This is a genomic window from Paenibacillus polymyxa (assembly GCF_001719045.1).
Taxonomy (GTDB): domain Bacteria; phylum Bacillota; class Bacilli; order Paenibacillales; family Paenibacillaceae; genus Paenibacillus; species Paenibacillus polymyxa_B.
In genome coordinates, this window is sequence record NZ_CP015423.1 from 2,915,759 (window position 1) to 2,967,500 (window position 51,742).

Below are 51,742 nucleotides of genomic sequence, written 5' to 3' on the forward strand. Positions count from 1 at the left end.
CAAGCCTGCACGCCGGACAGTTAATCTTGAAGCAGATTATACTGGATTTACGCTTCCAGATGCGTTTGTTGTCGGCTATGGTCTGGACTATGCCGAGCACTACCGGAACCTCCCATACATAGGGATTTTAAAGCCGGAAATCTACACCAGCTAATCTCAGCCTCCAGTCCTAGGACTAAATAAGGCCCTTTGTTGAGAAGGACTTACAGGCTATGGTAAAATAACTTAAGTGTCTCGAGAGGAGGTAGGGGATGAATCGGTTCATCCGGAATTCTGGTTTTTATTTGATTCTTTTTTTAGTTGTGGTGGGTATCGTTCAGTTTGTTAGCAACAGTAACGAAGCCTCCGATCTCCCTAGATATGACCAATTACGGCAAGAGGTTAAAGCTAATAACATCTCTAAAGTAACGGTCCAATTTGACGGTTACGCCTATCTTGTAACCGGTGCATATAAGAAGCAGCCGGCTAATGCTAAATCGACCAATTTTTCCGTATATGTTCCACCAACGGATCAAGCACTAAGTGAACTGGTGAATGCCAGCGAAACGAACGGGTTTGAATACGTGCAGAAGAAAATGGAAGGCGAAAGCATTTGGCTGACGTTTTTGACTTCTATCATTCCTTTGGTGATCATGTTCCTGTTGTTCTTCTTCCTGTTTAATCAGGCACAGGGCGGTGGCGGCAAAGTTATGAACTTCGGCAAGAGCAAAGCCCGTCTGTATAACGAAGAGAAGAAGAAGGTTACGTTCGAGGACGTGGCAGGGGCTGACGAAGAGAAGCAAGAGCTTGTCGAAGTCGTAGAATTCTTGAAGGACCCACGCAAGTTTGCAGCTGTGGGCGCTCGTATTCCAAAAGGTGTTCTGTTAGTGGGCCCTCCAGGTACGGGTAAAACACTCTTGGCGAGAGCTGTTGCAGGCGAGGCCGGAGTACCGTTTTTCAGCATCTCGGGTTCTGATTTTGTAGAAATGTTCGTCGGGGTCGGTGCTTCCCGTGTTCGTGATTTGTTCGAGAACGCGAAGAAGAACGCACCTTGTATCATTTTCATTGATGAGATTGATGCCGTTGGACGTCAACGTGGCGCCGGATTGGGTGGCGGACATGATGAACGTGAGCAGACGCTCAACCAATTGCTCGTAGAGATGGATGGATTCGGCGCAAACGAAGGTATCATCATCGTAGCGGCTACAAACCGTCCGGATATCTTAGACCCGGCGTTGCTTCGTCCAGGACGTTTTGACCGTCAAATTACGGTTGATCGTCCAGATGTTAAAGGCCGTGAAGCAGTATTGTATGTACATGCTCGCAACAAGCCATTAACGAAGGATGTTAAATTGGACGTAATTGCGAAACGTACAACAGGCTTTACAGGCGCTGATTTGGAAAATCTGTTGAACGAAGCTGCCTTGTTGGCGGCTCGTCGTAACCGCAGAGATATTTCGATGCGAGAAGTAGATGAAGCTATCGACCGTGTTATCGTAGGTACCGAAAAACGCAGCCGCGTAATCAGTGACCGCGAGAAACGAATTGTTGCTTATCATGAAGCAGGCCATACGATTATCGGCTTCTTCTTGGAAAATGCGGATATGGTTCATAAGGTAACGATTATTCCACGTGGACGTGCAGGCGGATATGTCATCATGCTTCCGAAGGAAGACCGCATGTTGACAACTAAGCAGGAATTGCTGGACAAAATCACTGGATTGTTGGGTGGACGCGTATCCGAGGAACTGTTCATTGGTGAGATCGGAACGGGAGCCTATAGCGACTTCCAGCAAGCGACAAGCATTGCACGCAGCATGATCGTAGAATATGGTATGAGTGAGAAGCTTGGTCCGATGCAGTTCGGTACTTCACAAGGCCAAGTATTCCTTGGACGCGATATCGGTCATGAGCAGAACTACAGTGATCAGATCGCTTATCAGATTGACCAGGAGATGAATCGCTTCATCACTGAGTCTTATGAGCGTGCTAGAGAACTCCTGACCAAGTATTCCAAAGAGGTTCATTTGATTGCTCAAACCTTGCTGGTAGAAGAAACTCTGGAACTTGAACAAATCAAACGTTTGATCGAGACAGGTTCTTTGGATGGTGGCACAACGGAGGGAGAAGGAACACCGGAAAATGGTGAGCCTGTGATCGACAACATTGGAGACGTCCGTGTACGTATTCAAGGTAAGGATGACGAGCCTAAGAATACAACGGATCAACCGAATGATATCCCTAATCTGAAAAAGCCAGAGGATGATAACAATTCGGGCAACTCCGGTGGTACTCCACCGACAACAACCTAATCATCCGATAGATAGTTGAATAAGCGTATTAGGTAAGCTCCGGGGAACCAGGTATTATTGGTTTTCCGGAGTTTTTTAAATGGAAGATTATTGATAACGTGATTTGACAGACATCGGAACGTTGTGTACATTTATTGTTAAATAAACGGCTGTCGTCTTCTTAGCGTATAAAAGCCAACAGTCGCTGCAATCGACTCTCTATCATTTTGAACATATACGTGAGCGCATACTGTAGAACCTATGGTGTGCGCTATTCTTCTGTGAAATCAGGTGAAGGCATGATTCCAAGATATCTAGTTGATTTTGATGTAGCGGACTTGGCCCGATTGGAGGCCGACGTGTTAATTATCGGCTCGGGCATTGCGGGCTTATATACGGCGATTAAGGCTGCGGAGAATCGGAAAGTGTTGCTGATTACCAAGAAGACTTTGATGGAAAGCAACACGCGTTATGCTCAAGGCGGCATTGCTGCTGTCACATCGGACGAGGATACACCAGCCTATCATATGGAAGATACTCTGATTGCTGGAGCAGGTCTGTGTGAACCTGAGGCGGTCAGTACGCTTGTCCATGAAGGTCCAGTTGGTATTCAAGAGTTAATACGTATGGGAACGGTTTTTGATCGTGTGGATGGTGAACTAGCGTTGACACGGGAAGGAGCGCATAGCCACCGGCGTATTTTGCATGCGAATGGAGATGCTACCGGTTATGAAATTGTGCGTGCCTTATCAGACCAGGTTGCTGCCCATCCCGGTATCGAAGTGTGGGAAGAATGCATGGTAATTGATCTGCTGACGGAGCATGGTGAGTGTATTGGAGCCCTCGTCCAAAAGCCAGGTGGGGAAAGGTCGTATATCACTGCTAATGCAACGATTTTGTGCTCAGGAGGTAGCGGGCAATTATACCGTTATACGACCAACCCGGATATTGCAACCGGGGATGGTATCGCTATGGCATATCGTGCTGGGGCGATTGTACGGGATATGGAATTCATACAGTTTCATCCTACGGCGTTGTGCCATCCGGACGCTCCAAGGTTTCTAATTTCCGAAGCTGTACGGGGAGAAGGAGCCGTGTTACGCAATATTCACGGAGAACGCTTCATGGACAAGTATGATTCCCGGCAGGAGCTTGCACCCAGAGATATCGTAGCTCGTGCTATCATTCATGAGATGGAACGCACCCAAGCTGCGTTTGTATACCTGGATATTACGCATGAGCCACCTGAGCGGGTGAAGCAACGTTTTCCAACCATTTATCGGACATGTTTGTCATTTGGTTTGGATATGACGACAGACTGGATCCCCATTGCGCCTGCTGCCCATTATATGATGGGTGGTGTTCAGACTAATTTACACGGGGAAAGCTCCATTGCGCGTTTGTTCGCCTGCGGGGAAACCTCTTCTACAGGTGTTCACGGAGCTAATCGTCTGGCGAGCAATTCGTTATCTGAAGCTATTGTATTCGCCAGCAGGATTATTGAGCGACTGCATTCATTGCCACCGCTAGTCGGCCATACGTTGATATCTTATAGCGATAACCGTACAGAGTTCCCGGCTTCATCCGTCGCGGAGCAGCGGCATAGGCTGCAAGAAGCCATGGTTCGTTATGCTGGAGTTCGTCGGCACGGCGAAGGGCTACAAGCAGCATTAGATGAGTTGCAAGGGCTAATGCCTATTTTTGAGGCTGTGATCGCTAGCCGTGAAGAGATCGAATTTGCCAATTTGCTCACCTGTGCTTTATTAGTAACAGATGGTGCGCTACTACGTGAGGAGAGCCGGGGAGCGCATTATCGCGAGGATTTTCCTGAGACAGATGATAGCGTCTGGCGAAAGCATGTTCAGCAGCGACGTGAGCAAGGGATAACGGAGGAGTACGTTCATGACATCTAACAGCGAGCTTTATGGAGAGTTTAGTGGATATCAGGAAGAACTGACGGCACAAATTCGCAGCTGGCTGCGAGAAGATACGGGCTCTGGCGATGTGACCACGCGCTGGACAATTGAGCAGGGCCACCAATCCAAGGCTGTCATTCATGCCAAGGAGAGCGGCGTGGTTGCGGGGTTACCCGTGGCTGCCCTTGTATTTCAGGTAGTGGACCCTTCCTTGTCGTTCACTCCGCTGGTAGTCGATGGACAGTGGATTGAAAAGGGGAGCGTTTTGGCAGAAGTAACGGGGAGTACCCATGCAATCCTGACCGGGGAGCGATTGGCGTTAAATCTGCTCCAACGGATGTCTGGTATTGCCACGCGGACTCGGGCTTTTATAGATCAATTGCATGGTCTGTCCACTCGCTTGGTGGATACACGTAAAACAACACCGGGACATCGACTGCTGGAGAAGTATGCTGTTCGTGTAGGCGGTGGCTCGAATCATCGTTTTGGCCTGTACGATGCTGTTATGATTAAGGATAATCATATTAAGGGCGCAGGTGGGATTGAACAAGCTGTGAGTCGAGCGCGCGCTAATATACCGCATACGATGACGATTGAAGTAGAGACGGAAAACATGAAACAAGTTCAGGAAGCCCTGGAAGCTGGGGCGGATATCATTATGCTGGATAACATGTCTGCCCCAGATATGAAGGAAGCCGTTCGGTTCATTCGGGAACGGGCACCACATGTCAAAACAGAAGCCTCGGGCAATGTATCGCTGGATACAGTGCGTGAGATGGCTGAGAGTGGCGTAGATGTGATTTCTGTAGGCAGGCTGACATACTCTTTTCATAACCTGGATATCAGCCTTGACCTTAACGCAAAGAAAGATAGGTGACACCCATTGATTCTTGTAGTGGATGTAGGCAATACCAATATTGTTCTGGGGATATACGAAGGGCGGGAGCTGTTGCACCATTACCGGATCAGTACCTCCAGACAGGCAACCGCAGATGAATACGGCGTACTCATACATAATCTTTTTAGTATGGGTGGCGTATTAAAGGATGACATCCAGGGAGTGATTATTTCCTCTGTCGTTCCGCCATTGGTCCGTGTATTAGAAGAAATGTGCGATAAATACATAGGCAAAACGCCGTTAATCGTCGGGCCGGGAATCAAGACTGGTCTTAACCTGCGTTATGAGAATCCTCGTGAAGTAGGTGCGGATCGGATCGTGAACGCTGTTGCGGCTGTCGAACGGTTCGGCGGGCCGCTGGTTGTGGTGGACTTTGGAACAGCGACGACGTTTGATTGTATTGACGATAAGGGAAACTACTTGGGCGGTGTCATTGTGCCGGGGATCGGGATTTCGACGGAGGCACTGTATCAACGGGCTTCCAAGCTGCCCCGCATTGAGTTGGAGAAACCCAAAAAGGTTATTGGTCGTAATACGGTTCATGCCATGCAAGCTGGGATTATCTTCGGTTATGCTGGGCAAGTGGATGGCATTGTGAGGCGCATTAAGGAAGAAATGCAGGTGGAACCTACGGTTATTGCTACCGGAGGTCTTGCAGAGCTAATCGCATCAGAGACAGAGAGCATTCAGAAAGTGTTGCCGATGTTGACGCTCGAAGGATTACGCATCATTTACCAACGTAACGCTGAATAAAAAAAGTGGATATAAGCTGCCGCTGAGTCCAACCGATGATCTTATCGGTTTGGATTAGCGGCGTTTTTCGTCTATACTGAAATATGTTACGTTTTTGAACAATTCGCGTGATCTGTCGATGCAGGTTGTTTATATAATAGGAAATTATGCTTCAATGATGAGCCATACTAACGAAAATAAGCAGCATAGCTGTCCTGGAGAATAGGGGAGGATATCAATATGGAAAATAAGCAGGATCGACTTATTCGTGGCACAGCCATGGATGGAAGGGTTAGAGCTTTTGCTGTTCGGACAACTCAATTGGTAGAGGAATTGCGGAGAAGGCATGATACTCATCCTACGGCAACCGCTGCTTTGGGGCGAACCCTCACAGCAGGTGCTATTATGGGCTCTATGCTAAAAGGCAAAGAGCGATTGACCATTCAAGTTAAAGGTGATGGACCGATTGGGCAAATCGTCGTTGATGCCAATGCTGTAGGGGAAGTGCGAGGTTATGTTACTAAACCGCATGTGCATTTGCCGAGCAATAGTATGGGCAAACTGGATGTAGCGGGTGCCGTAGGTACAGAGGGGTTCATTCATATCATCAAGGATTTGGGGTTAAAAGAACCGTATCGCGGCAGTACTCCGATTATTTCCGGTGAACTGGGTGAGGACTTTACCTATTATTTTGCCAAATCGGAACAGACCCCGTCAGCAGTGGGCTTGGGTGTGCTGGTAGATACGGATAACTCGGTTATTGTGGCCGGTGGATTTATTATTCAGTTGCTTCCAGGCTTAAATGATGATGAGATTACTGCGATCGAAAATGCAGTCAGCTCCATTCCACCCGTTACTGCTTTGCTGGATCAAGGGTTGGAACTTGATGAAATGCTGCGCTGGATGCTGCCGGACGTTCGGATTCTCGATGAATTGGATATTCATTTTCAATGTGAGTGTTCACGTGAGCGCGTGGAAAAAACATTGATCAGTTTGGGAGAAAGCGAATTAGAGCAGTTAATTGAGGAAGAAGGACAGGCTGAGGTCGTATGCCACTTTTGTAATGAGGCTTATCAGTTTAATAAAGATGAATTGCAAAATCTGTTAGATCAAGCCAAAGCCTAACCGGATGGGCGGTGCAAGCGATGACTACACGGGAAAAAGGATTATGGACAGCTGTCATTATTCTGACCGTTAGCGTCGCCGCCTTGGGTGGTCTTATCATGCTTCGGGGGCTGTCAAAGCCGGGTGATGTAAGCAAGGATGACGGCGATCATACTGTGGCGGAGATGGGTCGGGAAGGCATATCGGAGGAACAGTGGGTAGCGGAACTGAAAAAGCGATATGGAACCAATACGCTGTTGCAAATGTTGAATCGTAAAGCCGTGCAGGCTGAAACCAAGCGTCTCGGTATCAAGATCACCCAAGAGGATCTACAGCAGGTGCTGGAGCAGGATAGTAAAGGGTATGACTCAGATCATGCCTATTTTGATGAAATGCAGCGACAGTTTGGCTTAGGTCCGGTTGATTTGCGGAATGAAGCGGAATACCGGATTGGTTTGGAGAAAATAGCCACGCAGGGTATTCAGGTTCAGGAAGCTGAGATTGACGAGTATTGGGAGCAGCATCCTGAGGAATTTGCCGTCGGTAAGCAGATCCAATTGGCAGCTCTTTATGTAGATAATGCGGAGGAAGCAGAAGCGTTGCTAGATCGGGTTAAGCAGGGGGAGAGCTTCGATGTGCTGATTCAAGAGCATGCAGGTAAGCCTTTCGACAAAGATAGCAGTGGACAGCTGGGATGGGTGGATGAATATGATCCATTGCAACCGGAGGCGATCATGAAGGCGGCGAGAGAGCTAAGCTCTGGGGATGTTGCAGGTCCGATCTCTGTTAACGATGGCTATGCTGTCATTTATGTACAGGATGTCCGGTTGAAGAATTCTCCGGATAAGCAGCAGATCCGACAGCAAATTCGCCGATCTCTTGCGCTTGCACAAGCCGCTCCTTTGGAAGAGGTCGAGAAGGGTCTGCGTGATAAATATGGAGCGCGTATTTTATCTGGAAAGAATGCATCCTAAGCTTCTCTGTAACGTAGTGAAAGAATATTGGTTTGAAGGAAGCCCGATGCTGATAACGCGGGTTGACAGCATCGCGGCTTATTCACTCGTATTGACATTGGAATTGAAGATTGTTATGATTAGCGTATAAAACCAACTATTTTTATCGGAAATTAATGAACGGCACTAAATTAAAGTAATTGACTAAGAATCATCTACAATATGATTTCGCAATTTTTAATATATCATCTACAGTCAGGGAGGAATTATCATGGCTAAAGTTGTTAATAACATTACCGAACTTATCGGAGAAACACCCCTCGTTCGCCTCAACCGGATCGTACCGGAAGATAGCGCCGAAATCTATTTGAAACTGGAATATCAGAACCCAGGCTCCAGTGTAAAAGATCGTATTGCGATTAGCATGGTAGAAGAAGCTGAACGTGAAGGTCTGCTTAAGCCAGGCGGTACCATTATTGAAGCAACAAGCGGTAATACAGGAATCGGCTTGGCTATGGTAGCTGCTGCGAAGGGCTATAAGGCAGTCATCGTTATGCCAGAAACGATGAGCATAGAGCGTCGTAATTTGTTGCGTGCTTATGGAGCCGAGCTTGTGTTAACACCAGGATCAGAAGGCATGAATGGGTCCGTTAAGAAAATGGAAGAATTGCTGAGTGAAAATCCGGATTATTTTGCTGCTGAGCAGTTCAAGAACAAAGCTAATATCAAAATTCACCGTGAAACGACCGGTCCTGAGATTGTGGAAGCCATTCGTTCCATTGGCGGAACTCTGGATGCTTTTATAGCGGGAATAGGCACTGGCGGAACCATTTCTGGTGCCGGAGAAGTGCTTAAGAAAGAATTCCCTGATATTAAAGTTGTGGCTGTAGAGCCTGCCTCTTCCCCGCTGTTAGCAGGCGGTAAGCCAGGACCCCACAAGATCCAAGGGCTGGGTGCCAACTTTATTCCTGAAATTTTAAACCGTGATATCTATGATGAAATTATTCATGTAGAAAACGATGAAGCTTTCGAGGTAGCACGTAGAGTGGCCAAGGAAGAGGGCATTTTGTCCGGTATTTCATCTGGCGCGGCTGTTCATGCGGCTTTGAAGCTTGCTAAGCAATTGGGCAAGGGTAAACGGATCGTTGTCATTGTTCCAAGTAATGGAGAACGTTACCTGAGTACGCCACTATACAATTTCGAGCTGTAATTATGTCGTAATTGTGTATACTATACGTAAGGATTCCCTCATTTCCCTGTTGCAGGGGGGTGGGGGTTTCTTTTTAAGGAGAGAATGTAGACTTATTGAAAAGTAGGGAAGGGGAAGCACACACGGATGAAATCGACAGCTAGAGTGACGGAGGCGCAGTGGCAGGTTTGGCAGGAGGAAGGCTGGAGTATACTTCCCTATATCGCTGAGTACCCATTACCTGTGGGAGGGCTACCGTCATCGTGGCGGAAGGCTTGGGAGGATTCGTCGCCATATGCTTTTTTGCTGGAGAGCGCTAAAGGTGGGAGGTACACCTATCTGGCCTTAAATCCGGTTGCTATATTGGAAGGCAAGGGAGAACATGCCGTTTGGACTGATTTGCAAAGTGGGAAACATGGAGATATACATGGTCAACCTTTGAAAGTCATGAACAACTGGATCGCTCCTTACCGTGCACCGCGTGTACCTGGCATGCCTTTTTTCTCTGGGGGATTTGCGGGTTACCTTGGCTACGATGTAGCTCGCTCGTTGGAGCGTTTGCCATCTCAAGCTGCAGACGATACGGGCATACCTGATTATGTATGGATGAGGGTGAATGAGCTATGGATTTATGATCACGAAAAATCCTGCATATATTGTGCTGTTCATATGCCTGCTCCTGCGCATTCCGATAAAGTCAGCCGTGATACCGATTTGACCAATCCCGTTATACGGGATGGGCCAAATCCCATACTTTGCGAGCATTATGCGGAAGCTGCCCAACGTGCAGAACGTATGCTGATTCAGTGGAATAACATCATAAATGCAGGAGAGATTGATCCTGCGTACCCTCGTCGTTGTGCTAGGCTTGCCGAAGAGGGGTTAGAGGCTGCTCATCAAGAATCTGATGGTTGGACAGCGGCATTCAACCAACAAGATTTTGAACATGCCGTAAGACGTGTGCAGGAATACATTGCCCAAGGGGATGTATTCCAGGTTAACTTGTCGATTCGTCAGCAACGTGCGCTTACAGCCCTCCCTGAAAATATATATGAATGGCTTCGTCTGCTGAATCCTTCCCCTTATATGGGTATGCTGCGTATGCCAGATTTACGGATCGTCAGTGGCTCGCCAGAATTGTTGGTGAAGCTGGAGGATGGACGTGTGAGCGCCCGACCTATTGCAGGTACGAGAAGAAGGGGGCTAACACCGGATGAAGATGCCGCTATGGCAGCAGAGCTTCTATCAAGCGAAAAAGAACGCGCCGAGCATATTATGCTCGTCGATCTGGAGCGTAACGATATCGGACGGATTGCTGAATACGGATCGGTGCATGTGCCTGAACTGCTGACTGTCGAATACTATTCGCACGTTATGCATCTGGTATCTCAGGTTGAGGGGAAATTAGCCCAGGGTCGTACAGCTATAGATGTAATTGCTGCTACCTTTCCAGGCGGAACCATTACCGGGGCACCCAAGGTGCGCACCATGGAAATCATTGAAGAATTAGAGCCCGTTCGTCGGGGTCCTTATACAGGGTCTCTTGGATGGATTGACTATAACGGCAATATGGAATTAAATATTATAATAAGAACACTAGCTGTTAAAGGCAGCACTGCCTATTTACAGACAGGTGCGGGGATCGTCATTGATTCAGACCCGTACAGGGAATATCGGGAATGTCGGAACAAGGCCAGAGCGGTCATGAAGGCGGTACAATGTGGTGAAGAAGAAGCTGCTTTGAGCAGAAGCGGTATCACAGGAGGGTGAGTCGTATGATTTTGGTGATTGATAATTATGATTCGTTTACGTACAATCTTGTTCAATATTTGGGTGAACTTGGCGAAGAAGTAACCGTAAAACGGAACGATGAGATTGATGTGAAAGGCATAGAAGAGCTGGCACCAGAGCATATTTTGATCTCGCCGGGTCCATGCACTCCGAATGAGGCGGGGATATCACTGGATGTGATCAGCCATTTTAAAGGTCGCATTCCGATTTTTGGCGTTTGCCTCGGCCACCAGGCCATCGGACAGGCTTTTGGCGGTAAGGTTATCCGGGCTGAACGACTCATGCACGGTAAAACATCACCGATTCTTCATCACAATACATCGGTATTTGAAGGCTTGCCTTCTCCGTTCACAGCAACCCGGTATCACTCATTGCTGGTGGAGCGCGAGAGTCTGCCTGAGTGTCTAGAGATTACCGCAGAAACCGCAGAAGGTGAAATTATGGGTTTGCGGCATAAAGAATTTGCCGTAGAAGGAGTTCAGTTCCATCCAGAATCCATTATTACGGATTACGGGCATCAACTATTACGTAATTTCCTAAAACGCAAGGTAGGCGTCTGATTTATGAAATATATCGGAGTCAACGGCGTCCTCACGGAAGCCGCAAAAGCCGTGATTCACGTAAGTGATCACGGCTTTTTATACGGAATGGGCTTGTTTGAAACATTCCGCACCTACAAGGGTGTCCCATTCTTGCTGGATCGGCATCTGCATCGACTACAGAAAGGTTGCCGAATGCTCGGCATTCCTTTTCAACCGGATGAGGAGCAGCTTACGAGACACATCCAACATCTGATGGTGGCGAATGGACTGGATGAAGCCTATATCCGCTACACCGTATCAGCAGGCGAAGAGGTGCTAGGATTGCCGACGGGGGACTATACGCGCCCCAACCATATTTTGTTTGCGAAACCGTTGCCCTCTACCAATACACAAACCGGGCAATCCATTTCCCCATCGACGCTTCAGTTGTTGCGAACCCCCAGAAACACTCCAGAGGGTGAGGTTCGTTTAAAGTCGCTCCATTATATGAATAATATTCTTGCGAAGCGGGAACTTCAGCAGTATGCCGAGGCTGTCCGTTATAAGGCTGAAGGAATGATGCTTACGGCGGATGGTTTTCTGGCGGAGGGAATGGTCAGCAATCTGTTTTTTGTGCGGAATAATACGCTGTATACCCCTGACTTGTCTACAGGAATTCTGCCAGGCATTACGCGTGAATTCATTTTGGAGCTGGCGCATCTGCGAGACATTCCTTGTGAGCAAGGTTTGTACCGCTGGGACGAGCTGAAACAGGCTGATGAAATTTTTATGACCAACTCTATACAAGAAATACGGCCCGTGGATTTATTGTTGGAGCCGGGAGGAGCAACGAACCATGTATCGGTTCCCTTGACGCAGCCCAGGTCCATAACAGCTTTGCTGTTGCACGATTATAGACAGAAAGCAGGGATCAAGTGAACATACCGACCCTTTATCAACGTAGTTACCGAATGGGGGATGCCGAGCTTACGCTCGGACACTCCACACAGATCATGGGTATACTGAATGTGACCCCAGATTCATTTTCCGATGGAGGATTACATTATAGTCCCGAGATTGCTGTTTTACATGCATTGAAGCTGGTGGAAGATGGAGCCGATATCATTGACATTGGTGGGGAGTCTACCCGCCCGGGTCATGACCCAGTAGGTGTGGAAGAGGAGCTGGCTCGGGTCATTCCGGTCATCCAGGCCATTCATCGTATCGCACCGCACATTCCGTTATCCGTAGATACTTACAAAGCCGAAGTAGCCAGGCAGGCGCTTGAAGCTGGTGCACATATCATTAATGATGTGTGGGGGTTTAAGGCAGACCCTGATATGGCCCGTGTAGCTGCGGAATTCGATTGTCCGGTCATTTTGATGCATAATCGTCATGATCGTAATTATAGTGATTTGGTTTCTGATATGCTGTCTGATTTGAAAGAGAGTATCCGATTAGCGCTGGATGCGGGGGTACGTGAGGAACAGATCATTTTAGACCCAGGCATCGGTTTTGCGAAGGATTATGATGAAAATATCCATGCTATGACTTCTCTCGATACATTGAGTCAGCTAGGCTTCCCACTGTTATTGGCTACGTCACGCAAAAGATTTATTCGTACAGCACTCGATTTGCCTGTGAATGATGTAGTGGAGGGCACGGCGGCTACTGTTGCTTTTGGCATTGCTCAAGGGTGCCAGATTGTGCGTGTACATGATGTGGCACAAATTAAGCGCACCGTACGTATGTGTGATGCGATGGTGTACGGGTCTAAAAATGCACTGAGTTATGACGGGTAAAGCCCGCTCCACGAATGATTTGATCCTACGATCGCTGTTGCAACGGGATTCTTTGAATTGGTAAAACATGTAACTGTAAGAATCCCGTTGCAAAGGCGAGCGCTTCACTACCACCAGTAAAGTCACTTGATTAGAAAAATCTAATAAAAAACAGGGGGTCTATCACGATGGATAAAATGGTTTTGCATCGTATGGAGTATTACGGATATCATGGCGTTTTTCCAGAGGAGCGCAAGCTGGGGCAGCGTTTCTATATTGATTTGGAACTGGAGCTTGATCTGCGTGAAGCGGGTGAGCAGGATGCTTTGGACAAAACGGTTAATTACGCTGAGGTACATTACACCGTTAAAGATATTGTAGAAAAGGAATCTTACCAATTGATTGAAGCTTTGGGCGAACGTATTGCATCTTCCCTACTGGACACTTATACTAGTGTCAATGCACTGACTGTCAAAGTCACGAAGCCGCATCCGCCGTTTGATATTCATTTTCAAGGCGTGACGGTTGAGCTTTATCGCGCAAGAAAGTAGGAACGATACATGAATGCACATTCGACCTCTGAGGGATCAGAGGCTTATATTGCTTTAGGGGCTAATTTGGGGGAGCGCGAGCATACCCTGTATGAAGCCATTACGGCGCTGGACGAACATCCGGGTATACGGGTGCTGCGGTGCTCCAGCCTGTACGAAACAGAGCCTGTTGGGTATCTGGATCAACCTTCTTTTTTGAACATGACGGTAGCCGTATCTACAACACTTGCTCCAGAGGAGCTTCTGGTATATATGCTGGAGGTGGAGAGTCGTCTGGGGAGAGTAAGACATATTCCTAATGGTCCACGAACCATTGATCTGGACTTGTTATGGATGGGAGCGGCGCAACTGGCTACACCGGATTTGGAGCTTCCTCACCCTCGTATGTTGGAGCGTGCTTTTGTGCTGGTTCCTTTGGCTGACATCGTTCCGAACCAAGATCCATCCGGTCTGTACAGTATCGTGCATACTGCATTGAATTCTGTGGATGGAAAGGACGGCATACAGCTTTGGAAAACATGCAGCTGGCGCAACGACTCCGCGCCTTTCGGAAGCTAAAAGGGTTCACCCAGCAGGAGTTGGCAAACCGAACCGGCATATCTTTGACTGTATTAGGTGCTGTGGAGCGAGGTAATCGTGCAGTAGACCCAGACATGCTGAACATCATCGCCCAAACGCTAGAGATTGAAGTCCGGGAATTGACGGATTGACGATAAGTATACGATATAAAAGAAGGAATAAAGGGGTGAACAGATATGTTGAAAATCGGCGATATTGAAATGAAAAACCAAGTCGTCTTGGCACCCATGGCAGGCGTGTGCAATCCTGCTTTTCGCTTGATCGCCAAGGAATTCGGTACAGGCTTGGTATGTGCAGAGATGGTTAGTGATAAGGCCATCATTCACGGCAACAAGCGTACACGTGAGATGCTGTTTGTAGATGAGCGCGAGAAGCCGCTTAGCTTGCAAATTTTTGGAGGCGACCGCAAATCTTTGGTGGAAGCGGCGAAAGTCGTAGACCAGGAGACGAATGCAGATATTATTGACATCAATATGGGCTGCCCGGTTCCCAAAGTGACCAAATGTGATGCAGGCGCTCGTTGGCTGCTTGATCCAAACAAGATTTATGAGATGGTATCGGCGGTAGTGGAATCGGTAAGCAAGCCGGTTACCGTGAAAATGCGTATTGGTTGGGATAGCGAGCATATTTATGCCGTAGAGAACGCTCGCGCTGTTGAACGTGCCGGAGGTCAGGCCGTTAGCGTACATGGCCGTACACGGGAGCAACTGTATACGGGACATGCGAATTGGGATATTATAAAAGAAGTTAAAGAAGCAGTTTCCATTCCTGTAATTGGAAACGGTGATGTGGCATCACCGGAAGATGCCCGCCGTATGCTGGATTTGACCAATTGTGATGGCGTTATGATCGGACGTGGTGCTCTGGGGAATCCGTGGATGCTCTACCGTACGATTGAGTACCTGCAAACGGGCGAGCTGTTGCCCGATCCTTCACCGGAAGAAAAAATTCGTATTGCCATTCTGCATATGGATCGTCTGGTTGCATTGAAGGGTGAAGCAGTAGCTGTCCGTGAAATGCGTAAGCATCTGGCTTGGTACCTCAAAGGGTTTAAAGGTTCGGCACGTATTAAGGATGTCATTATGGAAGAAACAAAGCGCGACGATATGGTACGCATTTTGGATCAATTTGTATCTCAATTGCACATGGTAGATACCGATGAGCCTTCTACAAGCGCTACTTCTCCTGCTGCTGTTGCGCAATAAGGAAGCTGTTCTGGCCTGTGCACGCGATTGACTTTTCCAATTGCTTGCCCTATAATCGTTCAGTATAAAATCTTGATGTATGCTACAAATTGTGTGCAGCTCTCAAGACAACAGCAGGAAATGTTCTCATTCCCTCAGAGTGGCATATTATGTTTTGAAAGCGTGCATTCCGATGCACTTTTAAACTTTTCCCATGACAGGAGAATCGGTTAAGATGAGCGATAAAGAAGTCATTCTGACACAGGAAGGTCTTAGAAAGCTCGAAGATGAGCTTGAGAACTTGAAGTCTGTCAAACGCCGCGAAGTGGCTGAACGGATTAAGGTAGCCATCGGATACGGAGATATTAGTGAAAACTCCGAATATGAGGATGCGAAGAATGAGCAGGCCTTTATTGAAGGCCGTGTAATTACGTTGGAAAAGATGCTACGCAATGCCCGCATTATCAATAGTGATGAAATTGACACCGATGTTGTGGGAGTAGGCGCAACTGTGACCGTTGAAGATTTGGAATTCGGAGATATTACAGAGTATGCTATCGTAGGTTCCGCCGAATCCGATCCGCTACAGAATAAGATTTCGAATGAAAGTCCGGTTGGCAAGGCAATTCTCGGTAAGAAAAAGGGAACTGTTGTGGATGTCACCGTTCCAGCAGGCGTTATTCAATATAAAATCGTGGATATCAAGAAATAAGACACGGACTTTGGAATTTAATGTAAAAGCTTCCTTGTGGAAGCTTTTTTTCTCTACACCCGGACGGACCCCGGCCCGTCTATTCATATTGAAGGAGCTGATTTAGCACCATGTCGGATGAAACTACTAACCAGGAATCACAAGAAAATCGCGAGGAATTAAGTGAACTATTGCAAATTCGGCGTGCCAAATTGGACGAGCTTCGCTCATTGGGCATTGATCCTTTTGGACGCAAATACATACGCACGGCTGAAGCGGGCGTACTACTGAGCAAGTATGACAGTTTGACTAAGGAAGAACTGGAAGAAAAGAATATTGAAGTTAGCATAGCAGGCCGTATTATGGCTAAACGTGTGATGGGGAAAGCCAGCTTTGCTCATATACAGGATCTTAGCGGACGTATTCAAATTTATGTTCGTCAAGACACGGTACCTGAATCCAAATATAAAGCATTTGGTATTTTGGATCTGGGCGATATTGTTGGTGTTAAGGGTGTGCTCTTTAAAACCAAAACAGGCGAAACGACAATCAAAGTGCTGGATATTGAGGTCTTGTCCAAATCCTTGTATCCATTACCAGAGAAATATCATGGGCTGAAGGATGTTGAATTGCGTTACCGTCAGCGGTATGTCGATTTGGTTATGAACCCTGAAGTACAAAAAACGTTCATTACACGGTCCCGTATTATTCAATCCATGCGTCGTTATCTCGATTCGCTCGGCTATTTGGAAGTTGAAACTCCAACATTACATTCTATTGCTGGCGGGGCGGCAGCGAAGCCATTTGTTACGCACCATAATGCATTGGACATGCAGCTTTATATGCGTATTGCTATTGAACTCCATTTGAAACGACTAATTGTCGGCGGAATGGAGAAAGTATATGAGATCGGTCGTGTTTACCGTAATGAAGGTATTTCGACCCGCCATAACCCTGAGTTTACGATGATTGAGCTGTATGAAGCGTATGCTGATTATAAAGATATCATGCAATTGACGGAAAACATGGTTGCACATATTGCGCAGGAAGTACTGGGCACACAGCACATTCAATATCAAGGCCAGGAAGTGGATCTGACGCCGCAATGGCGCAGAGTTTCCATGGTTGATGCTGTAAAAGAAGTAACAGGCGTAGACTTTAGCGTGCAGATGAGTAATGAAGAAGCTCATCGCCTTGCGAAAGAGCATAAAGTTTCGGTTGAACCGCATATGACATTTGGCCATATCCTGAATGCATTCTTTGAGCAGTTCGTAGAGGAAACGCTTATTCAACCGACCTTTATTACTGGACATCCGGTTGAAATTTCGCCGTTGGCCAAGAAAAACGAACAAGATCCGCGGTTTACGGATCGCTTCGAGCTGTTCGTGGTTGCTCGTGAGCATGCGAATGCGTTCACTGAGCTGAATGATCCAATTGACCAGCGCCAACGTTTTGAAGCACAATTGCTGGAACGTGAGCATGGTAACGACGAGGCGCATGAAATGGATGATGACTTTATCCGCGCCTTGGAATACGGGATGCCACCAACAGGTGGACTGGGCATCGGCATCGATCGTTTGGTTATGTTGCTGACAGATGCGCCTTCCATTCGCGATGTGCTGCTTTTCCCGCATATGCGTAACCAACAGTAGAATAACATAACATTATGAATATAGAGGATCAGCCGGGCTTCCCGTGTCTTGTTCCTCTTTTTCATAAGAACGGATGGAGAGAATACTCTAATGAAACGCAGCGTCAAGCTTAGTCGGTTCGCATCGCCTCCTTTTATATTGGTCATCGGATATTTATTGATTATTGCATTGGGTACTTTGCTACTGATGCTTCCTGTTGCCAATCATAGTGGTCATGCTCCGCATTGGATTGATTCGCTTTTTACGTCCGTCTCAGCCGCTTGTGTCACAGGACTGGTCGTTGTTGACGTCGATTCAACGTATACGATGTTTGGCGAAACCGTCATTTTGGTGCTGATGCAGCTAGGCGGTCTGGGGTTTATGACCTTAGCGACCTTGTTTGCGCTGTTGTTGGGGCGGCGATTATCGTTAAAGGATCGGTTGCTGCTTAAGGAGGCTATTAATGCCGATAGCATGGAAGGGATCGTGCGTATTATTCGCAAGGTGCTGATCTTTTCTTTTACCATTGAGGCGATAGCTGCCGTCGTCTTGGCTTTGCGGTGGATGCGAGAGATGCCTGTCGGACAAGCGATCTATTATGGAATATTCCATTCCGTATCCCTCTTTAATAACGGGGGATTCGATCTGTTTGGGACTAGCTTCCAACAGTACGCTGGAGATTTTGTTTTCAATATGATTGCATCTGTGCTTGTTATATCTGGAGGCTTGGGTTTCCTTGTACTTAGCGATTTGTTCGATTTTCGCCGTACCCGAAGACTGTCTCTACACTCCAAAATGGTGCTTAGCGTGTCGGGAGTGCTCATTGTGATTGGTGCGCTGGTTATATTTATTTTTGAGTTTACCAATGCACGAACCTTGGGAGCGTTGAACTGGGAAGGCAAAGTATATGGAGCGGTCTTTCAATCGGTCTCCACGAGGTCATCAGGTACGAGCACAGTCGATATCAGCGGGTTAAGACAGGCAAGTCAGTTTTTTATTATGTTGCTGATGATTATCGGTGCTTCTCCGGGCTCCACGGGAGGAGGAATTAAAACGACTACGTTCCTGCTTATGGTAGGTGCGCTAATCGCCGTCATGCGAGGACAGAAGGAAATTGTGTTTTTCCGCCACCGGGTCCCCAAAGATATCATGATGCGGGCGCTGACCATTATTGTACTGGCTCTATTTATATTCTCGATTGTGGTTATACTGCTCTTAATGACAGAGGAAGCCCCATTTCTCTCTCTTGCATTTGAGGCTGCTTCCGCAATCGGAACGGTAGGCTTGTCCGTAGGAGTAACGCCAGGATTATCTGATGCAGGCAAGCTGATTATTTGTGTGACCATGTTTATTGGTCGGATTGGTCCTCTTACGATTGCCTATGCCATTCGTCCACGCTCGACCAAGACATTGTACCGTCGTCCCGAAGGGCATATTGTAATTGGATAGTGTATCTGTAAAAAAGATGTACCCGTGCTGATTAGCATAGGTACATCTTTTTTCATTTCAGATCATCATAATTCTTTATGGGTAGCATATCATGTAAAATGCCCATTTTGAGAACAAAACGAAATGTTCTGAACAGATACTGTTTTTCGCAGAAAAAAACGGCTATTTGTTTCCTTTTATGTAATTATAGACAAAATACTAGGAATATTATGTATAATATTGTATGATAGTGGGCATGAAAGGGGGATAGTTTTGGTAAATACCAATTTCTAATTTGAAAGGAATCATCTATTATGTATTTATTTATTATTAGTGCTGAAGTTTTATTTTGGGTTTTTGTTGTTGCAGGCTTGATCGCAAGGTATATGTTTGGCTTGAAGAAGTTAGGCGGTCTTCTTTTACTATTTACCCCCATTATTGATATCCTGTTACTGATTGCGGTGTTCATCACGGTGAAAAGTGGCATGGAGATTACGACTGCTACTGGCTTGGCGGCCTGTTATTTTGGTATTACAGTAGCATTTGGTCATAGGTTAATTAAGTGGGCGGATGTACGGTTCTCCCATTGGTTTGGTAAGGGACCCAAGCCTGAACGCAAGTATGGTGCTGCTCATGCAAAAGAGGAACGGATAGGTTGGTTGCTTCACCTTTTGGGTTGGGCTATAGGTAATGCTTTGTTGCTCGCCATCATTGTGTATGTTAATGATCCTCAGCGTACGATGTCTTTGGAGGGCATTATGCAAACATGGGCAATCGTTCTGGCAATCGACTTTGTTGTCTCCTTTAGCTATACTGTAGCTCCCAAAAAACAAAAGCGTAGTCTATAAAGGTTAAGGCTTACACTTAGATGATATCTGGCTGGTCACTCAGGATGTTCAAATCGGAAGAGTCATTGTTGGTGAAAATGAAGTGGTTACTTCCGGTAGGTGGGTGATTCTGTCATCGGAATGTAAATATTTACAAAAATATGCGGATTTTATGTTCAACTCGCTTTGACAGTCACCTTGTTTTTGCCTCGCTACCTTTTTTCACACACATGTATTCCTTTCGATTTGAACACAGACCAACAGAAGCAACACAACTATTTCTTGTGAGATGACAGACAGCATACATGATGTGTTTTCCAGACCTTAGTAAGAAGGATCGTTGTAAGACGAATTTATGGGTCTAGTATGGAAGCGATTGGAATTTAAAAAAATTGGGCTCGAGATTACAGCTGAACTCAACTGCGGAGTAGTGTTCACTCATTCACACAAATTTTAAAATAAATGTGATTTGCCTAAAACGTCGCCTATCCAAGTTTGGCAATTAACGCGATAATATTCCAGGAAAGATTACATATGTCTATAAATGTAGACATACGCAATTAAGTTGTTATTTTGTTTAAAAATGTAAAAAAGAAAGGTGGTTTCTGTGGCAGTACTACTGAGCGGTAAGAACATTTTGATTATGGGCGTGGCTAATAACAGGAGTATTGCCTGGGGGACAGCTCAATCTTTAGCTGCTGAAGGAGCACAGCTCATTTTTACTTACGAAAATGAGAGGGTTGCAGAGCGGGTACTAAAGCTCGTTGAAACCATTCCGGGAGCACTGGTCTGTCCTTGTAATGTACAAAGCAATGAAGAGCTTGATGCATTAGCGGATTTTCTAAAAGAAAAAGTAGGCGTATTGCATGGTTATTTTCACAGTGTCGCCTATGCTAAGGCTGAGGATTTGGATGGCTTGTTCGTTGACACTTCTCGCGAGGGATTCGCTGTTGCCCAAGAAATCAGTGCCTATTCTCTGGCTGCTGTATCCCGTCGAGTATACCCGCTGATGACAGAGGGTGGAAGTATCGTCACCATGACGTATATTGGCGCAGAACGAGCGATCAAAAATTACAACGTTATGGGTGTGGCGAAGGCTTCACTGGAAGCCAGCATGCGCTATCTGTCGAATGATCTGGGCACATATGGCATTCGTGTAAATGCGATTTCCGCTGGTCCGATACGGACCTTGGCTGCCTATGGCATTAAAGATTTTAACACAATGCTCAAACATATTGAAGAAACTACGCCCCTACGCAAGACGGTTGATACGTCGGAAGTCGGAGATACGGCGTTATTCCTATTTTCCCATTTATCGAGAGGCATTACGGGTGAAGTTATCCATGTAGATGCTGGATACCATATTACGGGGATGTAAGGAGGGAACGTTGTGCTTATTACGCATACGGATTGCCGTATTATCTCACCTGAAGGAGTTATGACTAGGGAGCGTCTGGAGCGAGACGTTACGATCTTCTCCCGGATGTTGACGCTCAGAGGAATTCCCGAAGACGGTAGAGTGATTCTGAAAGCGGCCAATTCCTATTGGTTTGTTGTGTCTCTGTTCTCCCTGTGCAATATTGCTGTTTCGGTGACTGTAGTGGACGAGCAGACTGTGCTCGATGAGGTGGCCCAAATCTATGATGAAGCGGATGCCTGTTGCATCCTTACGGATTCCGATTTAGAACTTCCTCATGCTCTCGTTATTCTGATTCAAGATCTGATTCAAGAAGAAGCAGTACACCCGGATTGGGTGGGAGAGCCAAAGCTTGAAGCCCTCGACTTTAGCAAGTGGTGCGAGAGGTCAGATGCGCTCATTCTGTATTCTTCAGGTACGACAGGCAAACCCAAGGGAATCGTGAAAGCTGGTTCAGCTTTTATGGAGAATATCAGGCATTCCATACACGCCATGAACTACCTACCGTCTGACCATATGCTCCCCGTTGTGCCTTTTTCTCATTTTTATGGAATCTCACTTATCTTCTCCTGGTGGTTAACTTCATGTTCTCTCATCATCTGCAATCCAAAAAACCTCTGGAGCGTCATTGCAAGTATTACGAAAGACCGGGCGACGGTCGTAGACGCTAACCCCTCTGCTTTTTACACCTTGTTGCGTATGCTAAACCGAAAACCCGAACAACTGGAAATGGTAAAGGAAGCTCCGGTGCGCATGTGGTGCGTAGGCGGTTCCCCACTTACCCAGGACCTTGAAGAGAAATTTAACAACATATTTGGACAGCCCCTGCTGAATGGTTACGGCCTTTCTGAACTGGGCAACGTTACGCTGGGGACGCTAGAGTGTCCGAAGGGTTGTGGCCTACCATTACCTGGTGTGGATCTGAAAATACTAGATTCTACAGGCAACCAGCAGGCGGACGGTATCGTAGGCGAAGTGTGGATACGCAGTGCTGGATGCATGGAAGGTTATCTAAATCGTCCAGACCTGACGCAATCCGTTCTACAGGACGGCTGGTTCAAGACGGGGGACCTGGGCTATCTGGATGACGGAATGCTGTATGTCATTGGTCGCAGCGGTAAGACGGTCAACCGGATGGGCTACATGGTATCTCCGGTCTATATTGAGGACCGAATTGGTTCGCTAGGCTACCGATCCTGCGTGATTACCTTGGAGGATGAGGCTAAAGGGACATTGCTTGTCGCATTCATCGAAAGTGATTCCTCACAGGTCGTGCCTGTGCTCCGCAAAGAGATGAGTCAGGTACTCCCTTCATACATGTTTCCCGATCTTTTGCTTCCGCTCGATCATTTTCCTTTAAATCGCAATGGAAAAGTAGATCGTCTGGAGATGGAGCGTGTTGCTCTAGAGAAAGCTGCTTCTCGCAAAGCATAACAAGATATATACCAAAACTGCATACAGGAAAGGGAGAATGTGCCATGAGTATAAATCCAGAACTGGCAGAAAACACACTGTTTCTGAAAAGGCATGAATCTATTCTGAAATGCCTCAATTATTTGATTGAAAATCGGCAGGAAGTGATGGATATTCTCACACAATTTTCATCCTATCGGGCTGCCAATGCAGAAATTGACTCCACGATCCTCACACTTCAAGGTGCTCTGCAAGAAGTTCAGACCTATCAGCCAAGCTGGCAACAATCTATGGCTGTATTTATGCCTTCCAACGTCATTTTGTACTCCTATGCATTATACCTCTTGATTCCGTCCCTGTACGTTGAAAATATAGACTTTCGTCCTTCTTCTCACGTAAACGAGTACGTTAACATGCTGCATGAAAAGCTTCAGGCTGTACATGGATTACCCATCTATATTCGTAAAGTTAGCCAGAAGGTGTTCATGGAGAATTCCGTGATGCCAGCTGATATTGTGGTGTTCACCGGAAGCTATACCAATGCAGAGAAGATCAAAAAACAGATTCGAAAAGATCAGCTCTACATTTTTTACGGACAAGGACTAAATCCTTTCATCATCGGACCTGATGCAGATCTGGAGCTGGCGGTTACCGATGTGATCCGAATGAGATTGTTCAACTCTGGACAAGACTGCCTAGGCCCCGACATCATTCTGGTACATCAAGATGTGAGTGAGCATTTCAAAGATCTGCTGATTCAACAGCTTGACCAACTCGTATTTGGTGCCAACGATGATCCGAACGCAAACTATACCCCTATATTCTATAAAGACACGCTATATTCGGTTTCCGAATATTTCAACACGAACGATAAGTTTATTATTTACGGCGGCGGCATTGATTTCCGTACAAAAAAGATGGAGCCAACGGTTGTATATAGTGAATTGGAGCAGAATCTGGAGATTATTGAGTATTTTTCGCCAGTCTTCAATGTAGTTAGCTACCAAGACGACGAGCAATTGATCAAGCGTATTTCCTCCAGTTATTTCAGTGAACGTGCAATGGGTTGCAGCTTATACGGATCGGAGCACCTGACTGACGTTCTGCGAAAGAAGCACACGCTGACCATTAATCAGACGCTTGAGGATGTGGATCAAGGTAATAAGCCTTTTGGTGGCTACGGCACGATGTCGAACTATATTTTTTACGATTTCAAGCTCATTTCGAAGCCGATCTTGATTTCAGAAATTGTCGCAGAATATTTGTCGGAAAAGAGGAGTTTGGTATGACTGCGAGCTTCTTTCCCTGGGATGCCATCATTGGCTACTTAAAATCGGCTGGGGTTCAGCATCTCTTTGGATTACCAAGTGATGATCTCAAAATCGTATCGTCACTCCCCTCATCCGGTATGGATTTTATCCTGTGCAAAGATCAACGTAATGCTGTGTTCATGGCAGCAGGTTATGCGCTCACCACCAACCAGATGTCCGTGTGTGTTGTGGGGAAAGGCCCTGCGCTCAGTAATACACTCACAGGGCTGCTGGAAGCCAAAAACCTGGGCGCTCCGCTCCTGCTTCTGGCGCTTGGCACTGGCGGAGACAAGCTGGGTACCCGATCCTTTCAGGAAGCGGATCAAATCTCACTCGTGAAGCCGCTCGTAAAGTGGGCTTATCGTGTCGAGCATGCGGATCGGCTTGTATGGGCGATGGAGCGGGCTGCCTTTTTGGCTATCAATGGAGCACCAGGTCCTGTCTATATCGAACTCCCTGAAAACCTGATGGACCAGCCTGTGCCAACAGGGTTTCAGTTTACCCCACCAGAAAAGCTGTCGTGCTCTCCGTCTCGTCGGGAGTTGGATGCATCGTGGGGAATTATTGAGAACGCCCGCAGGCCACTCATTCTAGTCGGAGGCGGAATGAAGTCAGGTACAGGTGATGTGATTGAACGGTTTGCTAACCAACATGGAGCGGCCTTGTTCGCAACCGCCTCGGGACGGGGTGTAGTTGATGAAGACCACGAACTCTTCTGTGGTGTTGCGGGACTCTATACAGATCTTAGTCTAAGACAAATCTGGAAGGAATCTGATGTGGTAATCACACTGGGCAGTCGATTGGAAGAAACGGCTACTTTTGAGTGGGATATTTTGCTACAGGATACTCCTTTGATTCAAGTCAATGTAAATCTGGAGGATTTTGCACACGAGTACAGGGGTATCAAGGTGCTTGGTGATGGATATGCAGCGGTGGAGCAGTGGCTTGAACGGCGCGGCCAGGAGCCTGATGGAGTGTGGCTTGAAACGATTAGGAGCTGTAAACAGGAGGCTTTTTCTCACAGGGCTATTTATTTGGAAGAGCTGAAAAAGACCCCTGGAATCCACGTTCCTGAGCTGTTGGACATGATTCAGACGGAGTTCCCTGAAAATCTGGTGCTTCTTCAAGAGAATGGATTGCAGGATATGTGGTCCTATTTTTATCCATATTTTCGCTTTGCCCAAGGCTCTCTCTCGATTGTTCCTAGTGATCAAACGAGTCTTGGATTCGGTGCGGCTGCTGCTCTGGGAGCAAGCGTGGCAACACAACGTCCAGTAGTAGCACTTGTAGGTGACGGTGCGTTCAATCTCTTTTGTTCGGATTTTATGACGGCGGTGGAGTATCAAATACCGTTAATCTATCTCGTACTCAATAATGGTGGGTATGGTTGGTTACAGAATCAAATGAATTATAAGCATCTCACAGGGCAGTCCCTCCCGTTTGTTTCTGAGGAGGCCAAGACAGGAATTCAAATTCCTCAGTACGAGTTTGTGGAAAGTCTTGCAATTCGGAGTAAGGGAGAGGCACGGGAACAGCTTCAGCTTGCTTGGCAAAAGTATCAGGAGAACAAGCTTGTGATCGTCGAGGTATATGCTGATCTTGCGGATGTGCATGAAAAAATCAGTCATGTGTATGGCGACTTTCCTCTCTACGAGCAACAGGCTTCTAAGAATTAATTTCAACGAAGGACGTGGATACAGTGAGAAGACGTGTTGTAGTGACTGGACAGGGAGTCGTAACGCCGGTCGGGCTTAATCTTACGGATTTCTGGAATTCACTGTTGGAAGGAAAAAGTGGAATCGGACCTGTCACTGCTTTCGATACAGCGGACATTCCGACAAAGATCGGTGCACAGGTTACGGGCTTTGACCCATTGCAATATATGAGCAAGAAGGAAGCTAATAAAGTCGCACAGTTCACTCAGTTTGCTTTGGCGGCTGCCCGGCAGGCAGTGGAGCAATCAAAATTAGTGATTGATGAGCGGAATGCAAGTCGCGTGGGAGTTATTGTCGGCTCTGGAGCAGGCGGCCTCGACGTTATAGAGGAGAACTTTGGGAAATTAACAAAGCTTGGTCCCAAAAGAGTTTCTCCTTATTTTGTTTCCTCGATGATGATTAATTCAGCACCTGGTGAGATCTCCATTGCTATTGGAGCCAAGGGGCCTTCTTTTGCTGTGGTTACGGCTTGTGCCACAGGAAGTAATGCCATTGGTGAGGCATTACGTACGATCCAGTACGGCACGGCTGATGTCGTGGTTGCCGGTGGAGCAGAAGCCAATTTTAGTCAGCTTGATCTGGCATCTTTTGCGAATATCCATGCTCTCTCCAGACGTAATGAAGAGCCGCAGAAGGCTAGTCGTCCGTTTGATGTGGATCGCGATGGATTCGTCATCGGTGGAGGAGCAGGAGTCTTGGTGCTGGAGGAGTTGGAGTATGCTTTGAACCGCGGAGCCACCATTCTGGCCGAAGTTGTGGGTTACGGATGCACAACTGATGCGTATCATATCACGGCTCCAGATCCCTCTGGCTCCGGCCCGGCAGAAGCGATCAATATCGCACTGCAGGATGGCGGCTTAACACCGCAGGAAATCGACTACGTCAATGCCCACGGTACGAGTACGCCATTTAATGATCGTATGGAGATTAATGCTATTCAAAAAGTATTCGGGGAGCATGCCCCCCGTTTGGCGATATCGTCTATTAAATCCATGACTGGTCATTTAATGGGCGGTGCAGGTGCAGTCGAATTAATTGCGACTGTGCAGAGTATGATTCACAGCAAAGTACCACCGACACTCAATTGCGACAATCCTGAGGCTCCTGAATTGAATTTTGTGCCGCATGTATATCAGGAACGCGAGGTCCGCGCGGCGATTAGCAATTCATTTGGTTTCGGAGGGCACAACGTCTGCCTTGCTGTTCGCAAGTGGGAAGGGGAATAAGCCTGTGAGCGAAGAGCTAATCCATATCCCGGATGTGCTTCCGCACCGGTACCCATTTCTTCTGTTGGATGGCGTGACCGGGTACGAAACGTCGCAATGGGCGAAGGGATACAAGCTTGTCACCTGGAGTGAGTGGTTCATTACTGACACTAACCCATACATGCCTCCTATGTTGATTGTGGAGTCGCTTGCACAATTAGCGGCATTCGCTGCGATTGATAAAAAAGGCATTTCATACCTGACTAACCTCAATGGAATTCGATTCCACAGCTTGGCCAAGCCTGGAGACCGAATTGATCTCTATTTTGAAGTGATCAAGCGTCGGCGGGGCTATATTCTCGGAAGCGGTCGGGCTTCCGTAGGGGATCGATTGGTGGTTGAGGCGGAAGAAATTGTTTCACTGGATCAATGACGGGGTGGAAGCGCACGTTAAACTGTCCTTTTGTCCTCCTGACTGCCAGGTGCAGCGGGAGGATATTCACATCATGGAATAGGAGTGAATGAGATGAATGACATGCAGTTATATGATTTAACAAATGCGCAGAAGCGTATATGGTATACCGAATTACTCTACCCAGATACGTCAGTGTCACAGCTTTCCGGTACAGCTAAGATGAAGGGGCATATCCATATTGCAGCCTTTATGCAGTCCATTAATTTGATTATCAAACAGTATGATGCGTTCCGCATCCGTATTACCTCAGTGGATGGAGTGCCTCAGCAGTACGTCGTTCCTTATGAAGAGAGACAGTTGGAGTGCCTGGATCTTAGTCACTATGAAAGTGTATCTGAGGTGGAAGCCTTACTTGAGCAACACAAAAGAAAACCCTTGCCCCTGCTGGATTCTGAGCTCTTCCAGTTTTTAATTGTGAAGATTAGCGAGGAAGAGTATTGGATTAATATCAAGATGCACCATATTATTTCTGACGGAATATCAATGGTGGTCTATGGCAATCAGCTGACAGCATTTTACATGGAGTTAATTCAAGGAAATGAACCGAAGCTGGGCGACGATTGCTCGTATATTCAATATATTGCAGATGAGAATGCATACGAACTTTCTGACAGATACCAAAAGGATAAGGCTTACTGGCTGGATAAATTTTCTGATTTGCCTGAGCTTACGGGTTGGAAGTCATATAATCCGTTATCTTTAAGCACCCACGCCGTTCGGGAGCATTTTACCGTACCAGAAGTGCTATATCACGACCTGCAAGCATTTTGCCAACAGAATAGGATTTCTTTGTTCCAGTTCTTCATGGGTGCGATGTATATCTACATACACAAAATGACGAATCAGCCGGATGTGGTGATTGGCACTTCGTTCGCTAACCGGGGGAACAAAAAAGAGAAGCAAAAGATAGGTATGTTCGTCAGCACTGCTGCTGCCAGAACATACGTCAAAAAGGATATAGATGTATTGAGCTTCCTGCAGGATGTAGCCAGAGATCAGATGTCAGTCCTGCGGCATCAGAAATATCCATACAATCAGTTAATTCAGGATCTTAGAGAAATGCATGGGAACAAGGATATTCAGCGGCTTTTTGGCGTTTCAATGGAATATCGTCTTATCAATTGGGTTGATTTGGATGATGTGCGTATTTTGACAGATTATGATTTCTGCGGGGACGAAGTGAACGATTTCGTGCTTCATATCGTGGAGATCCTGGATGAAGGCGAACTGGTACTGGATGTCGATTATCGGACAGAGCTGTTTGAACGCAGTGAAGTTAAGGACATGGTTTCCCAGTTGCTTACGATCGCCGAGCAGATCATTCATTCACCTCAGCTTTCTATTGCAGAGGTAAACTTATTGGGTGAACCAGAAGAGCAGTCCATTTTGGCTCTTTCGGAAGGCGCCGCAGTCGATTATCCACGTGAGAAGACCATCCATGGCTTATTCGAGGAACAAGCCGAGCGCACGCCAGATCACGTAGCCGTTCAGATGGACGAGCAGAGCATTACATACCAAGCTCTAAACGAGCAGGCTAACCAGCTTGCGAGATATTTGCGCTCCGAGGGAGTAGGAGCAGATACGCTCGTAGGGATTATGGCTGACCGTTCCTTGGAGATGGTCATCGGGATGTTGGCCATTTTGAAAGCAGGTGGTGCCTATGTACCGATTGACCCCGATTATCCCGAAGAACGTATCCATTATATGCTGGAGGATTCAGGTGTCCGTCTGTTGCTCACCCAAAGTCATCTATGGGAGAGCACCGCTTTTGACGGAAAGCTTGTGAGTCTGGACGAAGCTACAACGTATACAGGAGATGCTTCCAATCTGGAGAGTATTTCGGGACCAAGCCATCTGGCCTATGTTATCTACACGTCGGGTACGACTGGCAAGCCGAAGGGCACGCTGATTGAACACAAAAACGTAGTTCGACTGCTCTTTAACGATAAAAATTTATTTGACTTCAACGCTCAGGATACGTGGACGCTGTTCCATTCGTTCTGCTTCGATTTCTCCGTTTGGGAGATGTACGGAGCGCTTCTTTACGGAGGGAAATTGGTGATTGTTCCATCTCTCACAGCCAAGAGCCCAGCAGCTTTCCTGGAGTTGTTGAAAGACAACCAAGTCACCATCTTAAATCAGACGCCGACGTATTTTTATCAGGTGCTACAGGAAGAGTTAACGCACTCTTCGACAGAGCTTGGCCTTAGAAAAATCATTTTTGGTGGAGAGGCTTTAAGTCCATCTCTTCTGAGGAACTGGCGGGTCAAGTATCCTGATGTGCAGCTGATTAATATGTACGGAATTACGGAAACAACAGTTCATGTCACCTATAAGGAAATCACGGAACATGAGATTGAAGCGGGGAAAAGCAATATTGGCAGAACGATCCCCACACTTAGCGCTTACATTCTCGATGAGCAAAGACGCCTGCAGCCTGTTGGGGTTCCAGGAGAGCTATACATTGCGGGGGACGGTCTTGCCCGTGGGTATTTGAATCGGCCGGATTTGACGTCTGAGAAATTCGTTGAGCATCCGTATCGGGTGGGAGAGCGGCTGTACCGAACTGGGGATCTTGCTCGTTGGTTGCCTGATGGCAATATTGAATATTTGGGGCGGATCGACCATCAGGTCAAAATTCGCGGCTACCGAATTGAGCTTGGCGAGGTAGAAGCCCAAATTCTCAAGGCTCCAAGCGTACGAGAAACGATTGTCCTCGCACGGGAAGACGAACAGGGCCAAAAATTGCTGTGCGCCTACTATGTAGCCTCCACTGATCTTTCGCCGGGGGAATTGCGGGCTCAGCTGGCGGCGGAACTCCCCGCTTACATGATTCCTTCTTATTTTGTCCGGCTGGAGCAAATGCCGCTTACACCAAATGGCAAACTGGATCGCCGTGCGTTGCCGGCTCCTGAAAGCAGCGTACAATCCGGCGAGGCTTATTTGGCTCCGAGAACTGCTGTGGAAGCTCAGATGGTACTCATCTGGCAAGATATCTTGGGCGTTGCTCGTGTCGGTGTCAGAGATAATTTCTTTGAAATTGGTGGTCACTCTTTGCGGGCAACAGTGCTCGTTTCACGGATTCACAAAGAGTTGGGATGTAGCATTTCGCTGCGTGAGGTGTTTCAGTCACCTACGGTCGAATCCTTGGCGCAACTTGTGAAAAAACACATTCCGACCATGTACGAATCCATCCCACAGGCAACGGAAAGCGAAGCTTACCCAGTGTCCTCAGCGCAAAAGCGGTTATACGTGCTGAGACAGATGGACGGGGGAGAGCTCAGCTACAATATGCCAGGGGTCTTCACAGTGGATGGACCGTTGGATCGCACGCGGCTGGAGTCTGCGTTCCAAGCACTGATCCAGCGTCATGAATCCCTGAGAACCGGCTTTTATATGCAGGATGGAGAACTTGTTCAGCGTGTGCATAGGAATGTGCCGTTCGCGTTGAACTACACAGAGGCCTCGGTGGAGGAGACGGATACGCTCATTCACAACTTTATTCGTGCCTTTGATCTGAGCCAGGCTCCATTACTGCGTGTTAGCTTGGTGAAGCTCCAGGAGGAGCGTCATCTGTTGCTGTTTGATATGCATCACATCATTTCAGATGGGGTTTCTATTCAAATATTGATAGAGGAACTTACTCATTTGTATCAAGGAGAGCAGCTACCAGAGCTGCACATCCAGTACAAGGATTATGCCGTATGGCAACGGGAACAGTCAGAGAACCAATGGCAAGATCTTGAGAAATATTGGCTGCAATCCTTTGAAGGAGAGTTGCCGGTATTGGATTTGCCTACAGACTTCCAACGACCTTCAGTTCGGAGCTTCGAGGGTAGCCGAATTGATTTTACATTGGATGAGCCTGGCAATAAGGCGATACAAGAGCTTGCATCCCGTACAGGTACTACACTGTATATGGTATTGCTGGCCGCTTATTCGGTACTACTGCACAAATATACAGGACAGGAGGACATCGTCGTAGGTTCTCCAGTAGCCGGAAGACCGCAGGCTGAGCTTGAGGGCATCATCGGGATGTTTGTCAACACACTGGCCTTGCGCAGTTACCCGGCAGGGGATAAAACCTTTCAGGATTATCTTCTGGAAATCAAGGAAACGGCGCTCAAGGCGTTTGAGCATCAGGATTACCCTTTTGAAAAATTGGTCGAAAAGCTGGGCGTAGGACGTGATGTCAGCCGCAATCCGCTCTTTGACACCCTATTGGTATTACAAAATACCGAGCAGGAAGAGCAGGATATGGACGGAGTGCACTTTACTCCTTACTTGATGGACACCGTCACAGCCAAATTTGATCTGTCCCTCAATGTAGAGGAGAAGGGGTCAAAATTAGCCTTTGGCCTCGAGTATAGTACGGCTTTATATCGGCGTGAAACCGTAGAGCGACTTGCAACGCACTTGCTCCGGGTTCTGCATGCAGTCTCGGCTAATCCTCAGTTGCAACTGGCCGAGATAGAAATGATCACACCGGAGGAGAAAGTACAGATCGTTGAAGTATTTAACGCGACATCGGCTCCTTATCCAAGGGACAAGACCATTCATGAGCTGTTCGCAGAACAAGTCAAGCGTACACCAGAGCAGACGGCGCTTGTATTCGGCGATGTCCAGCTAACGTACCTTGAATTGCAAGACAAGGCGAGCCGACTGGCCCAAACATTGCGTCGTTTGGGGACGCTCAGGGAGCAGCCTGTGGCCGTGATGGGTGGACGAAGCATCGAGATGGTCATTGGTATGCTCGCGGTGCTTCAGGCAGGTGGAGCCTATGTGCCGATTGATCCTGATTACCCGGAAGATCGGGTTCGTTATATGCTTGATGATTCCGACGCCAAGCTATTATTGGTGCAAAAGGGCGAGCTTATAAGTGTAGACTACGGTATACCGATTGTCGATCTTAGCAGTGAAGAGGCCTATGCAGCTGAACCTGCCCAGCCGGAGACTGCTCAGGGATCGCAGGGGCTTGCTTATGTCATCTATACATCGGGTACGACGGGTAGACCGAAGGGCGTTATGGTTGAACACCGGAACGTGGTCCGTCTGGTCAAAGAGACCAACTATGTGGAGCTGAGTGAATCCACACGAATTTTGCAAACAGGAGCCGTGGCCTTTGATGCTTCTACATTCGAAATATGGGGGGCGTTGCTCAACGGTGGGCAGCTCTATTTCGTGGAGAACGACGATATCCTGATTGCTGATAGGCTCAAAGCGGCCATTACCAAGTACGGGATTACAACAATGTGGCTCACTTCACCGCTTTTCAATCAGCTTTCCCTGCAGGATGAGTACCTGTTCAAAGGGCTAAAAACATTGCTGGTTGGCGGAGACGTACTGTCCATATCTCATATGAACCGTGTAATCGAGGCTAATCCTGATCTTGTCCCTATCAATGGCTATGGTCCGACAGAGAATACGACCTTCTCCACCACCTACAAGATTCTGGGTCGTGCCGAAGGGGTCGTGCCGATTGGCCGCCCAATTAGTAATTCGACCGCTTATGTGGTCAATGGATCGCTGCAATTACAGCCTATTGGTGCTTGGGGTGAACTCATTGTCGGCGGTGAAGGTGTAGCGCGCGGATATCTCAATCGTCCTGATCTCACAGCAGAGAAATTTGTTCCTAGTCCTGTGAAGGACGGAGAACCCTGCTACAGAACTGGGGATCTGGTACGCTGGCTTCCAGATGGGAATTTGGAGTTTAAAGGAAGAATTGATGAGCAGGTCAAAATACGTGGTTACCGCATCGAACTCCCTGAAATCGAGGCCCAACTGGCCAAGGTGGAGTCAGTAATCGACGCCGTAGTGGTCGTTCGCGCGGATGAGCTTGGCGAGAAGCAGCTTTGCGCTTATTATGTAGCGGATCGTACGCTCACGGCAGGCGAAGTACGTCTTTCCCTATCGCAGGTACTTCCAGGCTATATGATTCCATCCTACTTTATCCAGATGGATCGTATGCCATTAACGTCAAACGGAAAAGTGGACCGCAGGTCTCTGCCGGCTCCTCAAGTAGGCGCGCATACAGGACGGAAGTATACAGCTCCTCGTACACCGGCTGAGGAAGCTTTGGCATCTGTCTGGCAAGGGGTGCTGGGTGCCGAACAGGTGGGTATCCATGACAATTTCTTTGAATTGGGTGGAGACTCCATAAAAGCTATTCAGGTGTCGTCACGGTTACTGCAGGCCGGCTATCGGTTAGAGATGAAGCAGCTGTTCAAATCGCCAACCATTGCCGAGCTAGGCGCTGAAATACAAACGGCTGTGCATATGGCTGAACAGGGAGTTGTGCGTGGAACGACTCGCTTGACTCCAGTCCAACAGTGGTTTTTTGGACGGAAGCAGGCAGAGCCTCATCACTTCAATCAAGCGGTTATGCTGTATCGTGAACAGGGATTTGAGGAAAAGGCCTTGCATCAGGTGCTAAGAAAACTCGCTGAGCATCATGACGCTCTTCGCATGGTTTTCCGTCAGACAGAGCATGGCTACGAAGCTTGGAATCGTGATCTTGAAGAAGGAGAGCTGTATAGCCTGTTCACTGCTGATTTACGGAATGAATCCGATCCGACTGCAGCCATTACATCGCTGTCGGATGACATTCAGCGCAGTATCAATCTGGCAGAAGGTCCGCTGCTGAAGTTAGGACTTTTCCATTGTCAGGATGGAGACCACCTTCTGATCGTGATCCACCATTTGGTGGTGGACGGAGTATCCTGGCGGATTTTGTTCGAGGACATCGCAGCAGGCTATGAGCAGGTGATTCAAGGACAAGCGCTGACATTCCCGCAGAAGACGGATTCCTTCCGTGATTGGGGAGACGCCCTTGCTCGTTATTCGGAAGGTCCAGAAATGGAGACTCATCGGGCGTATTGGAGAGAGCTGGAGGATCAGCCACTCGAACAGTTGCCGAAGGATGAGGCTGTGGAAAGCCTTCTTGTACAGGATAGCAAAGTAGTAACAGCAGAATGGACTCTAGAAGAAACCGACCAATTGTTGAGAAAAGCCCATCGTGCTTATCAAACAGAGACGAATGATCTGCTATTGACTGCTCTGGGCATGGCGGTATCCAAATGGTCTGGCATCGGAAAGGTTGCTGTGAATCTGGAAGGACACGGTCGTGAGCCGATTATACCGAATATCGACATCACCCGTACCGTAGGCTGGTTTACAAGTCAATATCCGGTGATTTTAGACTTGGGGAATAACCCGGAAGTGGCCTCCTTGATCAAGTCTGTGAAAGAAGGGCTACGCCGAATTCCGAACAAAGGTATTGGCTACGGGTTGCTCAAAACGATGGCAAGTCAGTTGGATGAAGGCAGCTTCAGCTTGCAGCCTGAGATTTCTTTTAACTATCTGGGGCAATTTGATCAGGATTTGCAAGGAAGCTCGTTGCAGATTTCTCCTTATCCGACCGGAAGCGCGCAAAGCTTGTTGGAGGAACCGGCCTATACGCTAGATATCAATGGCATGGTGACGGACGGAGCCCTGACTCTGACGATTACTTATAACGGAAAACAGTATAAGTCATCTACGATGGAACAGCTCGCTGGATATATTGAGGAAAGCCTGCGGGAACTTCTCCAGCATTGCGTAACCCAAGAAAAAACCGTATTGACACCAAGCGACGTGCTTGCGAAGGGTCTGAGCATTGCCGATCTGGAGGAGCTTTCTAAGCAGACGAGTCACATTGGCGATATTGAGAATGTATATAGTCTGACGCCGATGCAGAAGGGCATGCTGTTCCATGATATGTTTGAGCCGCATACAGGTGCTTATTTTGAGCAGGCTGCCTTTGACTTTAAGGGTAGCTTTGATCCGACCACCTTCGGACACAGTCTGGATGCAGTAGTGGAGCGTCATGCTATCCTGCGCACGAACTTTTACAGCGGATGGGGTAGCGAGCCTTTGCAGGTTGTATTTCGGCACAGAGGCGCTAAATTGGTGTACGAAGACCTGCGGGAGATGAATGCATCGCAGCGCGAAGCTTACCTGAAGACATTTGGTGCTAAGGACAAAGCACTGGGCTTCAACCTAGCTGAAGACGAGCTTCTACGTGTATCCATTTTGCAAACAGATGAAGAGAGCTTCCGTCTCTTATGGAGTTTTCACCACATCGTCATGGATGGGTGGTGTGTTCCGTTAATTACGCAGGAGGTATTTGAACACTATTTTGCCCTCCTGGAAGGAAGAGAGCCGCAGTTGGCAGAGGTTCATCCGTACAGTCGATATATCGAATGGCTCGAACAGCAGGATGAAGCAGCTGCGTCCAACTATTGGAGCCGATATCTGGCCGGTTACGAGCAGCAGACGCTTTTACCTCAAGTCGGTGGAGCGAGTAAGGGAGAAGGCTATGTAGCAGAAAAGCTGAATTATCCTCTCAGCAGGGAATTGACTGGGTGTCTTGAAAAGGTGGCCAGGGATGCTCATGTCACGATGAATATATTGCTGCAGTCCCTCTGGGGTATTGCGCTTCAACGCTATAACGGTAGCCGAGATGTCGTGTACGGAAGTGTAGTATCAGGCAGACCAGCAGAAATTCCGGGCATTGATCGGATGATCGGTTTGTTCATCAATACGATTCCCGTTCGTGTGAAGACAGAGGAGAATCTCCCCTTCACCGTTCTGATGAAGCAGCAGCAGGAACAATATATGGCTTCTCATATGTATGACACCTACCCGCTGTTTGAGATTCAGGCTCAGACGGATCAGAAGCAGGATCTAATCTCCCATATTATGGTGTTTGAAAACTATCCTGTGGAAGAGGAGGTAGAGCGTCTGGGTGGTGGCGAGGCTGCCTTTGAGATTGAGGAAGCGGAGCTTCTTGAGCAAACGAATTATGATTTTAATTTAATTGTCCTCCCTGGCGAAGAAATGAGATTGCTGTTCCAGTACAATGCACTTGTTTATGACCCAGTGACAATTGAACAAATCAAGGGCCATCTGGTTTACCTCATGGAACAAATTGTAGAGAACCCTGCCATTTCCGTGGATGCACTAGAATTAGTCACGCCGCAGGAGAGAGAACAGATTCTGAACGTATGGGGAAATACAAAAGGCATTTACGAGCACTGTAACACGTTCCACGGGCTGTTGGAGGAACAGGCGGGACGAACGCCGGATGCGACTGCCCTTTGGTTCGAGGACGAGAGTCTGACCTATGCCGAGCTCAATGCAAAAGCCAACGGACTGGCGAGAAGGCTCCGTACTCAGGGAATCAAGACGGGAGATCTGGTGGGACTGATTGCTGAACGGTCGCTCGAAATGATCGTTGGGATCTACGGCATTATGAAAGCCGGGGGTGCCTATGTTCCAATCGATCCAGAGTATCCGAAAGAACGAATCAGTTACATGCTTGAAGATTCCGGGGCGAAGCTGATCCTTACACAGGCCCATCTCTCGGAGCATCTCGGATGGACGGAAAATGTTTTGCTGCTGGATAAATCATCGACCTATGATGCCGACACCTCGAATTTGGAGGCTACTGCTGGCCCGGATGATCTGGCTTACGTGATCTACACTTCAGGTACGACGGGTCAGCCTAAGGGCGTATTAGTCGAGCATCGGGGACTACCGAATCTTTCGGACGTATACGGCACACACTTCGAAGTTACACCGCAGGATCGGATCGTTCAGTTTGCAAGTCTGTCGTTTGATGCATCGATTTCGGAAATTTTAACGGCGCTGAGCCACGGGGCTGTTCTGTGCATCCCTTCTACACAAGATATTTTAGATCATGCCCTGTTCGAGCAGTTCATGAACGATAAGGGGATTACGGTAGTGACTTTGCCACCCGCTTACGCTATCCACCTTGATCCAGAGCGTTTGCCAACACTGCGGTGCCTGCTAACCGCTGGATCGGCCGCATCGGTCGAGTTGATCGAAGAGTGGAGGAAGCATGTACGTTACTCTAATGGCTATGGCCCAACAGAGGACTCCGTATGCACCACAATCTGGTCTGTCCCGGACAGTGAGGAAGCAACGGATATTGTATCTATTGGACGACCTATTGCTAACCACAGTGTGTACATCTTGGATGACCATTTTAGATTGCAACCTGTCGGTGTAGCTGGAGAGCTATGCATTTCGAGTATCGGGTTAGCACGGGGGTATCATAATCGGCCTGAGTTAATGGATGAGAAGTTCGTGGACAATCCGTTTGCTCCAGGAGAGCGCATGTATCGGACGGGTGACCTGGTTCGCTGGTTACCGAATGGAACCATCGAGTACTTAGGTCGAATAGATCACCAAGTCAAAATCCGCGGCTACCGTATCGAGCTAGGCGAGGTAGAAGCACAAATGCTCAGAGTGCCGTCCGTTCAGGAAGTCGTAGCCATGGCTGTAGAGGGCGATGACGGCTACAAAGATCTAGTCGCTTATTTCGTAGCTGCTCAGAAACTTGAGGTATCCGAGCTTCGGGCCGTCCTGTCGGAGATATTACCTGGATATATGATCCCTTCCCGCTTCATACAACTGGAGGATATGCCTCTGACGTCGAACGGAAAAATCGACCGAAAAGCGCTGCAGGGCGAGCATGGATGGGCAGCGGCTTCATCTGAGGCTCCAAGGACACCTGTGGAAATTCAATTAGCCGAAATCTGGCAAGAGGTGCTGGGTGTAGAGAGCGCGGGAGTGAAGGATAATTTCTTCCATTTTGGAGGTCATTCACTGCGTGCAGCCCTGCTAGTCTCACGAATTCGCAAGGAAATGAATCGCGAGATTAGTCTGAGAGCAGTGTTCGAGTCTCCTACTATTGAAGAATTGGCTCGTGCCATTGAGGGCTATACACCGCTGAATTTCGAAGAAATTCCTACAGCGGGAGCGAGAGAGCATTATCCATTGTCCTCGGCCCAAAAACGACTGTTTATTCTAAGTCAGCTGGAAGGTGGAGAGCTGAGCTACAATATGCCGGGTATCCTTACCGTTGAGGGAGCTTTGGATCGGGAACGGCTAGAGCAGGCATTCCGTCGTCTAATTCATCGTCATGGTTCGCTGCGAACTCGTTTTGTGACTGTGAACGGTGAACCTGTACAGCAGCTCCTGACGGATGTTCCGTTTACTGTGGAATATGCGGAGTTGAGCGAGGAAGAGGCAGGAGCTACCCTTCAGCAGTTCGTCCGTCCTTTTGATTTAGGTGTAGCTCCATTGCTGCGGGTCGGCCTTATTCGAATTGCACATGAGCGCCATTTACTATTGTTTGACATGCACCATATTGTCTCAGATGGGGTTTCTATGAATATTCTCATAGAAGAGTTTCTCCGCTTCTACCAAGAGGAGGACGTATTTCCTGAGCTACAGATCCAGTACACAGACTATGCTGTATGGCAGCAAGAGCAGCTCGGAAGCGAGCGTCTTAAGGCCCAGGAAGCTTACTGGCTGGATGCTCTCCGTGGAAGCTTGCCAGTGCTGGATTTGCCAGGAGATGAGGTTCGTCCTGCGGTGCGAAGCTTTGCGGGCGATCGAATCGACTTCCAAATTGATTCTTCTCTGAGTGCTTCACTTCAGGAGCTGGCTACCCGAACGGGTTCCACTCTGTTCATGGTACTGCTGGCAGCCTATACAGCGCTCTTGCACAAGTACACAGGTCAGGAAGATGTTATTGTCGGTTCACCTGTGGCAGGAAGATCTCATGCGACACTTGAAGGCCTCATCGGTATGTTCGTCGGCACAGTGGCACTTCGTACTTATCCAGAAGGAGAGAAGCCTTTCGAGGCTTATCTGCAGGAAGTGAAGGAAACAGCGCTGCGGGCCTATGAAAACCAGGATTACCCGTTCGAGGAGCTGGTAGAAAAGCTGGAGCTTCAGCGTGATTTGAGCCGTAACCCACTATTTGATACCATGTTTGTCCTGCAAAATATCGAGCAGGGAGAACAAGAAATAGAAGGATTGCGCTTCACTCCTTACGATAATGTACATCCGGCTGCCAAGTTCGATCTTACGCTGACCGTGAGTGAAGCAGACGGGGCATTGAACTGCACGCTTGAGTATGCGACTGCGATCTACAAGCAAGAGACTGCTGAGCGGATGGCAGGCCACTTTGTACAGCTTATTCGGGAAGCCATCGCCAATCCGGCACTGCCGTTGTCATCCCTTGATATCGTGACACCTCAGGAAAAATCAAGGCTGATGAAAGCGCCGGACAAAGCCAAGGCAGATTATCCTCGTGACAAGACGATCCATGCGCTGTTCGAGGAGCAGGCCGCACGTACTCCGAATGCAGTGGCAGTCGTATGTGAAGATGCAACCCTGTCCTACAGCGAGCTGAACGAGCGGGCCAATGGACTTGCCCGAACGCTGAGGGAACGTGGTTTGCAACCAGACGGTTTGGCTGGAATTATGGCGGATCGTTCCCTTGAAATGGTGGTCGGAATTTTAGCCATCTTGAAGGCAGGCGGGGCCTATGTCCCTGTAGACCCTGAATATCCAGAGGACCGCATTCGCTTTATGCTTGAGGATTCGGGAGCCAAGCTACTGCTGACACAAGCGCATCTGGAGCAACGTGTCTCCTTCGCCGGGGATATCGTAAGTCTGGACAAAACGGCTTCCTACAAGGAGGATGTCTCAAACCTGCAGCCTGCAGCCGGACCGGAGCATCTTGCCTACGTCATCTACACATCGGGTACGACAGGCAAGCCAAAGGGAACACTGATTGAGCATAAAAATGTAGTTCGCTTGCTCTTTAATGATAAAAATATGTTTGACTTTGGTCCTCAGGATACGTGGACACTGTTCCATTCATTCTGTTTTGACTTCTCTGTATGGGAAATGTACGGAGCATTGCTGAACGGAGGACGGTTGGTCATCGTTCCATCGCTTACCGCGAAGAGTCCAGATCGTTTCTTGCAATTGCTTAAGGATCAGAAGGTCACCGTTTTGAACCAGACACCGACGTACTTCTACCAGTTGCTACAGGAAGAGCTCGGTCATCAAGCGGCAGAACTGAGCCTCCGTATGATTATCTTCGGTGGAGAGGCATTAGCCCCGGCCCTGCTCAAGGACTGGAGAACGAAGTATCCGCAAGTGCAGCTCATTAACATGTACGGCATTACCGAAACGACCGTGCATGTAACTTATAAGGAAATTACAGAGTTGGAAATTGAACAGGGCCGCAGCAATATCGGCACCACGATTCCGACGCTGCGAGCGTACATTTTGGATGAACAACGCCGTCCACAGCCGATTGGCATTCCAGGTGAACTCTATGTGGCGGGCGTAGGTCTGGCGCGAGGTTATCTGAACCGACCGGAATTGACGGAAGAGAAGTTTGTCGCTCATCCGTTTGAAGCGGGCGAGCGCATGTACCGCTCGGGTGACTTGGCACGCTGGTTGCCGGATGGCAGCATGGAGTATTTGGGACGGATTGACCATCAGGTAAAAATCCGTGGTTACCGTATCGAGCTGGGCGAAGTGGAAGCGAAGCTGCTCCATGCTCCGTCTGTAAGGGAGGCCGTTGTGCTCGCCCGAGAGGATGGAAGTGGACAAAAAGTGCTTGTCGGCTATTTCACTGCCGATCAGATGCTGACGGTAGGCGAGTTGAGAAAAGCCTTGGCTGCCGAACTACCGACTTATATGATTCCATCTTACTTTATGCAATTGGAACAGATGCCTTTGACGCCAAATGGCAAGCTGGATCGCAAAGCGCTTCCGGCTCCGGAGACCAATGTGCAGACTGGAGCGGTTTATGAATCGCCAAGGACGAAGGCTGAGGAAGCTTTGGCTTCCGTATGGCAAGGTGTGCTGGGAGCGCAGCAGGTCGGCATCCATGATCATTTCTTTGATCTGGGTGGTGATTCCATCAAGGCGATCCAAGTGTCCTCGAGATTGTTCCAAGCCGGATATAAATTAGAGATGAAGGATCTCTTCAAATATCCGACAATTGCCGAGCTAAGCCCGTATCTTCAGGCAGCCGGACGTACAGCGGAACAGGGCGAAATTAAAGGTGCAGCAGAGTTAATGCCCATTCAGCGTTGGTTCTTTGAACGCCATACAGCGGAGCCGCACCATTATAATCATGCCGTCATGCTCTATCGGAAAGACGGCTTTGATGAGGCTGCACTCCGGTTGACAATGGACCAAATTGCGATCCATCATGACGCGCTGCGTATGGTTTTCCGGTCTACAGAAGCTGGGTATGCAGCTTGGAATCGGGGAACGGACGAAGGCGAGCTCTACACATTGGACATTGCCGATGTGCGGCAGGCGGAAGACCAGACAACTGGGGTTCAGGCCCAAGCCGATGCCATTCAGGCAAGCTTTGACTTGGAAGGTGGCCCACTGTTCAAGCTAGGCCTGTTCCATTGTGACGATGGCGATCATTTGTTGATTGTCATTCATCACCTCTTGGTTGACGGCGTATCCTGGCGCATCCTGTTTGAGGACATTGCAGCGGGGTACGAGCAGGCATTGAATGGACAAGCAATCGTCCTTCCACAAAAGACCGATTCGTATCTTGTATGGTCTGAGCAAGCGACGAAGTATGCAGCAGGGCCTGCTCTGGACAAGGAGCGTGCATACTGGCAGCTGATCGAAGAGGCGATTTTGGCCCCACTGCCGAAGGATGAGGATCAGAAGCCGGGCACCATCCGGGATACTGAATCGGTTACGGTAACGTGGTCTGCGCAGGAAACAGACCTGCTGTTGCGGCAAGCGAACCGGGCGTATCATACGGAGACGAACGACTTGCTCTTGACTGCTCTGGGGGCAGCCATTCAGCGCTGGACAGGCATGGAGCAGATTTTGGTCAATCTCGAAGGGCATGGACGGGAAATGATCGTACCAGACCTGGATATTACCCGTACCGTCGGTTGGTTCACAACCCAGTATCCGGTTCTGCTGAACCTGCAAGGCGGACAGGAAGTATCTGCGCGCATCAAGCGCATCAAGGAGAATTTGCGAGACGTTCCGCACAAAGGAATCGGCTACGGTCTTCTGAAGTATATGGCACCGGAGAAAAGTGTTGGATTTGGCGTGGAGCCGGAAATTTCCTTCAATTATCTTGGGCAGTTTGATCAGGATCTGGAGGGTAATGCCCTTAGCCTATCCACACATTCAGTTGGTAAGGCGCTCAGCGACCTCACACCACAGCAATATGCTCTGGATGTGAATGGCATGATTGCTGAAGGCCAGCTATCACTGACGATTACGTACAGCAGCAGGCAGTATCGTAACGAGACGGTGAGTCATTTTGCTGAATTATTACAGTCAAGCCTTAGTGAGGTCATCCGTCATTGTGTGGCTCAGGAGCGTTCACAGCTTACACCAAGTGATGTTCTGTTCCAAGGATTAACATTGGAGCAGCTTGATCGACTCACGGCGCAGACGGCTCACATCGGAGAGATTGAGGATGTATACAAGCTGACGCCAATGCAGAAGGGAATGCTGTTTCACAGCCTGCTGGAGCCGGACTCCTCTTCATACTTCGAACAGGCAACGTTTGAGCTGCGTGGTAGCTTCGATGTAGATATCTTCTTCGAGAGCTTCCAGGCTTTGGTGCAACGACATGCCATACTACGTACCGGCTTTTACAACAACATTGCTGATGTACCGCTGCAAGTTGTCTTTAAGCAACGGTTAATCCCTCTGCACTACGTAGATTTGCGCGACGCATCTACGCAGGAACAAGAAGACCGAATCAAGGCTTATATTGCTGAAGATATGGTTAAGGGGTTCAGCTTGTCAGAAGATCCGCTGATGCGGGTGACCGTCTTGCAGAAGGATCAAAGCTGTCTTGTATTGTGGAGCTTCCACCATATTGTCATGGATGGCTGGTGTATCCCGATCATTACACAGGAGCTGTTCGATTATTATTCTGCTAAGAAACAGCAAGTACAGCCTGTCCTACCGCCAGCTCAGCCCTATAGCCGTTATATCGAGTGGCTTGATGCACAGGATGATCAAGAAGCTTCAACGTATTGGAGCCAATATCTCGAAGATTATGACGGGAATACTGTATTGCCGGAAGGTAAAACGAAATCTCAAGCAAAAGAAGCGGGCTATGTTCTAAAAGAGCATGTTCTCCATCTGGGTGCATCTTTGACAGGTAAAATGGATGTTGTCGCGAAGCGCAATCACGTAACCGTCAATACACTCATGCAGACAGCTTGGGGACTGATTCTTCAACGTTATAATGCCAGCTCGGATGTCGTTTTCGGCGGCGTTGTGTCGGGTAGACCCGCTGAGATTGCAGGGATCGAAAATATGGTGGGTCTGTTCATCAATACAGTACCTATCCGTGTACAGTCATCCAAAGACGAAGCCTTCGTCGAAGTGATGAAACGTACACAGGCACAGTCATTGGCTGGTCGTGCCTACGACACCTATCCACTGTATGAGATTCAGGGGAAAACAACCCAAAAGCAGGACCTGATTTCTCATATTATGATCTTTGAAAATTACCCGCTCGACGAGCAGGTGGAGCAATCGGGTAACCAAACGGAGGACAATCTCGAAGTTGCCAACTTCACCATGTTTGAACAAACCAACTATGACTTTAACCTGGTTGTGATTCCAGGCGAAGACATCAAGGTCTGCATTCGCTATAATGCTTCGGTTTACGAGCAAGAAAGCATTGCACGTATCGGAGGACACTTGTTGCAGATGCTCGATCAGGTGGCTGCTCGTCCGCAGGCGACGATACAGGAACTGGAGATTGTAACATCCGAGGAACGGATGAACCTGCTTGACTGGGGCGGCAAGGCACATACCTATCCAAGTGATCAGGGTCTGCATACCTTGTTTGAAGAACAGGTTGTCCGTACGCCGGATAAGATTGCGGCTGTAAATGGGGACACTCAGATCACCTATCGGGAGCTGAACGAGCAGGCGAACAGACTAGCTTCCACCTTGATAGACCAAGGACTACGGAGTGAACAAGTGGTAGGTCTGTTGGCAGATCGGTCTGTAGAACTGCTTGTCGCCATCATGGGTGTGCTCAAAGCGGGTGGAGCCTATGTACCTATTGATCCTGAATATCCGCAGGAGCGGATTCAGTATATTCTGAAGGATTCTGGCGCTGAAATTTTGCTCACACAGAGCCACCTGACGGAGTTGGCCTCTTTTGAGGGAACGGTTATGGAATTGGATTCCCCGCACATCTACGGAACCGAGGTAGATAATCCCAATATTCCTGTTGGAGGAAACGATCTGGTGTACTTAATCTATACCTCGGGTACAACCGGAAATCCGAAGGGAACCATGATTAACCACAAAGGGATCGTGAACTACATCTGGTGGGCCAATAAGGTCTATTGTGCTGGAAAACCAACGGATTTCCCGTTGTATTCATCCATTTCCTTTGACTTGACGATGACATCGATCTTTACTCCATTAATTAACGGAGGAATAGTACGGATTTATGATGGCATAGATAAGGCGGAGGTTGTTCAGCATATTTTGCGCGAAAATGCGGTGGATATTCTCAAGCTGACGCCGACGCATCTCAGTCTGATTAAAGATATGACCATTCCAGCAGAAAGTCGCATTCAGCAGCTCATTGTAGGTGGAGAGAATCTGACCACACATTTGTCAAAAACGATTACCGACCTCTTTGGTGGCAATATCAAAATCTACAATGAATACGGTCCAACCGAAACCGTCGTCGGTTGCATGATTCACCTGTACGATCCTGCGAAGGATATACGTGAATCCGTACCGATTGGTTTGCCGTCAGACAATATATACATTCATATCCTGGATGATCAGCTTCGTCTCGTACCGTTAGGCGTGGAGGGCGAAATGTACATCGCCGGGGACGGGGTAGCCCGTGGATATCTGAACCGTCCTGAGCTTACCGCAGATAAATTCATTAGAAATCCGTTCGCTGCGGAAGGAAATATGTATCGCACCGGAGATTTGGCTCGTCGCCTTCCTAATGGAGACATTGAGTACATTGGACGCATTGACCATCAAGTTAAAATACGGGGCTATCGTATTGAGCTTGGTGAGATTGAGGCCAAGTTGCTGGATATCCCACTTGTCGAGGAAGCTCTCGTTGTTGCGTGGGCAGATGCTCATGGGCAGAAATCGCTGTGTGCTTACTTTGTAGCTAATCGCGAAATGTCTGTCAGCGAGCTGAGAGACGAACTGTCTGCCGGACTGCCTGCATATATGATTCCGTCTTACTTCGTCCAACTGGACGTGATGCCTCTGACACCGAATGGTAAGCTGGATCGCAAGGCACTGCCTGAACCGAACTCGGGTATAAAGGCGGGAGCAGACTTTACCGCTCCGCGCACGGATGTGGAGAACATTTTGGCTTCAATCTGGCAGGGTGTACTCGGCGTGCCGCTTGTCGGCATTCATGATAATTTCTTTGAGCTTGGAGGTGACTCGATCAAATCCATTCAAGTATCCTCAAGGCTTCTTCAAGCAGGCTATAAGCTTGAAATGAAGGATTTGTTCGGTTATCCGACAATTGCAGAGCTGGCACAGCGCGTTAGTGTGGTCAGCCGAATTGCGGACCAAAGCGAGGTACACGGAGCGGTAAGACTGGGACCTGCCCAGCACAGATTCTTCGATGAACAGTCGATGGATCTGCATCACTTTAATCAGTCGGTCATGTTGTACCGACGTGATGGCTTCAATACCGATGCGCTCGCCGAGGTTGTTCGGAAAATTGCAGAGCATCATGATGCTTTACGACTGGTGTTCCGCCAAGGAGAGCAGGGATTGGAGGCCTGGAACCGGAGCATGGGTGAGGGTGAGCTCTATAGCCTCCAGATCCACGATTTGCGGGATGAGACAGACCCGGCTTCAGCAATAGAAGCAGGTGCGGAAGCCATTCAGCGCAGCATCTCTCTGGAGGATGGACCTCTCTTTAGACTGGGTCTGTTCCGTTGTGCGGAAGGCGAACATCTGTTGATCGTTATTCATCATCTGGCTGTGGATGGCGTATCCTGGCGTATTCTTTTTGAGGACCTGCAGGATGGCTACGAGCAGGCAGCACGTGGAGAAGCGGTCAAGCTTCCACAGAAGACCGATTCGTACCGTGCATGGGTTGAGGGAATCACACAATTTGCGAATAGTCTGGCGGCTGAACAAGAACGCAGCTATTGGGCAGAGGTAGAGGGAGATGGTTTTGTCCCTCTTCCCAAAGACAAGGTAGACGGCGCTCTTCTCATCAAAGACAGTGAGGCTGTCACGGTGAGATGGTCACCAGAAGAGACAGAGCAGTTCCTGAAAGAAGCGAACCGCACTTACAATACGGAGGTCAACGATCTGCTCCTGACGGCTCTGGGTATGGCTGTTCACGAGTGGACGGGAATCGAACGTGTAGGCATCCTTCTGGAGGGACATGGACGGGAGCCTGTTGTGCCGGAACTGGATATTACTCGCACAATAGGCTGGTTTACAAGTCAATACCCTGTCGCCCTTGAGATGGGAGGGGAATTGGAGATCGGCGCCAGAATCAAGCACGTCAAGGAAGGCTTGCGTCGTATCCCGAACAAAGGTGTCGGATATGGTATTTTGAAATATTTAAGCGACGGTTCCGACGTCTCCTCCTTCTCGGCTGAACCTGAGATTACCTTCAACTACTTGGGACAGTTCGACCAGGATCTTGCAGGAGGGACGATGGAAGTATCGCCTTACTCAGTAGGACCTGAGGTCAGTGAGCAGATGGTCCAGCATCAGGCATTGAACATTAATGGACTGATTGCCGAAGGACAGCTTCAACTTTCGGTCAGCTATAACCGTCATCAGCTCGACGGGGAGTCCGTGACTAAGTTTGTTGGCATTCTGAAGAACCGTCTCAGCGAAGTCATTGGACATTGCGTAAGTAAGGAAAGAACAGAACTTACACCAAGCGATGTACTCCTCAAAGATATCAGCTTGGAAAAAATCGAGGAGATAGAAGAGCAGACACGGCATATCGGCAGTATTGAAAATATGTATAAACTGACGCCGATGCAAAAAGGAATGTTGTTCCACAGCTTGCTGGAGCCTCATTCGGAAGTCTACTTTGAGCAGGCCAAATTTGAAATTCAGGGAGCATTCTATCCTGAGGATTTCAAACGCAGCTTAAAACATCTGATGAAACGGCATGCTATATTGAGAACGAATTTCCATGCCGGGTGGGGCGATTTCCCTATACAGATTGTGTTCAAAGAAAGAGCATGCGACTTCGTATACGAGGATCTGCATGAGCTGGAATCCGCTGAAATAGAAGCGCGTCTTGCAGCTTATGTTGCCCAAGACAAAGCGAGAGGTTTTGATCTTGCGAATGAAGCCTTGCTGCGAGTTGCTATCCTACGTACTGCAAAAGAGCATTACCATCTGTTGTGGAGCTCTCATCACATCATTTTGGATGGCTGGTGTATGCCGCTTGTGCTCCAGGAAGTGTTTGAAACATACGGAGCTCTACGTGAGCAAAGGGAACCTGAGCTTCCTGCAGCAGCATCGTACAGCCAGTACATTCAATGGTTGGAGAAGCAAGGTGAGGAAGAGGCATCCTCTTACTGGAGAGGGTACCTGGAAGGCTACGAGCAGCAGACGAAGCTGCCACAAGCCATCACACAGCCATCAGCAAAAGCAGAAGCCTATGTGTCGGAGAAGCTGGTATTCACGTTGGATGCGGAATTGACCGATCGCCTGGAACAGGTGGCCAAACAGCATCAGGTGACGATGAATACATTGATGCAAGCAGCCTGGGGAATCGTGTTGCAGCGCTACAATAGAAGCCAGGATATCGTCTTCGGAAGTGTAGTATCGGGGAGACCTGCCGAGATTCCGGGTATCGAAAGTATGATCGGTCTCTTCATCAATACAGTTCCGGTTCGGGTTCAGGCCGAGGGAAGCGATTTGTTCTCCCATGTGATGAAAAGACAGCAGGAATTATATTTGGCAGGACATGCATATGATTCCTATCCGCTCTATGAGATTCAAGCACAGAGCGAACAAAAGCAAGATTTGATTTCTCATATTATGGTGTTCGAAAATTACCCGGTAGAAGAGCATCTAGAAGAGAAAATTTCCAGTGAAGAGGCTGAATACAGAATTACGGACGTTCAGATGTTTGAACAGACGAATTATGATTTTAACCTCATTGTGCTGCCGGGCCGTAATCTGGAGTTCTTGTACCGTTACAATGCCCGCGTCTATGATCGGGAGAGCGTGGAACGCATTCAAGGACACTTGACGAGAATTCTGACAAGCGTTGCTGTTCAACCTACCATCCGTATTGATGAGCTGGAGTTGATCACGCCAGAAGAGAAATCGCAGATTATAGAGGTGTGGGGCGATACAGCAGCTCCTTATCCGCGTGAGCAGACCCTTCACGGTATATTTGAGGAAAAAGCAGCGCTCACACCGGATCGTACAGCACTTATTTACGGTGAAACGGAGCTTACCTATGGAGAACTCGATCAGCAGGCGAACCGTCTCGCACGTACGCTGCGTGCCCAAGGGGTTAGACCGGACCAACCAGTCGGCATCATGGTCGAGCGCTCGCTTGAGATGATCATTGGTATTCATGCCATTCTAAAAGCTGGCGGGGCCTATGTACCGATTGATCCGGAGTTCCCAGAAGATCGTATTCGCCACATGCTGGAGGATTCGGGAGCGAAGCTTCTGCTGACGAAGAACCATCTCCAAGATCGTTTTCCGTTCACTGGCACGATCCTGGCACTTGATGATCCGCAGGCGTATCATGCGGATAGCTCGAATCTGGAGCCAATGGCGGGGCCGGAGCATCTGGCGTATATCATTTACACGTCAGGTTCAACCGGCAAGCCGAAAGGGGTAATGATTGAACATCGCGCTGCCGTCCATACGCTGAGTCAGTTGGAAGCTGAATATCCGATGTTGGCAGGCGACCGTTTCCTGCTCAAAACGACATTCACCTTTGACTTCTCCGTGCCGGAGCTGTTCTGCTGGTTCTTTGGACAAGGGACTCTCGTGATCCTGCCACAAGGCGTGGACAAAGACCCGATGGCACTGCTAGAGGCCGTGGATACGAACCGTATCACGCATCTCAATTTGGTGCCGTCGATGCTCAGTGTGCTCGTTCAATACTTGAAAGAAAGCGGCACCCAAGGATTCCTTACTCTGAAATACCTGTTTGCCTGCGGCGAGACGCTGCCTGCCAAACTTGTGGAAGAGTATTATAAAGTATCTCCTTACGCAGTACTGGAAAACATCTACGGTCCTACGGAAGCAGCTGTATATGCGACTCGGTATACAACGAGCCTTGAGACTGCGGCTCTAACGCATGTGCCTATCGGCAAACCGTACGCTAACGTCCAAGTATGGATGATAGACGGCGCCTCTCAGGTATCACCAGTAGGTGTACCAGGAGAACTGTGTATTGCAGGCGAAGGGGTAGCAAGGGGGTACTTCAATCAGCCTGAACTGACGGCAGAGAAGTTCATTCCTCATCCGTACAAACCGGGAGAACGGATTTACCGAACAGGCGATTTGGCCCGGTGGTTGCCAGACGGGAATATTGAGTATTTGGGACGGATCGATCACCAGGTAAAAATCCGCGGTTACCGCATTGAGTTGGGAGAAGTGGAAGCACAAATTCTGAAGGTGCCGTCGGTACAAGAAGCGGTTGTTCTAGCACTGGCTGACTCCAGCGGAAGTACTCAGCTTTGCGCATACTTTGTGGCCGAGGAAGGACTCGCAGCGGGCGTACTACGCGAGGCACTGGCCAGCGAGCTGCCAAGCTACATGATTCCGTCTGCCTTCGTACAGCTCGCACAAATGCCACTGAATCCGAATGGCAAATTGGATCGCAAAGCGCTACCGGCACCGGAAACCCTTCTGCGGAGCACAGCGGAGTATATCGCGCCGCGTACGCAGACAGAAGTAGAGCTCGCTCAGATTTGGTCTGAGGTGCTCGGCGTACAGGAAATCGGGATCAGGGATCATTTCTTCGAACTTGGGGGCCATTCCCTGAAAGTATTGGGCTTGATCCAAAGGATCTCGTCCAGTATGGGCGTCCATCTCCCACTCCAGGCCGTGTTTAATCTGCCGACTGTGGAAGAAATGGCGCATGAAATTTTCAAGCTGCAGGCAACGAATGCTGCCGACGAACAAGAAATGGAAATTATCCGCTTCCCAGGAAAAGGAACGATTAAAGTGTTTTGCTTCCCTCCACGGGTAGGCCACTCTCTGGGGTACTATGAGATGGCCAAGGAGCTGGAAGGGTTTTGCGAGGTGTACGGAATGGAATTTATCGGCGATCGGTACCAGGGTCAAGATATGCTGGATCGATACATTGATGCCATTGTGGATATTCAAGCAGAGGGCCCATATGTATTCCTAGGGTACTCACTTGGAGGAAATCTCGCCTTCGAGGTAGCTAAAGCCATGGAAAGCCGAGGTCACCATGTTAGCGACATTATTATGGTAGATGCTATGAGAAAGATGTCCAAAGATGAATCGACACCAGAGGAGCTCGAAGAGATTGTCGAGACGGTACTGGACAGCATTAGGGACCAGTACAAAGCATTCCTCGCCGATCCAGTGGACAGGGAGCGAGTCATGGACAAAATGTTGGTGTACTCCACCTACCGCGATGAGCTTATTAACGCAGGTGAAGTTCATGCGAATATCCATGCTCTGATTGCAGAGGATGATAGTATTGGTCCAGATACATCATTAGATAAATTGTTATGGCAACAGGCGACACTTGGTCAATACAAAGAATACGAAGTCATCGGAACGCATGATGTGCTGCTTGATTCCGGTTTTATTGGGGAAAATGCTAAAGTACTGAGACAGATACTTGGCAAGGTCACAGAGGCTTCATCTAATAACAAGCCCATTTTGTCCTAAGCTCAATCAAGCATAATAAGTGTTAGGCAGCAAAGACGCCCGGATTCCTTTATATAGAAGGAACTCGGGCGTCTTTTGTTTTTTTAAGCTGTCCTTAACATATAAAGTCCCTAATCATCTGTGTATGCTTTAGACGTGGTTGACTGAAAGTGACTGGTGTTGGTTATGAGTTCACGGATGACTTGGATGACAAGCTCTGGTTGATCATGGATGATCATATGCTCGCTTTTCTTGGCAACAATTAATTTGCTGTTTGTAGAGATGTTAAGCATCTCGCGCTGTCCGATTTGCCAGCTTTGTTCAATCTGATCATTTCCGCGTTTACTAATACCGAACTGAGTCAAATCTTGTTGAATGCCCCGAGCAATTACACGTACAGGGAG

General features: G+C 48.3%; 28 protein-coding genes (2 of these 28 cut by a window edge). 27 read left to right on the forward strand and 1 reads right to left on the reverse strand.

Going from position 1 to position 51,742, the window contains the following annotated elements; genetic code table 11:
* The 27 genes from hpt to AOU00_RS13200 form a co-directional block, all read left to right on the forward strand.
* Positions 1-154: the end of a hypoxanthine phosphoribosyltransferase gene (hpt, locus tag AOU00_RS13070; RefSeq protein ID WP_025721686.1), read on the forward strand. Its footprint begins 386 nt before the window's first position; only the last 154 of its 540 coding nucleotides appear in the window; its start codon lies off the left edge, out of view; the stop codon is at positions 152-154.
* 97 nt (positions 155-251) lie between these two features.
* Positions 252-2,291 carry an ATP-dependent zinc metalloprotease FtsH gene (gene ftsH / locus AOU00_RS13075; RefSeq protein WP_069290759.1) on the forward strand — a complete coding sequence of 680 codons (2,040 nt, stop codon included), beginning with the start codon at positions 252-254 and terminating at the stop codon, positions 2,289-2,291.
* A gap of 278 nt (positions 2,292-2,569) precedes the next feature.
* Positions 2,570-4,183: an L-aspartate oxidase gene (gene nadB / locus AOU00_RS13080; RefSeq protein WP_069290760.1), complete on the forward strand. Its 1,614-nt coding sequence runs from the start codon at positions 2,570-2,572 to the stop codon at positions 4,181-4,183.
* Positions 4,173-5,063, forward strand: a complete 891-nt coding sequence (gene nadC / locus AOU00_RS13085; RefSeq protein ID WP_061831244.1) for a carboxylating nicotinate-nucleotide diphosphorylase — start codon at positions 4,173-4,175, stop codon at positions 5,061-5,063. Before nadB ends, nadC begins: the two co-directional genes overlap by 11 nt.
* 6 nt (positions 5,064-5,069) lie before the next feature.
* The gene (locus tag AOU00_RS13090) at positions 5,070-5,837 is read left to right on the forward strand and encodes a type III pantothenate kinase (protein WP_013368697.1); all 768 of its coding nucleotides are present in this window, start codon (positions 5,070-5,072) and stop codon (positions 5,835-5,837) included.
* Positions 5,838-6,056: 219 nt separating this feature from the next.
* Positions 6,057-6,941, forward strand: coding sequence for an Hsp33 family molecular chaperone HslO (gene hslO, locus AOU00_RS13095; protein WP_069290761.1), 885 nt, complete (start codon positions 6,057-6,059; stop codon positions 6,939-6,941).
* 20 nt (positions 6,942-6,961) lie between these two features.
* Entirely contained in the window at positions 6,962-7,894 is a 933-nt protein-coding gene (locus tag AOU00_RS13100) for a peptidyl-prolyl cis-trans isomerase (protein ID WP_061831242.1), read from the forward strand.
* A gap of 250 nt (positions 7,895-8,144) precedes the next feature.
* Positions 8,145-9,083, forward strand: a complete 939-nt coding sequence (cysK, locus tag AOU00_RS13105; protein ID WP_061831241.1) for a cysteine synthase A — start codon at positions 8,145-8,147, stop codon at positions 9,081-9,083.
* Positions 9,084-9,209: 126 nt separating this feature from the next.
* Positions 9,210-10,832, forward strand: coding sequence for an anthranilate synthase component I family protein (locus AOU00_RS13110; protein ID WP_069290762.1), 1,623 nt, complete (start codon positions 9,210-9,212; stop codon positions 10,830-10,832).
* Positions 10,833-10,837: 5 nt separating this feature from the next.
* Positions 10,838-11,413: an aminodeoxychorismate/anthranilate synthase component II gene (gene pabA, locus AOU00_RS13115; protein ID WP_013308153.1), complete on the forward strand. Its 576-nt coding sequence runs from the start codon at positions 10,838-10,840 to the stop codon at positions 11,411-11,413.
* A 3-nt stretch (positions 11,414-11,416) separates the two neighbouring features.
* Entirely contained in the window at positions 11,417-12,313 is an 897-nt protein-coding gene (locus tag AOU00_RS13120) for an aminotransferase class IV (protein ID WP_069290763.1), read from the forward strand.
* Positions 12,310-13,176, forward strand: coding sequence for a dihydropteroate synthase (gene folP, locus AOU00_RS13125; RefSeq protein ID WP_069290764.1), 867 nt, complete (start codon positions 12,310-12,312; stop codon positions 13,174-13,176). The genes AOU00_RS13120 and folP overlap by 4 nt, the downstream gene beginning before the upstream one ends.
* A gap of 167 nt (positions 13,177-13,343) precedes the next feature.
* A complete protein-coding gene (gene folB, locus AOU00_RS13130) occupies positions 13,344-13,706 on the forward strand; it encodes a dihydroneopterin aldolase (protein WP_023986457.1) in 363 nt (120 codons plus the stop codon).
* A gap of 9 nt (positions 13,707-13,715) precedes the next feature.
* Positions 13,716-14,264 carry a 2-amino-4-hydroxy-6-hydroxymethyldihydropteridine diphosphokinase gene (folK, locus tag AOU00_RS13135; RefSeq protein WP_069290765.1) on the forward strand — a complete coding sequence of 183 codons (549 nt, stop codon included), beginning with the start codon at positions 13,716-13,718 and terminating at the stop codon, positions 14,262-14,264.
* On the forward strand, positions 14,216-14,416 hold the full coding sequence (locus AOU00_RS13140) for a helix-turn-helix domain-containing protein (RefSeq protein ID WP_172828286.1): 201 nt from the start codon (positions 14,216-14,218) through the stop codon (positions 14,414-14,416). The genes folK and AOU00_RS13140 overlap by 49 nt, the downstream gene beginning before the upstream one ends.
* Before the next feature lie 45 nt (positions 14,417-14,461).
* A complete protein-coding gene (dusB, locus tag AOU00_RS13145; protein ID WP_069290767.1) occupies positions 14,462-15,490 on the forward strand; it encodes a tRNA dihydrouridine synthase DusB in 1,029 nt (342 codons plus the stop codon).
* Between the two features lie 214 nt (positions 15,491-15,704).
* Entirely contained in the window at positions 15,705-16,181 is a 477-nt protein-coding gene (gene greA, locus AOU00_RS13150) for a transcription elongation factor GreA (protein ID WP_013308160.1), read from the forward strand.
* A 110-nt stretch (positions 16,182-16,291) separates the two neighbouring features.
* Positions 16,292-17,812 carry a lysine--tRNA ligase gene (gene lysS / locus AOU00_RS13155; protein ID WP_061831234.1) on the forward strand — a complete coding sequence of 507 codons (1,521 nt, stop codon included), beginning with the start codon at positions 16,292-16,294 and terminating at the stop codon, positions 17,810-17,812.
* 90 nt (positions 17,813-17,902) lie between these two features.
* The gene (locus tag AOU00_RS13160) at positions 17,903-19,240 is read left to right on the forward strand and encodes a TrkH family potassium uptake protein (protein WP_069290768.1); all 1,338 of its coding nucleotides are present in this window, start codon (positions 17,903-17,905) and stop codon (positions 19,238-19,240) included.
* Between the two features lie 293 nt (positions 19,241-19,533).
* Positions 19,534-20,067: a hypothetical protein gene (locus tag AOU00_RS13165; RefSeq protein WP_061831232.1), complete on the forward strand. Its 534-nt coding sequence runs from the start codon at positions 19,534-19,536 to the stop codon at positions 20,065-20,067.
* A gap of 586 nt (positions 20,068-20,653) precedes the next feature.
* Complete coding sequence (gene fabI / locus AOU00_RS13170) at positions 20,654-21,424, forward strand: enoyl-ACP reductase FabI (protein WP_013308164.1); 771 nt, start codon at positions 20,654-20,656, stop codon at positions 21,422-21,424.
* A 12-nt stretch (positions 21,425-21,436) separates the two neighbouring features.
* Positions 21,437-22,897, forward strand: a complete 1,461-nt coding sequence (locus AOU00_RS13175) for a class I adenylate-forming enzyme family protein (RefSeq protein WP_061831231.1) — start codon at positions 21,437-21,439, stop codon at positions 22,895-22,897.
* 44 nt (positions 22,898-22,941) lie between these two features.
* Positions 22,942-24,165 carry an aldehyde dehydrogenase family protein gene (locus tag AOU00_RS13180; protein WP_069290769.1) on the forward strand — a complete coding sequence of 408 codons (1,224 nt, stop codon included), beginning with the start codon at positions 22,942-22,944 and terminating at the stop codon, positions 24,163-24,165.
* Positions 24,162-25,862 carry a thiamine pyrophosphate-binding protein gene (locus AOU00_RS13185; RefSeq protein ID WP_069290770.1) on the forward strand — a complete coding sequence of 567 codons (1,701 nt, stop codon included), beginning with the start codon at positions 24,162-24,164 and terminating at the stop codon, positions 25,860-25,862. Before AOU00_RS13180 ends, AOU00_RS13185 begins: the two co-directional genes overlap by 4 nt.
* 23 nt (positions 25,863-25,885) lie before the next feature.
* Positions 25,886-27,127 carry a beta-ketoacyl-ACP synthase II gene (gene fabF, locus AOU00_RS13190; RefSeq protein ID WP_069290771.1) on the forward strand — a complete coding sequence of 414 codons (1,242 nt, stop codon included), beginning with the start codon at positions 25,886-25,888 and terminating at the stop codon, positions 27,125-27,127.
* A 4-nt stretch (positions 27,128-27,131) separates the two neighbouring features.
* Positions 27,132-27,539, forward strand: coding sequence for a 3-hydroxyacyl-ACP dehydratase FabZ family protein (locus AOU00_RS13195; RefSeq protein WP_025721676.1), 408 nt, complete (start codon positions 27,132-27,134; stop codon positions 27,537-27,539).
* A gap of 93 nt (positions 27,540-27,632) precedes the next feature.
* Entirely contained in the window at positions 27,633-51,359 is a 23,727-nt protein-coding gene (locus AOU00_RS13200) for a non-ribosomal peptide synthetase (protein WP_069290772.1), read from the forward strand.
* A 110-nt stretch (positions 51,360-51,469) separates the two neighbouring features.
* Here the strand turns inward: AOU00_RS13200 and AOU00_RS13205 are convergent, their stop codons facing one another.
* Positions 51,470-51,742: the final stretch of an alpha/beta hydrolase gene (locus AOU00_RS13205; RefSeq protein WP_069290773.1), read on the reverse strand. 762 nt of this gene lie beyond the right edge of the window; only the last 273 of its 1,035 coding nucleotides appear in the window; its start codon lies beyond the right edge, outside the window; it ends in the stop codon at positions 51,470-51,472.

Coding starts and splice junctions, on each gene's coding strand:
- AOU00_RS13100 (WP_061831242.1), top strand. CDS start 6,962: ATGACTACACGGGAAAAAGGATTATGGACAGCTGTCATTATTCTGACC.
- AOU00_RS13165 (WP_061831232.1), top strand. CDS start 19,534: ATGTATTTATTTATTATTAGTGCTGAAGTTTTATTTTGGGTTTTTGTT.
- cysK (WP_061831241.1), top strand. CDS start 8,145: ATGGCTAAAGTTGTTAATAACATTACCGAACTTATCGGAGAAACACCC.
- folK (WP_069290765.1), top strand. CDS start 13,716: ATGAATGCACATTCGACCTCTGAGGGATCAGAGGCTTATATTGCTTTA.
- pabA (WP_013308153.1), top strand. CDS start 10,838: ATGATTTTGGTGATTGATAATTATGATTCGTTTACGTACAATCTTGTT.
- AOU00_RS13110 (WP_069290762.1), top strand. CDS start 9,210: ATGAAATCGACAGCTAGAGTGACGGAGGCGCAGTGGCAGGTTTGGCAG.
- AOU00_RS13185 (WP_069290770.1), top strand. CDS start 24,162: ATGACTGCGAGCTTCTTTCCCTGGGATGCCATCATTGGCTACTTAAAA.
- lysS (WP_061831234.1), top strand. CDS start 16,292: ATGTCGGATGAAACTACTAACCAGGAATCACAAGAAAATCGCGAGGAA.
- AOU00_RS13120 (WP_069290763.1), top strand. CDS start 11,417: ATGAAATATATCGGAGTCAACGGCGTCCTCACGGAAGCCGCAAAAGCC.
- hslO (WP_069290761.1), top strand. CDS start 6,057: ATGGAAAATAAGCAGGATCGACTTATTCGTGGCACAGCCATGGATGGA.
- dusB (WP_069290767.1), top strand. CDS start 14,462: ATGTTGAAAATCGGCGATATTGAAATGAAAAACCAAGTCGTCTTGGCA.
- ftsH (WP_069290759.1), top strand. CDS start 252: ATGAATCGGTTCATCCGGAATTCTGGTTTTTATTTGATTCTTTTTTTA.
- greA (WP_013308160.1), top strand. CDS start 15,705: ATGAGCGATAAAGAAGTCATTCTGACACAGGAAGGTCTTAGAAAGCTC.
- AOU00_RS13160 (WP_069290768.1), top strand. CDS start 17,903: ATGAAACGCAGCGTCAAGCTTAGTCGGTTCGCATCGCCTCCTTTTATA.
- nadB (WP_069290760.1), top strand. CDS start 2,570: ATGATTCCAAGATATCTAGTTGATTTTGATGTAGCGGACTTGGCCCGA.
- AOU00_RS13200 (WP_069290772.1), top strand. CDS start 27,633: ATGAATGACATGCAGTTATATGATTTAACAAATGCGCAGAAGCGTATA.
- nadC (WP_061831244.1), top strand. CDS start 4,173: ATGACATCTAACAGCGAGCTTTATGGAGAGTTTAGTGGATATCAGGAA.
- folB (WP_023986457.1), top strand. CDS start 13,344: ATGGATAAAATGGTTTTGCATCGTATGGAGTATTACGGATATCATGGC.
- AOU00_RS13180 (WP_069290769.1), top strand. CDS start 22,942: ATGAGTATAAATCCAGAACTGGCAGAAAACACACTGTTTCTGAAAAGG.